Annotated in this window: 54 protein-coding genes (1 of these 54 running past the window's edge); 31 read left to right on the top strand and 23 right to left on the bottom strand. The window is 45.8% G+C overall.

Going from position 1 to position 57,347, the window contains the following annotated elements:
• The 5 genes from QUB24_RS07170 to QUB24_RS07150 all read left to right on the top strand — a co-directional run.
• On the top strand, nucleotides 1–466 hold the 3' portion of the coding sequence (locus QUB24_RS07170) for a thermonuclease family protein (RefSeq protein WP_333151933.1). It extends 92 nt beyond the left edge of the window; 466 of the gene's 558 nt are visible here — the last part of the coding sequence; its start codon lies beyond the left edge, outside the window; its stop codon occupies nucleotides 464–466.
• 215 nt (nucleotides 467–681) lie between these two features.
• Nucleotides 682–1,203, top strand: coding sequence for a hypothetical protein (locus QUB24_RS07165; protein WP_333151931.1), 522 nt, complete (start codon nucleotides 682–684; stop codon nucleotides 1,201–1,203).
• Between the two features lie 422 nt (nucleotides 1,204–1,625).
• The gene (locus QUB24_RS07160; RefSeq protein WP_333151929.1) at nucleotides 1,626–3,341 is read left to right on the top strand and encodes an ATP-binding protein; all 1,716 of its coding nucleotides are present in this window, start codon (nucleotides 1,626–1,628) and stop codon (nucleotides 3,339–3,341) included.
• A gap of 520 nt (nucleotides 3,342–3,861) precedes the next feature.
• Nucleotides 3,862–5,568, top strand: coding sequence for a calcium-binding protein (locus QUB24_RS07155; RefSeq protein ID WP_333151927.1), 1,707 nt, complete (start codon nucleotides 3,862–3,864; stop codon nucleotides 5,566–5,568).
• 387 nt (nucleotides 5,569–5,955) lie between these two features.
• Nucleotides 5,956–7,674, top strand: coding sequence for a calcium-binding protein (locus QUB24_RS07150; RefSeq protein ID WP_333151925.1), 1,719 nt, complete (start codon nucleotides 5,956–5,958; stop codon nucleotides 7,672–7,674).
• A 117-nt stretch (nucleotides 7,675–7,791) separates the two neighbouring features.
• On the opposite strand, the gene QUB24_RS07145 is transcribed toward QUB24_RS07150, so the two are convergent.
• Nucleotides 7,792–8,484 carry a DUF2259 domain-containing protein gene (locus QUB24_RS07145; RefSeq protein ID WP_333151924.1) on the bottom strand — a complete coding sequence of 231 codons (693 nt, stop codon included), beginning with the start codon at nucleotides 8,482–8,484 and terminating at the stop codon, nucleotides 7,792–7,794.
• A gap of 292 nt (nucleotides 8,485–8,776) precedes the next feature.
• On the opposite strand from QUB24_RS07145, the gene QUB24_RS07140 reads away from it, so the two are divergent.
• Together QUB24_RS07140 and clpB are read left to right on the top strand one after the other, a co-directional pair.
• The gene (locus QUB24_RS07140) at nucleotides 8,777–9,037 is read left to right on the top strand and encodes a hypothetical protein (RefSeq protein WP_333151922.1); all 261 of its coding nucleotides are present in this window, start codon (nucleotides 8,777–8,779) and stop codon (nucleotides 9,035–9,037) included.
• Nucleotides 9,024–11,639 (top strand): ATP-dependent chaperone ClpB, encoded by a 2,616-nt coding sequence (gene clpB / locus QUB24_RS07135; protein ID WP_333151920.1) that lies wholly within the window; start codon nucleotides 9,024–9,026, stop codon nucleotides 11,637–11,639. The genes QUB24_RS07140 and clpB overlap by 14 nt, the downstream gene beginning before the upstream one ends.
• A 107-nt stretch (nucleotides 11,640–11,746) precedes the next feature.
• Here the strand turns inward: clpB and QUB24_RS07130 are convergent, their stop codons facing one another.
• Nucleotides 11,747–11,923, bottom strand: coding sequence for a ribbon-helix-helix domain-containing protein (locus QUB24_RS07130; protein WP_333151918.1), 177 nt, complete (start codon nucleotides 11,921–11,923; stop codon nucleotides 11,747–11,749).
• A gap of 53 nt (nucleotides 11,924–11,976) precedes the next feature.
• Nucleotides 11,977–12,153 (bottom strand): ribbon-helix-helix domain-containing protein, encoded by a 177-nt coding sequence (locus QUB24_RS07125; RefSeq protein WP_333151916.1) that lies wholly within the window; start codon nucleotides 12,151–12,153, stop codon nucleotides 11,977–11,979.
• Between the two features lie 205 nt (nucleotides 12,154–12,358).
• Between QUB24_RS07125 and QUB24_RS07120 the strand changes: the two genes are divergently transcribed.
• Nucleotides 12,359–12,592, top strand: coding sequence for a hypothetical protein (locus QUB24_RS07120; protein ID WP_333151914.1), 234 nt, complete (start codon nucleotides 12,359–12,361; stop codon nucleotides 12,590–12,592).
• Nucleotides 12,593–12,755: 163 nt separating this feature from the next.
• On the opposite strand, the gene QUB24_RS07115 is transcribed toward QUB24_RS07120, so the two are convergent.
• Together QUB24_RS07115 and QUB24_RS07110 are read right to left on the bottom strand one after the other, a co-directional pair.
• A complete protein-coding gene (locus QUB24_RS07115; RefSeq protein WP_333151912.1) occupies nucleotides 12,756–13,418 on the bottom strand; it encodes a hypothetical protein in 663 nt (220 codons plus the stop codon).
• Nucleotides 13,419–13,656: 238 nt separating this feature from the next.
• The gene (locus tag QUB24_RS07110; protein ID WP_333151910.1) at nucleotides 13,657–14,682 is read right to left on the bottom strand and encodes a YihY/virulence factor BrkB family protein; all 1,026 of its coding nucleotides are present in this window, start codon (nucleotides 14,680–14,682) and stop codon (nucleotides 13,657–13,659) included.
• A gap of 146 nt (nucleotides 14,683–14,828) precedes the next feature.
• Here QUB24_RS07110 and QUB24_RS07105 point away from each other — a divergent pair, with 146 nt between their 5' ends.
• Nucleotides 14,829–15,443, top strand: a complete 615-nt coding sequence (locus QUB24_RS07105) for a hypothetical protein (protein ID WP_333151908.1) — start codon at nucleotides 14,829–14,831, stop codon at nucleotides 15,441–15,443.
• A 121-nt stretch (nucleotides 15,444–15,564) separates the two neighbouring features.
• Here the strand turns inward: QUB24_RS07105 and purU are convergent, their stop codons facing one another.
• Nucleotides 15,565–16,419, bottom strand: a complete 855-nt coding sequence (gene purU, locus QUB24_RS07100) for a formyltetrahydrofolate deformylase (protein WP_333151904.1) — start codon at nucleotides 16,417–16,419, stop codon at nucleotides 15,565–15,567.
• 270 nt (nucleotides 16,420–16,689) lie between these two features.
• Between purU and QUB24_RS07095 the strand changes: the two genes are divergently transcribed.
• Nucleotides 16,690–17,994 carry a hypothetical protein gene (locus QUB24_RS07095; RefSeq protein WP_333151902.1) on the top strand — a complete coding sequence of 435 codons (1,305 nt, stop codon included), beginning with the start codon at nucleotides 16,690–16,692 and terminating at the stop codon, nucleotides 17,992–17,994.
• Between the two features lie 256 nt (nucleotides 17,995–18,250).
• On the opposite strand, the gene thrC is transcribed toward QUB24_RS07095, so the two are convergent.
• Nucleotides 18,251–19,375: a threonine synthase gene (gene thrC / locus QUB24_RS07090; RefSeq protein WP_445300386.1), complete on the bottom strand. Its 1,125-nt coding sequence runs from the start codon at nucleotides 19,373–19,375 to the stop codon at nucleotides 18,251–18,253.
• 132 nt (nucleotides 19,376–19,507) lie between these two features.
• Here thrC and QUB24_RS07085 point away from each other — a divergent pair, with 132 nt between their 5' ends.
• The 6 genes from QUB24_RS07085 (at nucleotide 19,508) to QUB24_RS07060 (ending at nucleotide 25,924) form a co-directional block, all read left to right on the top strand.
• Nucleotides 19,508–19,789, top strand: coding sequence for a hypothetical protein (locus tag QUB24_RS07085; protein WP_333151900.1), 282 nt, complete (start codon nucleotides 19,508–19,510; stop codon nucleotides 19,787–19,789).
• Between the two features lie 257 nt (nucleotides 19,790–20,046).
• Nucleotides 20,047–21,099, top strand: coding sequence for a fatty acid desaturase (locus QUB24_RS07080; protein ID WP_333151898.1), 1,053 nt, complete (start codon nucleotides 20,047–20,049; stop codon nucleotides 21,097–21,099).
• A gap of 182 nt (nucleotides 21,100–21,281) precedes the next feature.
• Entirely contained in the window at nucleotides 21,282–22,784 is a 1,503-nt protein-coding gene (locus tag QUB24_RS07075) for an AAA family ATPase (RefSeq protein ID WP_333151896.1), read from the top strand.
• Nucleotides 22,784–23,713, top strand: coding sequence for a ParB N-terminal domain-containing protein (locus tag QUB24_RS07070; RefSeq protein WP_333151894.1), 930 nt, complete (start codon nucleotides 22,784–22,786; stop codon nucleotides 23,711–23,713). Before QUB24_RS07075 ends, QUB24_RS07070 begins: the two co-directional genes overlap by 1 nt.
• Before the next feature lie 267 nt (nucleotides 23,714–23,980).
• Nucleotides 23,981–25,075 carry a Rho termination factor (modular protein) gene (locus QUB24_RS07065; RefSeq protein WP_333151892.1) on the top strand — a complete coding sequence of 365 codons (1,095 nt, stop codon included), beginning with the start codon at nucleotides 23,981–23,983 and terminating at the stop codon, nucleotides 25,073–25,075.
• Between the two features lie 153 nt (nucleotides 25,076–25,228).
• Nucleotides 25,229–25,924 carry a Uma2 family endonuclease gene (locus QUB24_RS07060; protein ID WP_333152137.1) on the top strand — a complete coding sequence of 232 codons (696 nt, stop codon included), beginning with the start codon at nucleotides 25,229–25,231 and terminating at the stop codon, nucleotides 25,922–25,924.
• 41 nt (nucleotides 25,925–25,965) lie between these two features.
• Here QUB24_RS07060 and QUB24_RS07055 read toward each other — a convergent pair whose 3' ends face one another.
• The 3 genes from QUB24_RS07055 to QUB24_RS07045 form a co-directional block, all read right to left on the bottom strand.
• On the bottom strand, nucleotides 25,966–26,301 hold the full coding sequence (locus QUB24_RS07055; RefSeq protein WP_333151890.1) for a XisI protein: 336 nt from the start codon (nucleotides 26,299–26,301) through the stop codon (nucleotides 25,966–25,968).
• The gene (locus tag QUB24_RS07050) at nucleotides 26,289–26,705 is read right to left on the bottom strand and encodes a XisH family protein (protein WP_333151888.1); all 417 of its coding nucleotides are present in this window, start codon (nucleotides 26,703–26,705) and stop codon (nucleotides 26,289–26,291) included. The genes QUB24_RS07055 and QUB24_RS07050 overlap by 13 nt, the downstream gene beginning before the upstream one ends.
• Nucleotides 26,706–26,790: 85 nt before the next feature.
• A complete protein-coding gene (locus QUB24_RS07045) occupies nucleotides 26,791–28,341 on the bottom strand; it encodes a phenylacetate--CoA ligase family protein (protein WP_333151886.1) in 1,551 nt (516 codons plus the stop codon).
• Between the two features lie 303 nt (nucleotides 28,342–28,644).
• On the opposite strand from QUB24_RS07045, the gene QUB24_RS07040 reads away from it, so the two are divergent.
• The 3 genes from QUB24_RS07040 (at nucleotide 28,645) to QUB24_RS07030 (ending at nucleotide 33,094) form a co-directional block, all read left to right on the top strand.
• A complete protein-coding gene (locus tag QUB24_RS07040; RefSeq protein ID WP_333151883.1) occupies nucleotides 28,645–30,549 on the top strand; it encodes a serine/threonine-protein kinase in 1,905 nt (634 codons plus the stop codon).
• Nucleotides 30,550–30,771: 222 nt separating this feature from the next.
• A complete protein-coding gene (locus tag QUB24_RS07035) occupies nucleotides 30,772–31,041 on the top strand; it encodes a hypothetical protein (RefSeq protein ID WP_333094641.1) in 270 nt (89 codons plus the stop codon).
• A gap of 709 nt (nucleotides 31,042–31,750) precedes the next feature.
• Complete coding sequence (locus tag QUB24_RS07030) at nucleotides 31,751–33,094, top strand: EAL domain-containing response regulator (protein WP_333151881.1); 1,344 nt, start codon at nucleotides 31,751–31,753, stop codon at nucleotides 33,092–33,094.
• Nucleotides 33,095–33,136: 42 nt separating this feature from the next.
• On the opposite strand, the gene QUB24_RS07025 is transcribed toward QUB24_RS07030, so the two are convergent.
• Complete coding sequence (locus QUB24_RS07025) at nucleotides 33,137–34,285, bottom strand: transposase (RefSeq protein ID WP_333151879.1); 1,149 nt, start codon at nucleotides 34,283–34,285, stop codon at nucleotides 33,137–33,139.
• 51 nt (nucleotides 34,286–34,336) lie between these two features.
• Here QUB24_RS07025 and tnpA point away from each other — a divergent pair, with 51 nt between their 5' ends.
• Both tnpA and QUB24_RS07015 read left to right on the top strand, forming a co-directional pair.
• Nucleotides 34,337–34,768: an IS200/IS605 family transposase gene (gene tnpA / locus QUB24_RS07020; protein ID WP_333151877.1), complete on the top strand. Its 432-nt coding sequence runs from the start codon at nucleotides 34,337–34,339 to the stop codon at nucleotides 34,766–34,768.
• A 202-nt stretch (nucleotides 34,769–34,970) separates the two neighbouring features.
• Nucleotides 34,971–35,747, top strand: coding sequence for a response regulator (locus tag QUB24_RS07015; protein WP_445300385.1), 777 nt, complete (start codon nucleotides 34,971–34,973; stop codon nucleotides 35,745–35,747).
• A 101-nt stretch (nucleotides 35,748–35,848) separates the two neighbouring features.
• On the opposite strand, the gene QUB24_RS07010 is transcribed toward QUB24_RS07015, so the two are convergent.
• Together QUB24_RS07010 and QUB24_RS07005 are read right to left on the bottom strand one after the other, a co-directional pair.
• Entirely contained in the window at nucleotides 35,849–36,574 is a 726-nt protein-coding gene (locus tag QUB24_RS07010) for a pentapeptide repeat-containing protein (RefSeq protein ID WP_333151875.1), read from the bottom strand.
• A 191-nt stretch (nucleotides 36,575–36,765) separates the two neighbouring features.
• On the bottom strand, nucleotides 36,766–37,965 hold the full coding sequence (locus tag QUB24_RS07005) for a phosphoglycerate kinase (protein ID WP_333151873.1): 1,200 nt from the start codon (nucleotides 37,963–37,965) through the stop codon (nucleotides 36,766–36,768).
• A gap of 183 nt (nucleotides 37,966–38,148) precedes the next feature.
• Between QUB24_RS07005 and QUB24_RS07000 the strand changes: the two genes are divergently transcribed.
• Together QUB24_RS07000 and ylqF are read left to right on the top strand one after the other, a co-directional pair.
• Nucleotides 38,149–38,562, top strand: coding sequence for a universal stress protein (locus tag QUB24_RS07000; RefSeq protein WP_333151871.1), 414 nt, complete (start codon nucleotides 38,149–38,151; stop codon nucleotides 38,560–38,562).
• 186 nt (nucleotides 38,563–38,748) lie between these two features.
• Nucleotides 38,749–39,615: a ribosome biogenesis GTPase YlqF gene (gene ylqF, locus QUB24_RS06995; protein WP_333151868.1), complete on the top strand. Its 867-nt coding sequence runs from the start codon at nucleotides 38,749–38,751 to the stop codon at nucleotides 39,613–39,615.
• A gap of 7 nt (nucleotides 39,616–39,622) precedes the next feature.
• Here the strand turns inward: ylqF and QUB24_RS06990 are convergent, their stop codons facing one another.
• Entirely contained in the window at nucleotides 39,623–40,438 is an 816-nt protein-coding gene (locus tag QUB24_RS06990) for an MOSC N-terminal beta barrel domain-containing protein (RefSeq protein ID WP_333151866.1), read from the bottom strand.
• Between the two features lie 233 nt (nucleotides 40,439–40,671).
• Between QUB24_RS06990 and QUB24_RS06985 the strand changes: the two genes are divergently transcribed.
• Entirely contained in the window at nucleotides 40,672–41,382 is a 711-nt protein-coding gene (locus QUB24_RS06985) for a carbonic anhydrase (protein WP_333151864.1), read from the top strand.
• A gap of 110 nt (nucleotides 41,383–41,492) precedes the next feature.
• On the opposite strand, the gene QUB24_RS06980 is transcribed toward QUB24_RS06985, so the two are convergent.
• Complete coding sequence (locus QUB24_RS06980; protein WP_333151863.1) at nucleotides 41,493–42,680, bottom strand: tetratricopeptide repeat protein; 1,188 nt, start codon at nucleotides 42,678–42,680, stop codon at nucleotides 41,493–41,495.
• Between the two features lie 299 nt (nucleotides 42,681–42,979).
• Here QUB24_RS06980 and QUB24_RS06975 point away from each other — a divergent pair, with 299 nt between their 5' ends.
• Nucleotides 42,980–43,249 (top strand): GlsB/YeaQ/YmgE family stress response membrane protein, encoded by a 270-nt coding sequence (locus QUB24_RS06975; protein WP_333144671.1) that lies wholly within the window; start codon nucleotides 42,980–42,982, stop codon nucleotides 43,247–43,249.
• A gap of 230 nt (nucleotides 43,250–43,479) precedes the next feature.
• Here QUB24_RS06975 and sppA read toward each other — a convergent pair whose 3' ends face one another.
• From sppA to QUB24_RS06960, 3 genes are all read right to left on the bottom strand, one after another.
• Nucleotides 43,480–45,300: a signal peptide peptidase SppA gene (sppA, locus tag QUB24_RS06970; RefSeq protein ID WP_333151861.1), complete on the bottom strand. Its 1,821-nt coding sequence runs from the start codon at nucleotides 45,298–45,300 to the stop codon at nucleotides 43,480–43,482.
• A gap of 296 nt (nucleotides 45,301–45,596) precedes the next feature.
• The gene (gene fni, locus QUB24_RS06965) at nucleotides 45,597–46,646 is read right to left on the bottom strand and encodes a type 2 isopentenyl-diphosphate Delta-isomerase (protein ID WP_333151859.1); all 1,050 of its coding nucleotides are present in this window, start codon (nucleotides 46,644–46,646) and stop codon (nucleotides 45,597–45,599) included.
• Nucleotides 46,647–46,792: 146 nt separating this feature from the next.
• Complete coding sequence (locus QUB24_RS06960; RefSeq protein WP_333151857.1) at nucleotides 46,793–47,476, bottom strand: SDR family NAD(P)-dependent oxidoreductase; 684 nt, start codon at nucleotides 47,474–47,476, stop codon at nucleotides 46,793–46,795.
• A gap of 79 nt (nucleotides 47,477–47,555) precedes the next feature.
• Between QUB24_RS06960 and QUB24_RS06955 the strand changes: the two genes are divergently transcribed.
• Together QUB24_RS06955 and fghA are read left to right on the top strand one after the other, a co-directional pair.
• Complete coding sequence (locus tag QUB24_RS06955; protein ID WP_333151855.1) at nucleotides 47,556–48,665, top strand: S-(hydroxymethyl)glutathione dehydrogenase/class III alcohol dehydrogenase; 1,110 nt, start codon at nucleotides 47,556–47,558, stop codon at nucleotides 48,663–48,665.
• Nucleotides 48,666–48,756: 91 nt separating this feature from the next.
• The gene (fghA, locus tag QUB24_RS06950; RefSeq protein ID WP_333151853.1) at nucleotides 48,757–49,611 is read left to right on the top strand and encodes an S-formylglutathione hydrolase; all 855 of its coding nucleotides are present in this window, start codon (nucleotides 48,757–48,759) and stop codon (nucleotides 49,609–49,611) included.
• A gap of 22 nt (nucleotides 49,612–49,633) precedes the next feature.
• On the opposite strand, the gene QUB24_RS06945 is transcribed toward fghA, so the two are convergent.
• Together QUB24_RS06945 and QUB24_RS06940 are read right to left on the bottom strand one after the other, a co-directional pair.
• Nucleotides 49,634–49,918: a tetratricopeptide repeat protein gene (locus QUB24_RS06945; protein WP_333151851.1), complete on the bottom strand. Its 285-nt coding sequence runs from the start codon at nucleotides 49,916–49,918 to the stop codon at nucleotides 49,634–49,636.
• 162 nt (nucleotides 49,919–50,080) lie between these two features.
• Nucleotides 50,081–50,995: a branched-chain amino acid transaminase gene (locus QUB24_RS06940; RefSeq protein ID WP_333151849.1), complete on the bottom strand. Its 915-nt coding sequence runs from the start codon at nucleotides 50,993–50,995 to the stop codon at nucleotides 50,081–50,083.
• A 293-nt stretch (nucleotides 50,996–51,288) separates the two neighbouring features.
• Between QUB24_RS06940 and QUB24_RS06935 the strand changes: the two genes are divergently transcribed.
• A complete protein-coding gene (locus QUB24_RS06935) occupies nucleotides 51,289–51,657 on the top strand; it encodes a Lin0512 family protein (RefSeq protein WP_333151848.1) in 369 nt (122 codons plus the stop codon).
• 477 nt (nucleotides 51,658–52,134) lie between these two features.
• Here the strand turns inward: QUB24_RS06935 and QUB24_RS06930 are convergent, their stop codons facing one another.
• Both QUB24_RS06930 and QUB24_RS06925 read right to left on the bottom strand, forming a co-directional pair.
• Nucleotides 52,135–52,962 carry a DUF4142 domain-containing protein gene (locus tag QUB24_RS06930; protein ID WP_333151845.1) on the bottom strand — a complete coding sequence of 276 codons (828 nt, stop codon included), beginning with the start codon at nucleotides 52,960–52,962 and terminating at the stop codon, nucleotides 52,135–52,137.
• Nucleotides 52,963–53,033: 71 nt separating this feature from the next.
• Nucleotides 53,034–53,912: a hypothetical protein gene (locus QUB24_RS06925; protein ID WP_333151843.1), complete on the bottom strand. Its 879-nt coding sequence runs from the start codon at nucleotides 53,910–53,912 to the stop codon at nucleotides 53,034–53,036.
• 1,154 nt (nucleotides 53,913–55,066) lie between these two features.
• On the opposite strand from QUB24_RS06925, the gene QUB24_RS06920 reads away from it, so the two are divergent.
• Nucleotides 55,067–55,309, top strand: a complete 243-nt coding sequence (locus tag QUB24_RS06920; protein ID WP_190662935.1) for a ChaB family protein — start codon at nucleotides 55,067–55,069, stop codon at nucleotides 55,307–55,309.
• 226 nt (nucleotides 55,310–55,535) lie between these two features.
• Here the strand turns inward: QUB24_RS06920 and QUB24_RS06915 are convergent, their stop codons facing one another.
• Nucleotides 55,536–56,168, bottom strand: a complete 633-nt coding sequence (locus QUB24_RS06915) for a hypothetical protein (RefSeq protein WP_333151841.1) — start codon at nucleotides 56,166–56,168, stop codon at nucleotides 55,536–55,538.
• A 248-nt stretch (nucleotides 56,169–56,416) separates the two neighbouring features.
• On the opposite strand from QUB24_RS06915, the gene QUB24_RS06910 reads away from it, so the two are divergent.
• The gene (locus tag QUB24_RS06910; RefSeq protein WP_333151839.1) at nucleotides 56,417–57,136 is read left to right on the top strand and encodes an SAM-dependent methyltransferase; all 720 of its coding nucleotides are present in this window, start codon (nucleotides 56,417–56,419) and stop codon (nucleotides 57,134–57,136) included.
• Between the two features lie 18 nt (nucleotides 57,137–57,154).
• Nucleotides 57,155–57,347 (top strand): hypothetical protein (locus QUB24_RS06905; RefSeq protein WP_333151837.1); only part of this gene is annotated, 193 nt, incomplete at its 3' end.

Below are 57,347 nucleotides of genomic sequence, written 5' to 3'. Positions count from 1 at the left end.
TGCACCGAATAACTATGCTGTCAAGCGAGTCAGCGACGGCGATACCCTTGTCGCCAGTGATGCCGCCGGGAAAGATATAAAAGTGCGTTTTGCCTGTGTAGATGCACCGGAAATCTCGCACGGCGAACCAATTAGCAAAGCATCAAATAAAAATCAATTCAAGTGGGGAAATCTAGCGCACCAAAGAATGCAGCAGCTTGTCAAACAAGGGGGCGGTCGCGTTGTTTTGACCGTCACCGATACTGACCGCTACGGCCGCAAAGTTAGCGAAGTTCGCTTGCCAAATGGTACATTTGCCCAAGAAGTTTTGATCCGCGAAGGATTAGCAATGGTTTACCGTCCTTACTTGAAAAATTGTCCGAGTGCAAGTGTTCTGGAACAAGCGGAAGCCGAAGCTAAGAAAAATCGCCGCGGCGTTTGGGGAGATTCTAAGTTTGTTCCTGCGTGGGATTTTCGCAAGAAATGATTTAGTCATTGGTTATTGGTTATTGGTGGTTGACAGTTGACTGTTAACTGTTACCAGTTCTCCATGCCCCATGCCCCACGCCCAATTCTCCATGCCCTATGCCCTATGCCCAATTCCCAATTCCCCAACAAATGTGATAGGCTCCAGATAAACTAATAGACTGCTGACAAAAGCGGTCTATTGCAATCACCCAAAATTAACTTTAAGGGACATCAATGAATTTCAAACATCTGGTTATTTCCGGCCTTGCCCTGATCCTCGGTACTACAATCGTAGGAAATGCTATTGCTCAAGGACTGACGGACGACCAAAAAACGGTTGTTTGTCGCTTGAAAACAGAATTTGATCAGCGGAAAGGCAACGGTCAAAAATTAGTATTTGTGCCGTTGCTGGGTCAAGTTCGCAAGCAAGTTTCATCTCCTTTTAGAGCAACGCTGCATCCTAATGTGGAGTATGTTTTTGTTGCCACTTGCGACGGAAATTGCCAGGATTTAAACTTATCTCTCAAGGATGCAAGCGGTCAGGAAGTCGCTGTGAGTCAAAAAACAGGCGAACTGGCGTCAATCTCTTTTACTCCCCCATCCCAAGGCGAATATCAAATCAGTGCTAAGCCTGGGGAATGCACGACGGCAGAGGGTTGCAGTTACGGCCTGGGAATCTTCGTTCCAGCAAGTGCTAGCGTACCTAATGCTTCAAGAATTCCTGCTGAGATAGCACAATTTCGACTTTGCCAGTAGGGGAACAAGGATAGAGTTGTGGGTTGCGAGTAGAGTAGAGTTTTTAATCAGAAATCTAACTCATAACTTGCAACTTATAACTCGCAACTTATCTCGCAACCACGCCCGACGGTGAGTAGGTTCTTAATTAGTGAAACCATGCCTTTGACTGGTTTTTACTTGTTGCTTTTTTTTACTCTGAACGACTTGCCCGATCGCATCGCCGAAGGGAAGGTAGCTGAAGGCAGCCGAAGAGCCTTCTTCCTTCTGCTATAATTTGTTACGCATAACTCCTCCAAACTGTCAAGCAGATCGAGCTGTGGAACCTTGCAAAGGCCCAATAACTGCCGAAAGCTGGCTTGAAGCCAGAACTTTATTTACCCTCAGACAGGCATCAATTAGAATATAGATGGTGCCTCTCAAAGGTGACGAGTACATTGCCCATGTCTTTAACCTTAGCTTTGAAAAATCAACTGCAGAACCGTCCTCAAATAGGGTTGAAAAGTCTGTTGGGCCGCTTGGGTATCAGGCAGAAAATCGGCTGCGGATACGCCTTGGTCATTAGTATTGCCGTTTTGGGTGCTGTGGCGGGACGGGGAGTAGAATCCTATCACAAACAGCAAGTTAGAGAAAAACTAGCGATCGACCGAGATAAAGCGGAAATCCTGACAAACCTCAACAACACGGTGCAGGAAGTCAGAATTCAGCAGCAAGAGCTCGCGAGTCTGACGGCCAAACCGCAAATTTTCGATCGCGAACGATCGGAATTCCTGACTCGCGTTGCTCAGATGAGCGGAATCCTGGAACAACTGCAAACCCTACCGCCGACGAAGAATCCCGAAATTGCCCAAGACTACGAACTGCTTCAACAGTTCGTTCAAGTCAACGGCAAAACCGTAGAATCATACTTTCAACAAGTACAAAAATTGTTGGCTACTGCGAAATTATCTGCTTTGAATCCGCAACAGCAGCAGGCTTTTGGGCGGAATTTGAACAATTTTGTGGCCGGCGAAACTGCTTTGAAACTCAAACAGTTTTCCGAGGATTCAGCCCAACTGGCCGGCAACTTTCGCGAGAAAGCAGACGAGGCATTGAGAACCTACGAAAATGCCGAAAAACTCGGAACTCTCATTCTCGTTGGCTCTCTCTTGATATCAGGTGCGATCGCAGCAATTCTAGCAGCATACACCAGCGGGGCGATCGCTCGCTCCTTAGAAGCCACCACCCTCATCGCTCAGCGAGTGACAGAAGAATCTAACTTTGACCTGCAAGTACCCGTCACTACTTCCGACGAAGTGGGAAGGCTAGCAATTTCCCTCAACGAACTAATCCAAAGAGTAGCCGAATACACAGAAGAATTGCACGAAGCAAAAGTAGCCGCCGAAGCTGCCAACCGCTCGAAAAGTGCATTTCTCGCCAACATGAGCCACGAACTACGCACCCCCCTCAACGCCATCATTAACTACAGCGAAATGCTGCAAGAAGATGCTCAAGATTCCGGTTCAGAAGACTTTCTCCCAGACTTAGAAAAAATTCAAACCGCAGGCAAACACCTGCTGGATATGATTAGCGACATCCTCGACATTTCCAAAATAGAAGCAGGTCACGTCACCCTTTATTTGGAAAACTTCGACGTGGCAACGATGATTGAAGAAGTGATGACTACTGCTCAACCGCTAGTAGAAAAAAAAGGCAATTCTTTAGCACTGAAAACAAAAGGCGAACTCGGCACAATGTACGCCGACCAACCGAAAGTGCGGCAAATTCTCCTCAATTTGCTCAGCAATGCTGCCAAATTTACCGAAAAAGGCGTCATTACTATCGGCGTCGAAAGAATGAAAATTGAAAAATCAAGACCGACCAAACAAAATAAAAATAATGATATTCACTCTGGTTCAAACTACACTTCTCAAGTTTTAATGTTTCGAGTCAGCGACACCGGCATCGGCATGACAAACGAGCAATTAGAGCAGATATTTAAACCTTTTACCCAAGCTGATGCTTCAACTACCCGCAAATACGGAGGCACGGGTTTGGGATTGACAATTAGCCAGCGTTTGTGTCAAATTCTCGGCGGCGAAATTAGCGTCGAAAGCGAAGATGGTAAGGGTTCAACTTTTATTGTCAGTCTCCCGGAACGGGTGGTGATGCAGGCATGAAGTCAATCGATTTTAGATTTTAGATTTTAGATTTTAGATTAAAGAATTGAAGCCTTGACTTGCGCGAGATAAATACGTTCGGCAAGTTTCATCGGATACAGGTTTTTTATTTCTGGACGGATGAATCACGTGGCGGGTATCCTGGATGCTTGATTGTCAGGCAATATATGGATTTTGACACGGATACACGGATTAATTATTGAGCATTCGTCAATAGTCAGGAGGCAGATATTCAAGGAAAAAGAAAGAGGGAGGAAGGAAGAGGGAAATTTTAAAATGTATTGATATAGCAACCGCTTTCGTCGGTTAGGGCATAAAGTGTAAATAGCCCCAATTGCCGTGCGATCGCAAAACCCATCTCCAAAGTTTTGCTCTTAAATATCAATACTTCGGACAGTTTTTGATTACGAACCGTAGAATAAGGGTTTCAAGGCTCCAAGGCGATCGAGCTACCAACGGAAAATTGAGGGTTTCAGACTACGAAATAAAAACAGTTCGGACTATTGAAATATCAGGGCTTATGAATATTACTCGCGTCACAGTTGACTCAGCAGGCAATCAGGCCAATCAAAGTCCATCGGTATCCTCCTCTCATTCCATTTCGTCCGACGGGCGGTTTGTGGCGTTTAGATCTCCAGCATCCAACCTCGTGCCAGGGGACACTAACGCTAGTGATGATGTCTTTGTGCACGACACGCTAGCCAATACCACCACCCGTGTCTCAGTTGACTCAGCAGGCAATCAGGCGAACGGCTTTTCCGTCAGCTCCTCCATCTCAGCCGACGGGCGATTTGTGGCATTTTCCTCTAATGCCACCAACCTCGTGCCGGGGGACAGTAACAGTAAAAACGATATCTTCGTGCGTGACACACTAGCCAATACCACCACCCGTGTCTCAGTTGACTCAGCAGGCAATCAGGCGAACGACGTTTCCGTCGATCCCTCAATCTCAGCCGACGGGCGGTTTGTGGCATTTTTATCTTTTGCCACCAACCTCGTGCCGGGGGATACTAACGATAACCCTGACATATTCGTGCGGGACACGTTAGCCAATACCACCACCCGCGTCTCTGTAGACTCAGCAGGCAATCAGGGAAACAAGTATTCCGGCGAACCCTCCATCTCAGCCAACGGGCGGTTTGTGGCATTTAGGTCTTTTGCCACCAACCTCGTGCCGGGGGATACTAACGATAACCCTGACATCTTCGTGCGGGATTTGTTGACGAATACCACCACCCGCGTTTCTGTTGGCTCAGCAGGTAATCAGGGGAATAATGGGTTCGGCGAACCCTCCATCTCAGCCGACGGGCGGTTGGTGGCATTTTCTTCTAATGCCACCAACCTCGTGCCGGGGGATACTAACAATAGACACGACATCTTCGTGCGGGACACGCTAGCCAATACCACCACCCGCGTCTCTGTTGACTCAGCCGACAATCAGGCGAACGATTCCTCCGTCTTCAGCCCCTCCGTCTCAGCCAACGGGAGGTTTGTGGCGTTTTCTTCTAATGCCTCCAACCTCGTGCCGGGGGATAGTAACAATAGCCACGATATCTTCGTGCGGGATTTGTTGACGAATACCACCACCCGCGTCTCAGTTGACTCAGCCGGTAATCAGGGGAACAACGGGTCTTTTGAGCCCTCCATCTCTGCAAATGGGCAGAGAGTAGCGTTTTCATCTGAGGCCAGTAACCTCGTACCGGGGGATACTAACTTTACTTTCAATAGTCGCCTCGATGTCTTTGTTTCTGACACCGGTAGCACTCCAGGCAATAACCCTCCTGATAACAGCATCAACGGCAGTCCCGACAACGACATCCTGTTTGGCACCAGCGGCAACGACATCATCAACGGTGTGGAAGGGAATGACGTACTTATGGGTTTACGAGGCAACGATATGCTTGTCGGGGGCGACGGCAGCGATGTCCTGAATGGTGGCAAAGGTTTTGACACCCTCAACGGCGGTTTAGGAAACGATATTCTAGTCGGCGGTGGGGGCAACGATGTTTTTGTTTTAGGTGTCGGATTGGGAGTTGATACGATCGCTGATTTCGCCAACTCTCAAGATACCGTGCAATTAATCAATGGCTTGACCTTCGGACAACTATCAATTTCGTCGGGAACTGACGGCACATTAATTACAGTAACCAGCAGCGGTGAAGTTTTAGCTTCTTTGATAGGTGTTGCTCCCAATCTCATCGGTTCTGAAGATTTCATTTCGGTCTAGAGTTTGAGTTTTCCCGCTTAGTCTCACCCTGCAACCCTATAGAGATTGAAACATTCATAAAAAGGTAGATATCAGTATTTGGTTGAAGGGTAGTTTTCTTACCTAACCCTTACCCAGTATACGTTTTACTGATTTAACTATAATGTTTGTAGTTATAGCAACCGCTTTCGTCGGTTAGGGCATAAATTGTAAATAGCCCGATTTGCCGTGCGATCGCAAAACCCATCTCCAAAGTTGTACTCTTAAATATCAATACTTCGGACAGTTGTTGATTACTAACCGTAGGAGAAGGGTTTCAAGGCTCCAAGGCGATCGAGCTACCAACTAAAAATCGAGGGTTTCAGACTACGAAATAAAAACATCCAGACTATTGAAATATCAGGGCTTATGAATAATATTACTCGCGTCTCAGTTGACTCAGCAGGCAATCAGGGCAATCAAGGTCCATTGTACTACTTTTTTCCTTCCATTTCGCCCGACGGGCGGTTTGTGGGGTTTGCATCTCCAGCATCCAACCTCGTGCCGGGGGACACTAACGCTAGCGATGATATCTTTGTGCGCGACACGCTAGCCAATACCACTACCCGTGTCTCTATTGACTCAGTAGGCAATCAGGGGAACAACATTTCCACCGCTCCCTCTATCTCAGCCAACGGGCGGTTTGTGGCATTTTCATCTGAGGCCACAAACCTCGTACTGGGAGACACTAACAATAGTGACGACATCTTCGTGCGGGACTTGTTGACAAATACCACCACTCGCGTCTCAGTTGACTCAGCAGGTAATCAGGGGAACAAGTCTTCCGGCAATCCCTCCATCTCAGCCGACGGGCGGTTTGTGGCATTTTACTCTGCGGCCCCAAACCTCGTACTTGGGGACACTAACGATAGTAGCGACATCTTCGTGCGGGACTTGTTGACGAATACCACCACTCGCGTCTCAGTTGACTCAGCAGGTAATCAGGGGAACAAGTCTTCCCGCGATCCCTCCATCTCAGCCAATGGGCGGTTTGTGGCATTTGCATCTTCGGCCACAAACCTCGTACCGGGGGACACTAACAATAGCGAGGACATCTTCGTGCGGGACTTGTTGACGAATACCACCACTCGCGTCTCAGTTGACTCAGCAGGCAATCAAACGAAGGGGTTCTACAACTCCTTCGAGCCCATCGGCTCCTTTGACCCCTCCATCTCAGCCGACGGGCGGTTGGTGGCATTTTACTCTTCGGCTGCTGACCTTGTGCCGGGGGACACTGGTAATAACGTGGACATCTTTGTGCGCGACACGCTAGCCAATACCACCACCCGTGTCTCTGTTGACTCAGCAGGCAATCAGGCGAACAATTACTCCCTCAGCCCCTCCATCTCAGCCGACGGGCGGTTTGTGGCATTTCATTCAGATGCCTCCAACCTCGTGCCGGGGGATACTAACAATCGGTTCGACATCTTCGTGCGGGACTTGTTGACGAATACCACCACCCGTGTCTCTGTTGACTCAGCAGGCAATCAGGGGAATAAGGGGTCCTTCAGCCCCTCCATCTCTGCAGATGGGCGGAGAGTAGCGTTTGATTCAGAGGCTTCCAACCTCGTGCCGGGGGATACTAACAATACCGGCGATGTCTTTGTTTCTGACATGGGCAACACTCCAGGCAATAACCCTCCTGATAACAACATCAACGGCACGGACGGCAACGACATCCTGTTTGGCACCAGCGACAACGATATCATCAACGGTGTGGAAGGGAATGACGTACTTATGGGTTTGCGAGGCAACGATATGCTTGTCGGGGGCGACGGCAGCGATGTCCTGAATGGTGGCAAAGGTTTTGACACCCTCAACGGCGGTTTAGGAAACGATATTCTAGTCGGCGGTGGGGGCAACGATGTTTTTGTTTTAGGTGTCGGATTGGGAGTTGATACGATGGTTAATTTCGCCAACTCTCAAGATACCGTGCAATTAATCAATGGTTTGACCTTCGGACAGCTATCAATTTCGCCGGGAACTGACGGCACATTAATTACAGTAGCCAGCAGCGGGGAAGTTTTAGCTTCTTTGATAGGTGTTGCTCCTAATCTCATCGGTTCTGAAGATTTCATCTCGGTCTAGAGATAGTAAAGTGGTCATTTGTGAAATCACTTTTGCTCAAGGAACATGATTAAAATTGGCCAACAATCCTTGTAATTTTTGATGATTCCCAGGTTTTGACCTGGGAATATAGCAAGTCTAAAGAACAAAGCCTTGTACAACAGTAGTTTTCAAGACTCCTTCAAAAGTGCGTTCTGTCTTGTCCACCAGCACAACTACATTGCGCCCGTTCGGAGATAAACGAACTTCTCGGATTGAATAAGAGAACACCCAATCTTGAAAATTGTTTAGCGATCCGAGGACACGCTGCCGACCGTTATGATTAATTACAAGACGCATGGCCGCGCTTTCTCTGCCAGCAGAAGCATTTTTTTGCCGCTGTTCTAGGCGAATTTGTAAAGGCTTTGCTGTATTGACTCTGACGGCGACTGTCTCGCTTCCATTGGCTCCGGGAGTACGAGAAATAATGTTCAGTTTAGTTCCAGATCGAGGAGGAGTTAACTTCAAAGTTTGCCTGCTATTCCAACTTTTTTTAAGCAAGTCATCTTCGGCCATTTTAGTGCTTTTATTGGAGTCTGGCTCGCCATATTTAGTTTGGATACACCCATTTTTGATGCAGGAATTTGCAGCAACTTGGACAATTTGCAATTTTGCTTTGGGAATTCCCGCTCCTGTATCTCTGGAACTTTCTAGATACAAGTAGTAATTGCTGTCGGCGGAAAAACCCGACATCCGGTGTGCGGCACGCCAGGTACTTGCCAAAGCTTCAGGGGCTACTGCGATCGCGGCACTTGCTATAATACCTAACGAAATTAAAGGTAAAATTTTCATAGCTATATTTTCCAGGTGTGAGAGTTATAGCGGCTGTTATTGATGAGTAAAACAATAACGCTTCGGGTTTCGCTATAGGACTGTGACGCTTCTCAAGTCCTCTCTCCTATTTACATGAGTGTTTCTCCATTTTCCGCAGCAGGAGACTGTTTAAGAATGTGCAGTTTTTTCAAGTGGCACTAGAAAGCATTTTTAATATGAGAGTTGGTCTTATCTCACATCTTGCACTATTCTCAAGAACAGGCAAGATGCCTGTTCCACAAAGAGTAAATTTTCTTGTGGAACAGGCATCTTGCCTGTTCATAAAAAGCTTATTGACAACGGTGCAACATCTCAGTCTTATCCCAGAGTCCAACTTTTAGGCGCGATAGTTGCCTTTTCCCTGCGAGAGACTGCTACACAGGACGGAAATACCTATCTCAAGATAGGGGAACACCGATCCGCCCCCTCTCCGCAACTCCCTACAATGACAATTGTACGGGCGATCGAGCAATTGCCTCTACAGCAGTCATCATTTTTAATGCAGGGAATTAAAATATATGCAACCGAATAATCCAAACCAATTTACTGAAAAAGCCTGGGAAGCCCTCGCCCGCACCCCCGAAATCGTCAAAGCAGGTCAGCAGCAGCAGCTAGAAAGCGAACACTTGATGAAAGCTTTGCTGGAACAAGAATCGGGACTTGCTAGCAGCTTGTTTAACAAAGCGGGAGTTTCTGTAGCAAAATTGCGCGATCGCACTGACGAGTTTATCAGTCGTCAGCCCAAAATCACTGGAAGCGGCGGCAACGTTTATCTAGGTCGTTCTCTCGACACTTTGCTCGATCGCGCCGAAACTTATCGCAAAGAGTACGGCGATGAATTTATTTCGGTCGAGCATTTGATACTAGGTTACGTTAAGGACGATCGTTTCGGCAAAAATTTACTACAAGAATTTAAACTAGATGAAGCCAAGCTCAAAGATATCATTACCCAAGTCCGGGGGAAGAACAAAGTGACAGATCAAAATCCAGAAGGCAAATACGAAGCGCTGGAAAAATACGGCCGAGATTTGACTGAAGCCGCGCGTCAAGGCAAACTCGATCCGGTAATCGGAAGGGATGACGAAATCCGCCGCACGATTCAAATTTTGAGCCGTCGCACCAAAAATAACCCGGTATTGATTGGGGAACCGGGAGTAGGAAAAACTGCGATCGCCGAAGGACTCGCCCAGCGAATTATCACCGGAGATGTGCCGCAATCTCTCAAAGACCGACAATTAATTAGCTTAGATATGGGCGCGTTAATTGCCGGGGCAAAATTCCGGGGAGAATTTGAAGAACGCTTGAAAGCGGTACTTAAAGAAGTTACCGACAGCAACGGCAAAGTCATCTTATTTATCGATGAAATTCACACCGTTGTCGGTGCGGGTGCAACTCAAGGCTCGATGGATGCCGGCAACTTACTTAAACCCATGTTAGCGAGGGGAGAATTGCGCTGTATTGGCGCTACAACTCTCGACGAATACCGCAAATACCTCGAAAAAGATGCGGCCTTAGAACGCCGTTTTCAACAAGTTTATGTTGACCAACCGACAGTTGAAGATACTGTCTCGATTTTGCGGGGCTTGAAAGAACGGTACGAAGTGCACCACGGGGTAAAAATTTCCGACAATGCGTTAGTGGCGGCGGCTACTTTGTCAACTCGATATATTAGCGATCGCTTCCTTCCCGACAAAGCCATTGACTTAGTTGACGAAGCAGCCGCTAAACTCAAAATGGAGATTACCTCCAAGCCGGAAGAACTAGATGAAATTGATCGCAAGGTTTTGCAGCTAGAAATGGAAAGACTGTCGCTGCAAAAAGAAAGCAATATTGCATCGGTCTACCGTTTGGAAAGACTGGAAAAAGACTTAGCCAACCTCAAGGAAGAGCAAAGCGCTTTGAATGCCCAGTGGCAATCGGAAAAAGGTGTCATTGGCAGCATTCAAAAAATTAAAGAACAGATTGATAAGGTGAATATTGAAATTCAGCAAGCAGAATTAAAATATGACCTAAACCGCGCTGCTGAGTTGAAATATAGCAAGTTAACAGAATTGCAAAAACAACTGCAAGAAGCTGAATCTCAACTGTCAGCCACTCAAACCACAGGTAAAAGTTTGCTGCGGGAAGAAGTCACCGAATCCGACATTGCCGAGATTATTTCCAAGTGGACGGGAATTCCGATCAGCAAGTTAGTTGAATCGGAAATGCAGAAACTTCTGCAGTTGGAAGATGAACTGCACAAGCGGGTAATTGGACAAGATGAAGCGGTGACGGCGGTTGCAGATGCAATTCAGCGATCGCGCGCAGGTTTAGCCGATCCAAATCGTCCGGTTGCGAGTTTTATCTTCCTCGGCCCCACGGGTGTCGGTAAAACTGAGTTAGCCAAAGCATTAGCGTCTTATCTGTTCGACACCGAAGAAGCGATCGTGCGAATTGATATGTCGGAATACATGGAGAAACACGCGGTTTCGCGGTTAATTGGTGCGCCTCCGGGATACGTTGGCTACGATGAAGGTGGACAATTAACTGAGGCTGTGCGTCGCCGTCCTTACTCTGTGATTCTATTCGATGAAATCGAGAAAGCGCACCCGGATGTATTCAACATCATGCTGCAAATTCTGGATGACGGCCGCGTTACCGATGCTCAAGGTCACACAGTAGACTTTAAGAATTCTGTGATTATTATGACATCGAATGTCGGCTCTCAATACATCTTAGATGTGGCGGGAGATAACGAAGAAATGCGGAGTCGGGTGATGGAAGCGATGCGGGGAACTTTCCGCCCGGAATTCTTGAACCGGATTGATGAGATGATTATCTTCCACGGTTTGAGTAAGACGGAACTGCGGCAGATTGTGCTGTTGCAAGTTAAGCGCTTGGAAAAACGGTTAGCCGATCGCAAAATGTCTCTGAAATTGTCGGAATCTGCGATCGACTTCTTAGCAGAAATTGGTTACGATCCGGTTTACGGTGCGCGACCTCTGAAGCGGGGAATTCAACGCGAGTTGGAAACGCAAATGGCGAAGGGTATTTTGCGGGGAGATTTTGCCGATGGCGATACCATTTTTGTGGATATCGAGAATGAAAGGTTGGCGTTTAAGCGGCTGCCGGCACAGTTGGTGACTGCTAAATAATTTGAGTAAGGTGGGCTGCGGCCCACCTTATTTTTTTGAGGCGATGGTTCTTTTTTTTACCGCAGATATAGGCGGATGGACGCGGATGGGATTGCGGGCGAGCGTTCTTAAGGGCGATCGCTTTCTGATTTATCTTTTTTCAACTGTTGGCGTTCTCGAACAGATTTCGTCAGCAGGTACGTTGCCAAACTGCTAACGGATCTGCTGTCTTCTTCTGCCCATTCTTCGAGAGCTTTTTGAATCTCTTCTGGCAAGTATGCGGTAACTCGTCCCCGTGAAGCCATTCGTTGTACTGCAAAACATTTCAACAAACTCCATCTTACGCCGTGGTCATCGCTTAAGGGCGATCGCTCCGGGATTCTTCATTTTTCTGCTCTTGGCGTTCTCTGACTGCTTTAGCTGCCACATGGGAAAGCAGGTTTGCGAGGCTTCTATCTTCTTCTTCGGCCCATTCGGACAGGGCCTGATGAACGTCTTCTGGCAGTGTAACAGTGACTCGCATTCGTGAAGGCATGGGCTGGCATGGTTTTACTTCAATTGTCTTCAATTTTACACTCTCACGTCATTAGATATATTTTTGTGTCATTTGATGTTTTTAACATCAAATTATGCTATTAGTGTATATAAGGCTCAGGCCTTAAAACGTCAGAAGCCAGCCCCTTACTGTGGAAGGTTCCGGGCTGGCTCTGGCTCCAAAAATATCAATGGAGACGAGTTCTATGTTGACATATAAAGACCGCTTGTGTTGTTGGGCGATCGCCCGTTTGTTACCCTCTGAGCAATGGATAATTGTTGCCCGCTTCCGCAGTCGTTCAGATGCAGACGGACATTTTCAGTTTCTGCGACAAACTATACCTCACGTTAAGTTTGAGGTTGTCTTCGATTTAAGCGGGGACAGCAACCGTTTATCGGCGTTGGGCAGCTCTGCCAATTCCCTCGCCAGCGTGTTATAAACTGTAATTTTCCGGTTGTTTTGAGTTGATTCAATTTGGGCGATCGCATTTTTTTTGATAAGTGCGATCGTCCTTCCTTTCTTGAGTCCCCCTCTGCTGGGACGAGAGTTTCTGCAGAATAGATTTCAATCGCCGAGTTATCTGTTGGGCTGTCTTTACTAACTTACTTCCGCACCATCACAGACTTAATTACAGCATTCGGCTGATACTTATTAGTCTGATAAAATCCCCCTTGACCAGCGCCATAAACTCCCGCAAATTGTTTCCCTTCAGCCTTGGGAACAAACATAATGTTTCTAGTTGGTTGCTTGGCAAATACAACCCCTTCTCTCATTTCATTATCCACGTTATAAGATAAAGTCGCCTTGCCGTAAATTGCCTCAGCTTGTTTCAGAGTCATTCCCGGCCCGACGCCCTGAACTGTTTTATAATTAGCATTGTCAGTCATCAAAAGTTCAATGACATCCGTATCTTTTAGCTTTGTACCCGCAGCATAAATAATCCGATATTGCACTTTTCGCGACTGGCTGACAGCCACAGCATCAAAGTCTACCATAAAAGGAGACTCTACTTTAAACTGCGCCGTGGAACCCAGAGCCTTTTTCAATTGTCCGAAAGTCATCCCCACCTTCGCCGCTCCAATTGTGCGATCGGAAATTTTTAAACTTGCAGCAGGTGTTTTTTGAGCAGTTTTTGCCGTTTCGCCCAGCTTATTTGCACCCCCTGGCGCAATAGTGGAACCGGGCTCGGAAATTAAGGTGAGGTAACTGCCGATCGCCAATAAAACAGCTATCATTGATCCAGACAAAACTTTAACATTCAACATGACTAATTCTCCTAGATTTCAAATGCGACTATCTACCCGTATCTTTTTGACTATCCTGGGCCTCACCCTCCTAGTTTGGATTCTTAGAGGTGTTGGCCTCTTGACATTCATTCCCGGTGGTGTGATCTGGATACTGATTTTGTTGTCTTTTGTTGCGGGTATCCTCAGCACTTTACTCCGTCGGTAAGCCAGCATCCGGCAAATAACAAATAAGAATTAACAATTAAAACTTAACAAATTATTTTAATTTGGATTTTTTCATTGCCTTTCCCACTGTTACATTTAACTGATCGCCGATCAGCATCACCAAAGAAGAAAGATCGAGCCACAGCAGCAACACAATAAAAGTTCCGATCGTGCCGTAAGTCCAACTGTAATTGCCCAAGTGCAAAACATAAAACCGAAATAAAGCTGAAAATAGCGCCCACAAAATAGCTGCAAAAACAGCTCCCGACAAAATAGGAATATCTGGTTGACGGCGGCTAGGCCCGTAGCGGTAAACAAAAGCAAAAGCCAGTGATACAATTCCCAAAGAAATCGGCCACCGCCACAGCCGCCAAACACCTAACAGTTGGGACTCTAAAGGGCAATTGCCGGCGAGGAGCAAGCAATTTTGAACATCTTTTAAATCGCAATTGGCGACGGACTCCAGCAGGCAACTCTGGCGGGCAATAGCTTGTACAATTAAGTCGCTGACAAAGACTACTCCCGATGCTAGAATTAATAGTATAATTGTACCGATACTCAGCGCCAGAGAAATAAGTTTTGCTTTCCAAAAGGGTCGAGTTCGATCGCTAGGGATGTCATGGATGCGATCGAGTGCAGCCATCGCCGCGCTCATTACTCCAGAAAATGCCCAAATCGCCCCAAGAAAGCTCACCGAAAACAGCCCTTTACTGCGAGTTAACAGAATTTCTTTGATTAAGCCACCAATCAACTTCCGCACGTCATCGGGTATAACTTCGCCCAAAAGACGGGCGATTTGATACAGTGTTGATTGCAAAGGTTCAAAGATAGCGATCGCAGATAAGATAGCCAACAGCCCCGGAAACAGCGCCAGCATAGAATTGTAGGCCATTTCGGCAGACAGCCCCGGCAAGCGCTGTTCTCCTGCTTTCGCGCCGACTTCCTTGAGCGTGCTCCAAGTCAAACAACGACAAAACAGCCAAAAACCATCCCATTTCCGTTTGAGAGCTCGAAGCAGCCTTAAAAGCGCCTTAAACAAAGCTAAAATCAGGTAGCGCAACCAGTAAAAAATGTTCATAGCGCACAGGCAACGGGGAAACCGAAAATGGAAAATGGATGCAGGACGATCGCGCAACTGGAAATAAGCAGCGTTACTTAATTAAGCCATTACCAATTTGCCATGGCTAATCTAAAATCTAAAATCTAAAATCTAAAATCAATATTATGGCTCAGGATGTCAGACAGTGGTTAGATGAAATCAAGCGGCTGCAACAGCAGTTAACAGAAGTTTCGCGCGATCGGGATGAGGCCGGTGAAAGTGCGGCTCAATGGCGTCAACTCTACAATACCGAAGCGGAACAGCGACGGAATGATGCCAAATTAACTCAGCAAAGCATCGCTTCTCTGGAAGCACAAATAGAGCAATTACAAAATTTTTCGCCCCTTATACCCGAAGGCGACGATGCTGGAGTTGCCCGACAGCAGGAAATCGCACAACTCCAAACAGTTGGCGAACTTAAAGCTAAGTTAACAGAAGTTCTCCAAGAGCGCGATCGGGCGATCGAACAAGTTAAACAACTCACTCAAGCCCTCAAACAAGAAGAAGCCCGTCACGCCGAAACTAGCAAAAATTTAACTAGCGCCCTCGGAGATGCCGTTGACTTGCTCGCGAAAGCCCAAAATCCTGCCCCTGCAAAAACCGAGACAGCATATTCTTTAGAGATAGTACCTGTTAGTACCGAAAATCCGGGAGAAAGTGCGATCGAAATTCGCCACAATCCCGGCAAACTTCCGCCTTCTAAAAACCAGTTACTTCAGCTACCACCTTTTGGAAGTTAGCAATATCAAATCCGGTAGCATCGCAATTATTATATAGTGCGAGCTTCTAGCTCGCGAGCTAGAAGCTCGCACTCCCAAATAAATATGAAGGAGCGCTCGGATTTGGTATGAAGCCTACTTTTCAAGCAAAAACCACAGTCCGATTGCCGTAAACTAAAACACGATTTTGTAAATGATATCGCACCGCTCTTGCTAACACAACTCTTTCTAAATCTTTACCTTTGCGAACCAAATCAGAGACTTCATCGCGGTGACTGACGCGCACAACATCTTGTTCGATAATCGGCCCAGCATCTAAATCGGGTGTAACGTAGTGGGCTGTTGCACCGATAATTTTTACCCCTCTTTCATAAGCCCTTTCGTAGGGATTTGCCCCCACAAACGCGGGCAAAAATGAATGGTGAATATTAATCACATTGGGAAAATTTCTGATAAAGTCTTGACTCAAAATTTGCATATATTTAGCCAAAACCACTAAATCAATTTTATATTTTTTAAGAATTTCTAACTGTTGTGCTTCTTGAATAGCTTTATTGTCTTTAGTAATGGGAATATACTCAAAGTCGATACCGTATTGTGCGGCAATGGGCTTTAAATTTTGATGATTGCTGATAATCAGGGGAATTTCACCTCTGATTTCTTGCGCTCGCTCTCGCCAAATTAAGTCTAATAAACAGTGATCTTGACGGCTGACCCAGATGGCGATGCGTCGAATTTTATGAGAGAAATGCAATTGCCAATTGGCTTGTAAGTCCTTGGCTATTTCACTAAAAGCAGGTGTTATTTGTTCGGTGGATAAGTCAAAATCATCTAATTGCCATTCTAGCCTACTCAGAAATAATCCAGCGGTAAAATCTGTATGGTGATCTGCGTGAATAATATTGCCGTTGTGGGAGGCGATAAAATTGGCAAGTAAGGCGACGAGTCCTTTGCGATCGGGACAGGCAATTAAAAGGGTTGCAGTAGGCTTAGTCATGGTAGAATAGCAAAAGTGTTAAGTGTTATTTTAAGCGATCTAATCGGGTTTATCGTCTAGCGAGCGATCGCCCGATCGTTAGTGAAAACAGAGAAAGCCAGTTTTTGCGATCGACTGAGTTTCTGAAAGCCTGGATCGGTTAGGGCTAAATACAAGTTTGAATCATCTTTCATCGGCGAAGGTCATTCGCTAATACACATTATGACTATCCATAGAATAGAGTACCTGATTCTTTCTGCGGTTATAAAAGATACTGAAATCTTAATAAATGTGGCATCGGATTTCAGACTCTCTCATGCTGAGCTGGTAGTAGCAGCCGATCGCTTATTTCAGAAAGGTTACATATTAGCTGGATTTCGTACTGAAGATGAAAAAATCATTGAAGATATTACCTTAAATAGCTCTCAAATTCAGGCACACTTGGATGGAAAACTCAACACTTTTTATTACTTAACTCCTCAAGGGGGAGCAAGGTGGGAAAGCTTAACTCATCCCAATTGGAATCATTATGAACAATGGTGTATGGGCTCTAGACCTGATAAAATAACTGGCTTAATTAAATCAGAAATAACCTGTTGTTCTCGGCAGATAATCGAAAAACTCATAAATTTTAGCGAACATTTACACAGCCAAACTATTATTTCAGAAACTTGTGTTTGGGAGGAAATATATTCCTGGAAAGCAACGTACTGGAAAACTTTACCGAAAGCTTACAAAGTTACTTACCAGTATCGACATTTTGAATGGTGCATCAGCCCAAATACACCCCAAGAGTGGATTGACAAAGATCGACAAGCAAGGCAGTGGTGGCACTCAGAAATTTTGCAGTGGTATACGAAGCCAGAATTAGATACAAACCCATCAAGTCTCTTTGGGGATGTAGAACTCAGCTCTTACGCAACCTTAGCAGAAACTCCGAATCCAAAAGTCGAATACTTCATTCTTGAGTTTGCTATAATAGACAACTACTACGGACTCAGAAGAGTTGGATACTCAATGCACTTATCTCATGCTGAAACAGCACTTGCAGCGGATTCCTTATTTCAGAGAGGGGAGATTAAAGCAAAGGTTTTTGCCGATGAAGATGACACCGAGGGAACTTCAAATGTTATCTTAACAAGAGCTGGCATTCAAGACCACTTAGACGGGAGACTTCTAGCTAGCTACTATTTAACTCCTCAAGGTGGCGCTAGATGGGAAGCAATGGCTCATCCTGATTGGAATAAGTTTTTCATTCTTAAATTTTATGAGGCGTTCCCTTACGAAGAGCAAATTCTAGGCACTCAGCGACAAATTATCGAACAATTGTTGGGTTTAGAGCGCTTTATTTTTGATCGTCAACATATCCGAGGAAAAGAAGTTTGGGATGTCTTGGAACCTTGGCAAGCTACCTACTGGAAAACTCTACCGCGAGGCTATCACGTTCGTTGTGAATCTCAGCCGAATGCTTCGGATGATTCGGACTTAGATTACCTAAAAGAAGGAGCTCCCCCTGAGTTAGTTGAGGAATATGAGCAAGCTATGCAAAGGTACGAAAAGATAAAGAAATGGTATACAAACCCTTCCTTTGACTAGGCTTTAACTTTACTATAAATCCTTACTTGTCATGCTGAGTGGAACGCAGTCAAGCGTTGCATCGGGCGAGATTCTTCGCGAAGCGAAGAATGACAAGTAATTTAGGACTTACGCACATGTGGTCAGAAACCGGGTTGATGGGCGAAAATACTGCATCCCGACCTTTAAAACTGCTAAAAACCAGGTTTCTATTTATGCGTAAGTCCTAAAATTAATCAGAATGACAGCTACTCAAGCCGATTTGATATAACTTCTGCTAAAATCCCATCGCCCCAGCTACCGCATCCAAACTCGGAGCAATGCCGCTTTTAAATAGATTGTTGCTGTGATTAATTGCCGTATCCGGGTCTTTCAAACCGTTACCAGTCAGCACGCAAACCACAGTCGCCCCCGTCGGAACTTGGTCTTTTACCTTCAGCAAACCGGCCACAGAAGCTGCACTCGCAGGTTCGCAGAAAATTCCTTCCTGTGATGCTAACAAACGGTAAGCGTCGAGAATTTCGGCATCGGTGACTGCAGCAAAACTGCCGCGGCTGGCTTCGGAAGCTGCGATCGCCTGTTTCCAGCTAGCGGGGTTGCCGATCCGAATCGCCGTCGCCAGGGTTTCTGGGTTCGCCACAGGCTCTCCCGTCACCAACGGTGCCGCCCCCGCCGCTTGAAATCCCATCATCTGCGGCAGGCGCGAACATTTTTTGGCTTGGTGGTATTGACAAAAACCCATCCAGTATGCTGTGATGTTTCCCGCATTTCCCACGGGAATGCACAGCCAGTCTGGGGCATCGCCTAAAGCGTCCACCACTTCAAAAGCTCCGGTTTTCTGACCTTCCAAGCGGTAAGGATTCACCGAATTTACCAAGGTCACGGGGTAGTTAACAGCCATTTCGCGGACAATTTCTAAGGCCCGATCGAAATTTCCCCCAATCGAAATCACTTCCGCACCGTACAGCAAAGCTTGCGCCAGCTTGCCCAAAGCCACGTAACCTTCGGGAATCAACACGAAAGCTCGCATCCCCCCGCGTCGGGCGTAGGCGGCGGCGGCGGCCGAAGTATTGCCGGTACTGGCGCAAATTACTGCCTCGGCACCAGCTTCCTTCGCCTTGGAAATCGCCATTGTCATCCCCCGGTCTTTGAAACTACCAGTGGGGTTGAGTCCGTCGTATTTCACCAAGACGCGCACGTCTCTACCGATGAGAGAGGCGATCGCAGGTGCTGGAATCAGGGGAGTATTGCCTTCTTGGAGGGTCACTACCGGTGTGGTTTCCGTCACCGGCAGGTAGGGGCGATAAGCTTCGATCAAGCCGGGCCAGCCGTAGGGTTTCGGCTCGGCGGCGCGGGCAGCGGAGTTAGCAGCAGAGTCAGTAGCAGGTAGAATCAGGGTCACGATGTCAATGATTTTAGGCAATGGCTAAGGAATTTACACTAAAATTTACACTAATTTTAGCTCGATCGGTTAATTTGATGTTTAATACGATCGGTTCAGGTTAAAGTAACTTAATGGTGTGAATGTGTAGATATGTCTACTCAATTACTAATGTCAAATAATTCATCCACTCTTTCCCGGCCTCAAGTTACCGCGAGCAACCCCGAAATGGCTAGTTCTTCTACCCTATCGACCACTTTTGCCCGCAAAGTAGATTTGGTAAAGTGCCCGTACCAAGCCGATCAGCAAGTTAAGTTCCTGCACTTGCAAGCAGAAATCGAATCCTTGCTGCTGGAAGTGCAAAGCCTCAAACAGCAACGCTCGATCGCTGGCTTGCGGGCTCTCGACCCGATTTCTGGCAGCAAGAGCAATTAGCAGACAATAGCGCCTAATGCTAATTGTCCGGCCCCTGTGTTATAAAAACGAATGTTTTGCTACCCGCAGTGTTTTTTGCCAAAAGTGCTAGAAATTCCTAACTGCGGATAGCGATCGCTAGCATTTGCTAAAACGCGCTTGCCTACAGCTCAACTCGTCTGCTGCTTGCTGGCAACGAGCTGACCTTTTACTGCGCTTTTTTATGCGCTAATTTTGTTAAGCCATGCTCATGGCATACGGAGAATCGAAATCAGTTTATGACAGCATCGATCGAAAAACCACTAAATTTGACATCCGCAAGTGACACCTCCAACCTGCGCCTCAAAGATATTCTCAAAACCCTGCCGCGGGAAGTATTCGTCAAAAACCCCCGCAAAGCTTGGACAAAAGTAATCGTCAACGTTTTGCTAGTTGCTGTCGGTTACTGGGGCTTAGCAGTATCGCCTTGGTATCTACTGCCCCTAATGTGGATTTTCACAGGCACCGGATTAACCGGTTTTTTTGTGATCGGCCACGACTGCGGGCACCGGTCATTTGCTAACCGCCGCTGGGTTAACGATTTAGTCGGACATATTGCATTTCTGCCGTTAATTTTTCCGTTTCACGCATGGCGGCACGGCCACAATTATCACCACAAGCACACCAATAAACTTGGTGAGGATAATGCTTGGCACCCGATGACAGCAGCAGACTACACTGGCGCGTCCAAGCCTTTACAAATAGCTTATAGTTTAATATTCGGTCGGATGTGGTGGATCGGCTCGATCGCCCACTGGGCAAAAGTACACTTTAAGTGGTGGCGCTTCAAAGGTAAACAGCAACAAGAACAAGTGCGGTTTTCAGTTTTTGTCGTTTTAATCGGTGCTGCGATCGGATTCCCGATTTTAATTGCAACCACAGGCATTTGGGGATTTGTCAAATTTTGGTTGATGCCCTGGCTGGTTTACCATTTCTGGATGAGCACTTTTACGATCGTCCACCACACAGCACCAGATATTTCCTTTAAAGAACCCGAAGAATGGAACGAAGCCCAAGCGCAACTATCGGGAACAGTTCACTGCGATTATCCCCGTTGGGTAGAGTTTCTGTGCCACGACATTAACGTACACGTTCCCCACCACCTTTCAACTGCTATTCCCTGGTACAATTTGCGCCTCGCCCACAGCAGCTTAAAGGAAAATTGGCAAGATCATCTCTACGAAACAGAATTTTCTTGGTCTTTAATGAAGCGGATTGCCGATAACTGTCACTTGTACAATCCCGCTGGCGGCTATCAAACATTGCAGGAATTTAACGCTAAAACAAAGTAAACTTTCAACGCGATAAATCCCAGAAAAACCCGGTTTGTCAAACACAACCGGGTTTTTCGATATTACAATCCGTAGCCTTTGTAAGGTGAGGAATGCGTACCCTACTGTCAGTATCACAATCTGTACCATTATTAAATCAGTCATTCCCAATCTAAAATCTAAAATCTAAAATCTAAAATCGAATGACTTTCAATCCCAATAACTGTCGCAACGAAAGCGAAGTAGAAAGCAAACTCATTGTCAGCTATCTGCTACCAAAGTTAGGCTATACGCCCGACACTTGGCACCAAGAAATCGCATTTGGGAATATTCGTCTAGACTTCCTCTCATTTGCCACCCAAGTTATACCCATAGTTGTCGAGACAGACTCACCGATGAGTGTAGTCATGGAGGCTAAACATCCGAAGGAAAATTTAGACCGCCACCGGCGAAAACTCAATCGCTATTTAACAAGTTTGAGCATCCGCTACGGACTCATAACTAACGGTAAAGAAATTAGAATTTACGAAAGAGTCGCCGATGATATTCAGCTAGTCTTTAAGTGTGCTGGACAAGACGTTGAAAATAGAATTGATGAAATTATCGCTTTAATTGGCAGAAATACTTTAAAACCTATAAAAACTCCTGATAATCTAGAACTGGAAGATAGTAAAATTAATTTGGTTAGTCCTGAGTTAATTAGCGAAGTCCCAGTACAGCCCAACAATCCCGCCACCGCAGAACCTGAGCCAAGTCAAATCTCTGAACCGGAACAAATACCTGAAAATTATCCAGTTAAGCCTCAAGTTAAATCAGATGTAACCGTTCCCCAAAAAAGCCAAAATACGATGAAAATCATTGCAGTTTACCACAATAAAGGCGGCGTTGGCAAAACTACAACAGTAGTCAATTTAGCCGCAGCGCTGAGCAAGAAAGGTAAGAGAGTCTTGGTGATAGACTTAGACAGTCAAGCCAATACAACCTTTGCGACTGGTCTAGTAAAATTTGAAGATGAAGAACAAGACGATTTGAAAGATAGTAATATTCTTCAAGTTTTGCAATCAGAAGAATTTTTTTCCATCGCCCAAGTAGCTCGCAAGTCTAATTTTTGCCATCCCGGAATAGATGTGGTTCCTTCCCATATTGATTTAATGCAATATGAAACGGAAATCAATAACCTAGATTTCAGCCGAATGATTTTAATGCAGAAATTAGCAGTAGTACAGGATAAATATGATATTGTACTGATTGATACACCGCCGTCTTTGAATCTTTACGCCAGAATTGCCCTGATTACGGCAGATTATTTAATTATTCCTTCTGACTTAAAACCTTTTGCCAATCAAGGACTGATTAATGTCAAGGATTTTATTAAAAAAATAAATGGATTCAAAAAACAAATCGGCAAACAGCCGATCGCAATTTTAGGCGTCCTCCCTTGCAAAATCTCAGCTAATGCTAAATTTGTACAGTATAGTTTGCCTAAGCGGAGGGAGACAATTCCCAAACGCTACGACCTTGAAATCATGGACAGCGTAATTTACGAGAGAGACGATTTAGCAAAGTGTGCAGAACAATTTCAAATAGTCGGGAATATGGAAATCGCCGATCCGATTTCAGTGCTGGACTTTAAGCCTGATTCCATCGCCTCCCAAGAATTTGAAATGCTAGCAATCGAAGTTTTAGAAAAAATTGGTAAAAACTAATGAAAAAATTATTTCCGTCACTGGTTGCAGTGAAAAGAATTACATCCGCAGTTCCCCGTTCCAATTTTGCTGAGCCTGATTTAGAGAAATTAGCCCGACTAATTTTAGAGTCAGGAGGATTGATTAATCCGATAATTGTCCGCCGCAACGGTATGGATGCTTACGAAATAGTAGACGGAGACTTTGAATACTACGCGGCGGCGAGAGCAAAGGAAATAGAACCTCTCAAAGGCGAGACAATCGGAGCATTCATCCTGGAAGAAGAAAATGAAGAGCTTCTCCTAGAACAACTTGAAATTCTCAGAAAAACCGCAATCATTGAGAATTTAGTTGAACTCCCAGAAACCGGGTTTTTGTACGAAAATACTTCGTCGCCGCCCGCAGATTCCATAAAAAACCCGGTTTCTTTGGTCGAAGTTCCTAATTTAGGTGAAAATGAAACTCCCGAAGATTCATCTAGTTTAGAACAGCGACTAACAAATATTGAAGCCCTGTTTGCAAGTCAAATCAATGAATTAAAAGCCGAGTACGCCCGTGAACAACAAGTTTTAGCGCAGAGTATACAAGAACTTGAAAACCGAATCTTACAACAAGTACCTCTGTTAGTTGAAGCTGGGTTAGCAAACAGAATTAATGAGTTGAAATCAGAGTCGCCACCCGAAAAACAAGTGGTGGTAGAGAGGATACCAGAAGTTGAAAACGTAGCTTCCGAATCAATGTCGCTGTTGGAAGCACTCAATACTTTAGAGAAAAATCAACTGTCGGCTAATTTGAAAGATGCTGGCTTGAAGCTTCCAGTAATCCAAATAATACTCAAAGAGCGAGATGTGCGGCCGTTTGTCTCATTTGCAAATGTGGTGGAACGTGTTAAAGGGTTAACCGACAAAACAATGATTAAAATAATTGACAAGTGGCAAAAATACTCATAACTCGCAACTCCTGCGGCTACTCGCAACTTTGACTCAGTGAGTCTCTACTCCAAAATAAGTAAAGATGAGTAAAGCAGTGGATCATTGGTGTCCCACAGCCAGTTAAACTCATCACAGTCGCTTTTTTTAGGAATTGCAGTAACTTTTGCCGTAGCACGGGCGAGGGCCCGACGCCATCGTCAGGGATGTCACCCCACGGGAAGCCGCGTAGATATACATAAATACCTACACACCAGATTTTAATGAGAAAAGGGGACTTGTAACAAGATGGATCGATCGTCCGATCAAAACCGAATAGTTGAATATTTGCGGATTAAGCCCATTAGTCACAGTCAGATTTACACTTCCCAAATTGCAGTACCAGAGCCTCAGCGGGGCGAAATTCATCGGGAACGCCGCGAAGCTCTCAGAAGAAGTCTGATCGAGCAAGGCAGCAACTTAATTCCTTTAATTGTACGCCCTACAGAAGCTTACAGCAACGAAGAAGAATATGAAGTTGTCTGCGGCTCAGATTGGTGTATTGTTGCTAAAGAACTTGGCATCGAGCAAATGTGGGCGTGGGTATTTGAAATGACCGACGAGGAGGTAGCTGTTGCTCAAGCAGAAATGGAACATTTAGCTCCGCAGCCGACTCATAAAACTGCACAAATTGAGACTCTACTGCAACAATTTGAGCTATCATTTCAAAAAAAGGTAGATAGTCTAACAAAACAAATAGAACAATCTGTTAAAAAAAATGAAGACATACTAAAAAAGCAAGTAAAAGCTCTAACTGAGCAAAACTTTGAGCGTAACCAAATAGAACAGATTAAGCATTTGCTCGAACAAGTGGAAAAAGCATTTCATGAAAAGGTAGATAAAATGGCTAAAAAAATTGAACAATCGAGCAGCAACCGTCCGCCAACATCGGCTGTTATTTCTGAGGTAAATCTTGAAGGTGCTTTGAGACAGTTGGATGAACTGGAAAAACTGCTGTCAATAAAATTAGAACGCACAGTTCAAACAATTAATCAGTTTGTTTCCGAGGCTATTGAAAACGTAGAGAAAGACCTGAAAAATCAAATTGAAACGCTCCGCCGCCAACTGGGAGCCGCAGCGACGCACTCAGAAATACAGCCCGAGGCACAACCGAAAACGCAGTCAAAAACGCAGCCTAAGAAGCAGTCGAAAGCTCAGCAGAAACCTCAGCTACCGCAGTTGCAGTTAGAGTTGCCGTTTCCGTCCCCGTCCCCAGAGGAAGACTACGAAAGTCTTTCGCTGAGACGGTTGAAGGCGATCGGCAAAGACAAGAAAGTGCGGGGCTACGCGCGCATGAAACGACCGGAAATTCTGGCGGCTCTCAGACAAACTGACGGTCAATAAAACGATAATTGCTAATAGTTAAAGACTAATTATTCGGTGTTCGATCGCGCTTTTCGGCAAAAAGCGCGATCGGGCTTTCAGAATAGTGCTCGGCAGAGATATGAAAAGCTTGCTAAAATAGACACACAACCTCTTACTCCTCACCCAGCAGCCATGTCCGCAACCGCAGAATTAGCTACTACCCAAGAAATACCAGAACAAGAGATACCAGAAAATGTTATCTTTCCTTCAGGCGATTTATACAGTGACGAACCTCCCGTGGAAACAGAACTGCATCTCCGACAAATAATCCTACTCCTCAACTGTCTAGAATGGGTATGGCGAGATAGAAATGATTTCTATGCTGCTGGAAACCTCACCATTTATTACAGTCCCAAGCAACTCAAATCGAAAGACTTCCGAGGCCCAGACTTTTTTGTTGTACTCGGAACTGAACGCAAAACTCGGAAAAGCTGGGTAGTTTGGGATGAAGAGGGAAAGTACCCAAATATTATCATTGAAATCCTGTCTCCCAAAACAGCGGATATAGACAAAAACTTTAAGAAACAACTCTATCAAGATACTTTTCGCACTCACGACTACTTTTGGTTTGACCCAGAAACTTTAGAAGTAGCTGGGTTTCATTTAGTTGACGGGGAATATGAAGCAATCGCACCAAACGAATTCGGGCATCTGCGGAGTCAACAACTCGATTTGAGTCTCGGAATTTGCGAGGGAAAATTGCGTTTGTTTACAGCAGAAGGAGAGCTTGTCCCTACTCCTCAAGAATTTGCAGAATGCGAGACTCAACGAGCCGATCGCCTGGCCGCGAAACTGCGAGAATTAAATATTGATCCCGATACAATTTAGCGATCGTCCTTTCATTCAATTTTCCTGTATTGTAAGCTGGTTTAGGCGATCGCATATCCCGTATGTTGCCGAACATGATACGGATGAAACCCTAAAACAATCTTGTCTTTAGGCACTCCTAATTCTACAAGTTCTGCGGTAATTCCCGTTTCTATACCATCTTGTTGAATCCAAATTTTGCCGTCCCTAATTTCCACATGAACGATACACCCGTGAATTCTTTGAGGCCCTTGCCAACCTTCGTGTAGCAGTAAAAAATTGTTTTGTTCGCGGTCAACAATAACGCTGTTTTTTACTTGCCCGTATTGGTAAGGAATCTGGGCATAACTATCTAAGATGTTCTGAATAAATTGGCGATATTCATCTAGTCTATCCATCTGACAATTATCTCCTTTGATGAATCAAAAACAATTAATTTTAGTCTTTTTTTTCGCAACAAAAGTTGCCCCAGTGGCTCAGAGAAAATATCTAGATAAACTTCTTCCCGAACAGCCAGATATATATTCCGTTCTGGTTCCGAAAGCTCTAGGATATCTTCGTAGACAATATACTGTCCCAAAGCTTCTTCTAAGTCATGAACGGGTGAAATACTCAAAAAACTTTTTACTTCTACAGCAATTTTGCGACCTTGCTTTTCGGCAGCCAGTATTTTTTCTGCACCCAAATCGACGAAGAGTGAACGATCGCCAATTTCTAGGGTTAGCGGATCGTTTGTTATCGTCCACCCGTCTTTTTCTAGCGCTGTTCGGACATTATTGTGGTAGATGTCTTTTGCTGGCATATTCTAAGCTGAACTATCAAATCTCACCCTAATTATAGAATAACACAAGACTTTTGAACACTGATAACTCATCAATTCAAACTACTTATTGCCGCGTGTATCGGTGCTTCACCCCAATCGGAAAATACTCCGCATCGCCCGTCTCCGTTAATGTCACCACCGGTAACTGATATTCGGGCGGCACATAATTAGCAAATTCGCTGTTTAGCCGCCGCAATTGTGCGAGAATTGAAGATGCGATCGCCTGCTGCATCTCCTCATCGCCCTCCACCCCCGCTGCTAATTCCACAACCACCGATAAAAACCGATTTTGATCCCCATCTTCCTTGACTTGCAGTACAAATTTTCCCGTCACCCATTCCCGAATGGTGGGAACTTCTAAACCTACGGTGACATTTTCCGGGTAAATGTTAGCACCGAAGTAGGAAACCGTAAAGTGCGTTAGCGAAGCCCTCGAAGAGGATCGCCCAAATACATAGACAAATGGCAAGCAGCGAATTCCTCTGGGGAACTCAGAAACTTTCATAGCTGCTGCTTGCTGCAAACGTGCCACAGGGTTAAATCCCCATTCAGCCAAAAAATTGAGCATTGCTTCGTAACAAATTAAACCGCCGTTATCGGAGATGTGATAGCGTATTAGCGGGATGCCGTTGTCGCCAGAAAATAACAGCGTGCCGTCATTATTCACTTCAAAAAAGCGGCTTTTCGGATCGTACTGCACCAGCGTTGGCAACCGCGATTCCCCGAATAAATTGCGTGCTGCTTCGGGATTGTTTGCTAAAAAGCGACGGATGCAAATGCTCAGCGGTGTCTCGTTGCCCAAAACCCCCGCATCCGCAGTACCGTAAAGGCTCGCAGAGTTGTAATATAGATTGTCAGAATTAGTGCGATCGCTCACCAAACTCCGCCATTCTTCGCTAAACACTTCCCCCGCAAACACCATCTTAATTCGATATTTTTGCCACTCCACACCCCCAGCAATTCCGCTATCAATCACATCCTTGATAAATGGCGGATATCCCAACAAAACTACTTGCTCAAAATGCTCCCCAAGTTCCTGCACAACTCGGAATATTTCAGTCTTATTATTCCCAGGCGTCACAACTGTAACTGGATACCCTTTACTCGCTAGATAGCGGCAGCAATTGGCCGTGTACATTCCGCCTACCCAAGTTCCCAACGCAAAGCAAATGACAGCTAAAGTTGAGCGAGTATCGGCGTAAAAACTGTCGTGAAATATTTGTTCAAAACGAGCGGCAATTTGCAACTCGTCGCTGATAAAACGCGGCCAAAATGTCGGGCTTCCTGTCGAACCAGATGAAACAGCAATGAAATCGCAAGTTTCTAATTTGCCCTGGTAGCACAACTGAGGTAGCGGGTGACAGCGTAAATAATTCTCTTTGGTAATTAGCGGCAATTTTTGGAAGTCTTCAAAGGTTTGAATTGAGGCGGGATTGATGTTATGTTCAGCTAGGAAATTCTGGTAAGCTGGTACTGTGGCCGCGACTTTTTGGAAAAGCGCGATCGCCCCGGATTCGGCAACTCGATTCTGCTGGTGTTGCAATCGTTCCTCAAGCGGCGTGCTCAAAAACTCTTCAAACGCCCCAATTGCTCGCTGACGCTGTTCTGGCTGCATGATTTGCTCCTTAAAATGGGTATTTTGCACCTCGATCGATCAAGATTCAATTAGTAGCGTTAACGACCCGATCGCACATTGGGTCGGACACAAAAAATTTGAACACATTTTGAGGTCGATCGAAAAGATGGCGCAGTCGATAAACTTCTATAGCACGAAACCGCTTTTTTAACAATAACCGCAGGTGATGACCAAGCTGCCGATCGACTAATAAACACTGACACACTGTGTCAAGATTAATTCAGCGATCGCCCACAACTCCCAGTCTCAGTCAAGCGTGAAAATCCGACGCAGCAAGTTCCCATGAACAATCCCATCTACCCCGGCATAACTCTCAACAACCACTACCGCATCGTCCGCGAATTGGGACACGGAGGCTTCGGGCGCACCTACCTCGCTGAAGATGCCCACCGATTTAACGAACCCTGCGTTTTAAAAGAATTTGCGCCCCAAGTACACGGAAGTTACGCTTTACAAAAATCCGAGGAACTGTTCGAGCGGGAAGCAGGAGTGCTCTACAAACTGCAACACAATCAAATCCCGCGCTTTCGCGAACTCTTCCGCGTCAGTATCAGCGATCGAGGCTACCTATTTTTCGTGCAAGACTACGTGCCCGGTCAAACCTACCGCTTTCTGCTCGACGCCCGCAAGCGTCAGGGTTTGCGGTTCATAGAAGCAGAAATCAATCAATTGCTGCTGCAGATTTTGCCCGTGCTCGAATACATTCACTCTCTAGGAGTGATTCACCGCGACATCTCCCCGGACAACCTGATTTTGCGGAGTTCTGACGGGATGCCAGTGCTAATCGACTTCGGCGGAGTAAAACAAGTCGCCGCCACCGTAGAGTCTCTTTTCGCTGAGGCTAACGGCACTCCCGCCCCCGCGACTCGCATCGGCAAGCTCGGCTACGCTCCCGTCGAACAGATGCAGATGGGTATCGTCTCTCCCCACAGCGATTTGTACGCTCTGGCGGCCACGGTTTTAGTGTTGCTGACTGGGAAGGAACCGCATCAATTGCTCGACAGCCATACCCTGAATTGGAACTGGCGGGCGGAATGTTCTCTGTCTCCGAATTTGTCCCTGGTGCTCGATAAAATGCTCGCTCAGCAGCCGAGCCAGCGTTACTCCTCGGCTCGCGAGGTAATGCTTGCTCTCTCCGGCAATCCGCCTTTACAGCCGCCTTTGCCACCAGCCCCGGATTTGGGGATCACGCAGCCGCCGGATTTCTCGCCTATACCCGTGCCAGCCCCCGCGCCAAAACTGCCGGGAACTCCGGTGCGAGTTGCTGCTATTGGCAATCAGCAAAAAATGCCTGGTTGGAAAATGTTTTTGTTTGTGGTGGCTGTGCTCTTAAGTATGGGGGGAGTTGGCTGGTTTGCGGGCAATTCTTTGTTAAATCTGCAATCAAAAGTGCAGAAAGTTTCCCAGCCTTCAAGCCCGAAGCAGCAGCAAGAAGATGCTTTGCAAGATCGCTTTGTAAAGCTCAAAATTGACGATCGATTCTATAACGGTTACGTCAACCTTGTGGACGAGACTTTCTATGCCAAATACCCCGAATTGGGCGGACGATTGTTAAAAGAAGGCGATGACGATCGCCAGTGGCGCGAAAGGTGGCAGAAAATCGGCGACGAGTTGCTCGACAAGCTGGAAAATCTCAGCAGCGACGCTAGAGCACGGTTGGGCACTTACGACACCACTGATATCGATCGCTGGAAAACTGAGGTTAACAAGCTGAATTTGAGCAGTCGGGCTTTGTACGATTTGGCTGATGCTAGGTTCTTTTATTGGTTTCCACAACAGCCGCGCGATCGCAATATCATTGGTTTGCCGATCGGACAAATTTGGCAAGCAATTACCGCCGACGAACTCGAAGCCTTACAAGCTGGAGCAACTGTCGAAAGCGTTGAATTTGACCGTCTATCGAAGAGCAAAAGCCTCACAGGCAATCTCAAACCCGGAGAAGGGAAAGCTTACATTGCCAGATTCGCTCAAAATCAAACTTTGCGCGTGAATTTACAAGCACCGCGCAAATCTACTCTACTGTCAATTTATACTCCGGGGCAGACAAAGGGCGCGCGAGCTTTGCTGGAAGATGCAGAGGGGCTTAGTTGGTCTGGATTGCTGGATGATACTGGTTTTTATGAATTCGTGGTAGTTTCTCAAGCATCTGAGCCGATCGCTTACGAGTTGAACCTGACGGCGGAATAACTGCTATTGACAATCAAGCATCCAGGATACCCGCCACGTGATTCATCCGTCCAGAAATAAAACACATGTATCCGATAAAGGAACCCCCGAATTTATCCGTGGGGTCGCCTCTAAAATCTAAAATCTAAAATCTAAAATCTAAAATCGATTGACGCTCTCTATCCACCCGCGTAATAATAAGGTAATACCGATCAGGTAAGTTTTCCTGTTCAAACAAAGAATATGCTGAGATTCGCGATCGTAGCTTTAGTGACTTTGGGATTAGTATTAGTGACTGCACTAGGTTTACATCCGGCCAATGCGACAGTCAGCACTCCCGAATTTTATGCTTGGAACTTTGCCTCTGTAGGCAGTAGCGAGCTGGTTTGTAAAAAGACCGTGGTAGTTCCGCAAGACCTGATAATTCCGTCATCATCAATGCACCCTGTCAGTATCACTTCTGCAATTGTGGATGAAAAGTTTTGCGCGAATTCCACTAAGCCTGTGAATTAAGGCCGTGGATAATAGGATTTCCGGTTATAGAACCATAGGAATGAGAATTAAATAACTTCCACTCTTGAAAGTGGGATGGGCGTCCCGCCCGTCCAAAAAAGACGGGCGGGACGCCCATCCCACAATAACAATTAAAATTGTAAGTTATTTAATTCGCGATCCATAGTTAAGTTATCCCTTAGTCGATTTGAGATTTTAGATTTTAGATTCACTTCACAGATGAATCTGGCAGGTTGAACCTTAATCTAAAATTTTTATCTCTCCACGACTGTTGTCTGAAAGCAAGTATCCTTTTTTGGATGAATCAGGACATTGCATCCTGATTCATCCATTGAGATAAAACTCTAGTTTTTAGTACAAACACGGACTAATTATGAACAATTAACCGGACATCATATAAGTGATAGCCTGAGTAATTTCCGCCATCCGGGCACGGAAACTGTTGGCTAATTCTTTTATGAGAAATATTAAAAATATTGTAATAAAAGTTTATCAAACGAGTCGGCCGCAGCAGTTTTCTGCTCTTGAAAGAGAGCGAAATCTTCCCAATTTGGACAGTTCTTTGATTGTGACTTAACAACCGAGGGGAAATATTCAGCCATTTGGCTAATGGTTTATTGGCTAATTAGCTGAATCATTAATTTGCTAGTTTGAGTATGCTAGAGTTAGTCAGGTTCAGATATATAGTGGCATCTGTTATCTAAGTATCATGCTCAAAATTTTGGTGATTGAAGACGACGAATTAATCCGGGAAACTCTTCTGCAACTCCTGGAATCTCACAGCTACCGGGTCATTGCGGCCGAGAACGGTCGAGTTGGGGTGCAGATGGCACTTTCGGAGATACCGGATTTAATTTTGTGCGATGTGCAGATGCCGGAACTCGACGGTTATGACGTGTTGCGGACTCTGCGGCAAAACTCGCTAGCTGCAACAATTCCATTTATTTTCCTCACGGCTCAAAGTGACAAAACCGATTTTCGTCGGGGGATGGAATTGGGAGCCGACGATTACCTGACAAAGCCGTTTACTAAGGCTGAATTGCTGGGAGCCATTGCTTCTCGCGTCTTGAAACGGCAAACTATTACTCAACCGCTGACAGTCGCGCTTCACCAAGCAGAAGCCAGACTCAAAGATTTAGTTAACGACTCCACCAAGGTTACGACTCTCTCTCCTGAAAAGTTTGCTCTCGAAGCTTTGCTGCGCCACGCTTTGGCACAAGGTGAGTTTCAGGTATATTATCAGCCGCAGGTGAATATTGCGACAGGCCAAGTTATCGGCGCCGAAGCTTTAGTGCGCTGGCAAAATCCCGATCGAGGAATAATTTCTCCCTGCGAATTTATTCCCTTAGCAGAAGAAACAGGTTTAATTATTCAGATTGGCGAGTGGGTACTGCTTTCAGCTTGCGCTCAAGCCGCTAGTTGGCTGGCGGCGGGGTTTTCGCCCTTTACAATATCAGTAAACTTGTCGGCCCGGCAGTTGTCCGACCCGGAACTCAAGGCGCGAATCGTCCAAATATTGGAAACTACAGGTTTAGAGCCTGCTAATTTAGAATTAGAAATGACCGAAAGCGCTTTGGTGGAAAATGCGACAGTAGCAGGCGCTACTTTAAACCAACTTAAAGCTCTAGGAATTCGGATTGCTATTGACGACTTCGGCACCGGTTACGCTACTTTAGGATATCTTAAGCAATTTGCTTTTGACAGTTTAAAGATCGATCGAATTTTCGTCCGTAATGCCAACGAAGATACTCAAAATGCTGCTATTACTACAGCAGTAATTTTACTGGGTCACAGTTTGAATATGACTGTAATTGCTGAGGGAGTGGAAACAGAAGCAGAACTAGATTTTTTGAAACAACATCAGTGCGATATCATGCAGGGGTATCTGTTCAGTCGCCCCGAACCAGCAGCGATAATTGAAAGTATGTTGGTGGCCGCCCCGAGTTTGTTCGGGCCGCCCCCAGCAGCACCAGGTCGCGTTGTCCCTTTTGTACCTGTGTCCGAACCCGAAAAATCTAAAAACCTTTCAATGTCGGGTCTAGGAATAGTTTGACATACTCCCCAGCGTAAACGCGCGGGGATTCTTTACGCTTCATCAAGATGTGCCACAAGTGGTCTTACCTTCTCTCTGCGTACATTTACAGTCGTGGCAATGCCCTATCCCGACTTGAAGTATATTTTTCGCAGCGTTCAAATCTCTATCTTGCTGAGTGCCACAATTAAGGCACAGCAGCGAACGAATAGAGAGGTCTATTTTGCCCCATTTAAACCCGCAGTCCGAACACACTTGACTGGTTGGCGAAGAGCGACTAATTACCCTGAATTCCCTACCTAGTTTTTCAGATTTAGCCTCACACAACACCCTAAACTCATACCATCCTTGCTGGCTAATCACTCTTGAGAGCTTGCGGTTTTTGACCATGCCAGACACGTTCAAATCTTCCAAAACAATTACTTGGTTTTCGTTAACTATTTTGGTTGACAGTTTGTGCAAGAAGTCTTTACGGGTATCTGCAATTTGGTTGTGCAATTTGGCTATCTGAATCCGAGTCTTATTTCGGCGTTTAGAGTCTTTGGGTTGCCGTGACAGCTTGCGCTGTAGTTTGCGAATCTTTCGGTCTAACTGTTTGTAGTTTGGACTTTCGGCTGTTTCACCGTTGCTCATTACTGCAAAGGTTTTAATGCCCAGATCGATGCCGCTGCTGTGGTTTTTGGCTTCGACAATATCGGGATTAATCTCTACAACAAAGCTGAGAAAATAGCGGTTAGCGCAATCTTTGATTACGGTTGCAGAACTGGGATCTGACGGCAATTCTCTAGACAAAATTGGTTTGACAATGCCAATTTTTGCTAAATAGACACATTCTGCTTTGATTGAAAACCCATTGCGCGTCAATCTTGCTGATTGACTATTTGTGCGTTTCTTGAACTTTGGATAGCCAGCCTTACGACCCTTTCTGTTTCCTTTACAGGACTCGAAAAAGTTCTTAAATGCTGTTTCCAAGTCCGAGATCGACTGTTGTAGAGGAATTGCCGAGACTTCCCCCAACCATGCCCTTTCTTCAGTCTTTTTTGCCTGAGTGATTACTGTTTTTTGAAGTTCTGCTGATTTTGGCTTTTTTTCAGATTGCTTGCAGATGGCAAGAGCGTCGTTCCAGACTACGCGAACGCAGCCAAACAACCGAGCTAGGCTCTGCTGTTGTTGGTTGGTCGGGTAAAATCTGTAGCGAAATCTTGCTTTCATGACTTGTGCTATAATTGGTCTGTTACTCGATTATATATTGGTTTACAGGCAATGACAACTATTTACCGCAAGGAACGCCATTCTGTTACAGAACTCAAAACACACTTGGTCTGCGTGACAAAGTACCGTCGGTCTGTATTTACGGGAGAAAGTCTTGATTTGATTGAAAAAACGTTTCGAGAGGTTGCCGAAAAAATGAATTTTCAAGTGCTTGAGTTTAATGGTGAAGACAATCACATTCACGCGCTGATTGAATATCCACCTAAACTTTCAATTTCTCAAATCGTGAACGCATTAAAGGGTGTTTCTAGTCGCAGGTACGGACAAGCTGGACACAAAAAACCTCATAAAGAGGCATTGTGGAGTCCTAGCTATTTTGCTGTTTCTGTAGGGGCTGCGCCTTTAGAAGTCTTAAAGGAGTATATTAGAAATCAAGAAAAGCCGGCCACTGAAGAAGGGGCTTTAAACCCAAGTTTCTGGTAAGTGTCACCAAAATTTCTGTTTTATAGGATAAAATTCTTTCTTTTACCTTCTATATTCTGCAGAAAAGTGGACGCTTCCTCATAAAAATTTGTAGCTTTTGATGATAGGCGAGTCAAAGAAGGAGATTGTTCCCCATATTGCTCTACTGCTTCCCCTTTTATGCACTAGGCACCCCTAATTGGATTATTTGAGAAAGTGTGGCGTGTTGAAATTGCGAGCTTTTATCAAGTTGCAGGAGGTAAACTCAATTAAGTTCCTACTTTGGGACTGGCAGTTTCAAGAACTGTCCAACTGGAATTGGTGCAAGCCTGTCATGGAAAGAATATTAGTGGTGGACGACGAAGCAGACTGTCAAACAGTCTTAGCAATGTACCTGGAAAGTCAAGGATATCGGGTGGAATGCGCTAATTCAGGGGTTGAGGCGCTCTCGATTTTTGAAAATGCCCCCCCAGATTTGGTAATTTCAGATGTCATGATGCCGGAAATGGACGGGTTTGAGTTTTGTCGCCGTTTGCGAACTACCCGTTTGGGACAGTTAGTCCCCTTTATATTTTTGTCGGGTCAAGGCGAGTTGGAGTCAAAAGTTGAAGGTCATTCGATCGGCGGTGACGATTATCTGGTAAAACCTTTTCAGTCTGAAGAAATCTTAGCCAAGGTAAAGGCGCAGTTAGAGCGCTCTCACCGGATTCACGCCGAAATTGTCCGCCTGCTGCAAACTTCTAGCGGTAGGGCGGTGGAACCACAATTTGTGGCAGTATTGCCACCACCTGCACCTTTGCCTTTAACACCAGCCGAGGAAAGAGTTTTTTGGGAGGTTATCCAGGGTTATACTAACAAACAAATTAGCGATCGGCTGTTTATTAGCCCCCGGACTGTGCAAGCTCATTTAGGCAGCATTTTCAGCAAATTACAGTTAGAAAATCGTGCTCAGCTTGTGAGATTTGCCCTAGAAAGAGGATACAAACCACCTCAAACTTAGCTCGGATATCAACCTAGGGTGTGCCAGCCAGGGGATTTTAGATTTTAGATTTTAGATTTTAGATTTACTCTACAGATTCATCTGGGAGCTAAAACTAGAGTCTAAAATTTTTCTTCCAAATTCAAAACACAATAAGGAAAATTAGTGCTTACGCAAACCCCCGGCCCCAAATTCGTACCTCGCAAGTTGGCACGTTCCAAATCAGCCTGCCGCACATTATTCGCCGCATCAATATTTGTCCCGGCCAACTGAGCCCCAGGAAGCCTAGTATTTGACAAAATAGCATTCTGCAAATTAGTATCGCGCACATCCGCGAAAGACATATCCGCTCCGCTTAAATTCGCACGATTCAAATTAACTCTAAACAGCAGCGAACGCCTCAAATCGGCATTCGACAAATTAGCTTGCAGCAGATAAGCTTCGCCCAGATTCGCATTAAAAAGTTTAGCACCGCGCAAATCCGCACTCGTCAGATTCGCTCGCCCCAAAAAAGCATTAGACAAATCCGCATTTCGCAGATTAGCACCATTCAATTCAGCCCCGTACATCTCCGCATTAACTAAGTTAGCATTTGCCAAATTAGCATCACTTAAATCCGCTTCTAGCAAATTAGCTTCATAGAGATTTGCTCCGCTTAAATCGGCTCCTCTTAAATTAGCTCTGTACAAGCTAGCCTTGAACAAATCAGCATTTCTCAAGTCACAGCCCTCGCACTCATTACTTTCCAGCAATTGCCTAACATGATCTGGATTTTGAGCTTTAACGGGAGCTGCCAGCCCAAACAAAGCTAAACTTGCCGTTACAGTTGCCAAGAGTTTAAGTTTCACAAACAAACCTCACTGCTACTTCAAACAAATTATACTAGCAAACTGTAGACTTTAAACCGATATCCTTCTCTCTTTTCTCTTGCTCTGCGTTCTCTGCGCCCTCTGCGGTAAATATTCAAAAAAATGATTCGCAGCCCAGGATTTATACCAGCTTCCAGCAAGGCGGGCAAAGCCCGCCCTACTTAACTTAATTAAGCTTCATCTAAAGCAGCAACACCAGGCAATTCCTTACCTTCTAGCAACTCCAAACTAGCACCGCCACCAGTAGAAATGTGGCTCATTTGTTCGCCTAAATTCAACTGTTCAACAGCCGCCACCGAGTCACCACCACCGATAATTGTGGTAGTACCAGTTTTAGTAAGTCCAGCCAAAGAATGAGCAATACCTTCAGTTCCAGCAGCAAACTTCTCCATCTCAAACACGCCCATCGGCCCGTTCCAGATTACAGTTTTGCAATCTGCCAAAGCATCTTGGAAAGTTTTTACTGAATCCGGGCCGATATCCAAACCCATCCAACCGTCGGGGATGCTTTCAACAGGAACAGTTTGAGTGTTAGCCGCCGCATCAAACTTATCAGCAACTACCACATCAGTCGGTAACAGAAAAGCAACTCCCCGTTCCTTCGCCTTAGCTTCCAAAGACTTAGCCAATTCCAGCTTGTCATCTTCTACCAAAGACTTGCCCACGTTCAAGCCGCGAGCCTTGTAGAAGGTGAAAACCATGCCACCGCCCAACAGCAGTTTGTCGCACTTTTCGAGCAGTTTTTCAATGACTCCAATCTTGCTGGAAACCTTAGAACCGCCGATTATAGCAGCTAAAGGACGCTGAGGATTGTCGATCGCACTGCCGAGATATTGCAGTTCCTTCTCCATCAAAAACCCAGCCACAGAAGGACTCAGATACTTAGTAACGCCCTCAGTAGAAGCGTGAGCCCGGTGAGCCGTACCAAAAGCATCATTGACATACAAATCGGCCACAGAAGCTAACTTCTTAGCAAATTCCGGGTCGTTTGCCTCCTCCTCTGGGTAGAAGCGGACATTTTCCAGCAACAGCACATCGCCATCTTGCATCGCCGCGACTGTAGCAGCGACTTCATCACCGATGCAGTCGTCAGTCTTTTTGACCTCTTTGCCCAACAATTCCGACAGGCGCACAGCAACCGGCGTCAAGCGCAACTTCTCCGTCACACCCTTGGGACGGCCGAAGTGGCTGCACAAAATCACCTTAGCGCCCTTGGACGCTAAATCTTGAATTGTCGGCAGAGCCGCCCGGATGCGAGTATCATCGGTGATATTGCCGTTGTCGAGCGGCACGTTAAAGTCCGCCCGCACCAATACCCGTTTGCCCGATAAGTCCGATGCCGATAAATTTGCTACAGTTTTTTTTGTCACAGGATTAACCTCCTAATATGTGTGTTTTTGTCGAATTCCGTTGAAATGGCGGCACTGGTAACTTGCACCCCGGCCTCGGACGCATTCAACCGCGCCCGTACAAAAAACGGAAGATGGAACAAACGGCACTGATTGGCTTAACCTAAACATTTTATCGGAGTCCGTGTCCCGGAGATGTGCAGTATGTTCAAGACAGTCTTATTTCCTGTAGATCAAAGCCGAGAAGCCCGCGAAGCTGCCGAAAAGGTGGTCAATATTGTGAAAACCTACGGTGCTCGTTTAGTTATTCTGTCGGTAGTCGAGCCCCCAGCCGAGGAGGCCGACGCCCCCGCGCGAGAGGTGATGACTTCCCCCGAAGCAGTCGCCAAACTTCTTTCTGAGGCCCAATCGATGTTTTCCCAGCAGGGAATTGAAGCTGAAATCATCGAACGGGAAGGCAAACCTGCTTTCACGATTTGCGATGTGGCTGACGAAATTGGGGCCGATTTGATTGTGATGGGCTGTCGGGGGATGGGTTTAACCGATGATGGGGCGTCTGACAGCGTTACCAATCGGGTGATCAATCTGTCTCCTTGTGCAGTTTTGATTGTGCCTTAGTCAGTTGTCAGTTGACAGTTGACTGTTGGCAGTTGACGGTTGGCAGTTGTTAGTTGTCATTCAAGAACTAACAACTAACAACTAACCAATAACAACAGTCAACAGTCAACTAACCAATAACAACTAACCAATAACAATAGTCAACAGTCAACAGTCAACAGTTAACAGTCAACAGTCAACTAACTAATGAAAATTCACTGGTATCCCGGTCACATTGCCAAAGCTGAACGGGCATTAAAAGAACAGCTAAAGCGGGTAGATGTGGTGCTCGAAGTCCGAGATGCCCGCATTCCATTGGCTACTTATCACCCCCAAATGCCGAGTTGGGTGGGCGGCAAGCCGCGAGTATTGGTCGTCAACCGCATGGATATGATTACGCCTCGATCGCGCGAGGCGTGGGAAACATGGTTTGAGGCCCAGGGGGAAACTGCGTATTTTACTAATGCCGAGCACGGTCACGGAGTAGACGCTGTGGCGGATGCGGTGCAGAATGCTGGGGTGCAGCTAAATAAAAGAAGGTTCGATCGAGGTATGCTGCCCCGCCCAGTCCGTGCAGTGGTGATGGGCTTTCCCAATGTCGGAAAATCTGCTTTAATTAATCGGCTGTTAGGGCGGAGAGTGGTAGACAGTGCCCGCAGAGCTGGAGTAACTAAATCGCTCCGATGGATTCGCATTTCTGACGAAATTGAATTATTAGACGCCCCCGGAGTAATCCCAACCCGAATTAACAATCAAGAAAATGCCATAAAATTAGCTATTTGCGAAGATATTGGCGAAGCAGCTTACGACAATCAAGTAGTAGCCGCGGCTATGGTAGATTTGCTCCAAGGGCTGGAGGCGGCTGATGACACGTTGATATCACTATCTGGTTTCAAATCCAGGTATAAATTAGATGCAGCCTCTAGTAATGGTGAAGGTTATCTGCACGAGGTAGCAAAAGACAGGTATAAAGGAGATGTCGAACGAACGGCGCGGCAGATGTTAAACGATTTTAGAACTGGTGTTTTAGGTCAACTTACTTTGGAGTTGCCGCCGGCTCGATCGGACTCGTAACCTACAACTAATCAGAAATGGTATTCAATAGAGAGTTGCTGACTCTGATAATGTGAACTTCGTCTCCTATGTGTAATATTTTTTCTGGTGCTTGAGGTGCGAGCCGCGTGTTAACTATCAGCCGACTAAAGTGATTTAAATGCCCTTTTTTTACCAAGTCAGGCATGATTTCCTTCTGCTTGGCTGTTAGTAGATTTTTAAAATTTAGATCGCCTGCTTTCGCCCCATAGTTTCGCGTAGATAGGATACATGGCTGACCGGGATTAATAGCTTCAAATATTACTGTTCCTATTTTAAACCTCACAATTTCATCGGCTTGTGAGAAAAGTTGGTCTTCCCAAAAAGCCGGGACATCTCCTATTTCAATATTAGCTCGCAAGCGATGGCGCATCTCGTTAACGCAAACTCTCGGAAACCAAGATGCAACTTCGGCAATTGTTTCGGTACTGATAATGCTTGGCCCTGGTGCAGCGGTATTGTCGGGAAAACCTGTCAGCAAGTTTTCAATTAACTTGACAGGAAAACCGAAGTAGTTGCTCAACCAACATTCTATTGCCAAGCGTTCTCTATCTACATGAAAAAATATTTCTTGTTCGGTGCCTTGAATTTTCAGGCCGGCAATTCTCTTTTTGATGTCAAAGGATAAGCGTAGAAAACTGACTCCGCTGTTGTGCTTAGTGTTAACCAATTCTCCTGCTGCATCGCAGATTGCAAAAGAGCGATCGCCTTCTAGAGCTCCGCTGGCTAGAATAGTTGCTTGACTGACTGCTATGCCGTCAAGGGACTTTACCGGATAGATATGAATGCTGGCGACGTAGGACATTTCGAGCCATTGATAAATAATTGTCGTTTTAGATACATTCTAGCATCCCTGTCCGCAGAAGGATGACTGCCGTTGACTTTACTAAATAAAATAGGAATGAAATAAAAATGGGTCGCTTTTTTGAAGTTTACATTAAGCCGGAGCAGCTTGTAAAGAAAAATCAAAGAAGTCTGACTGAGCTTGTGGTATATATTATGCTAACAAATACAAACAATTGAACCGAGTTATAAGCAATGACTAAAAGCGAAAGAACAGGTATGATTTCGCGACGGAATTTAATGCTGAGGGCTGGTGCAGGAATGCTAGCGGCAAGCTTGGCACCTGCGTTTTTACAAGCCGAAGCAGTAAAGGCAGAGGCAATCTCTGACATTACCCCCGACGGTGCTCTTAAGAAATTGATGGAGGGTAATCAACGCTACCTTCAGCAAAAACGGACATTTCCCGACCAAGCTCGATCGCGAGTTGTAGAAGTAGCAAAGGGTCAACATCCGTTTGCAACCATCCTGGCTTGTTCTGATTCAAGGGTTGCTCCCGAAATTATTTTCGACCAAGGATTAGGGGATTTATTTGATATCCGAGTAGCGGGAAATTTTCTCGACGATGTGGTTCTCGGTAATATAGAATATGCCACTTTAGAATTAGGGGTGCCGCTATTAGTAATTCTGGGTCACGAACGCTGCGGTGCTGTCAAAGCAGCTTTAGATGGCAAAGCTGTGCCTGGTCACATTAGCACTTTGGTGGCGGCGATTAAACCGGCAGTTGATGCCACCAAAGGTCAAAAAGGCGATGCCTGGGATAATGCAGTCAGATCTAACGTGAAAATGAATGTAAATAAGTTACAATCCTCCTCGCCTATTTTAGCTAAAGCAGTCAAAGCGGGCAAGCTTAAAGTTGTTGGGGGCCGCTACGATTTGGATAGCGGCAAAGTAGAGATAATTGCTTGATTTTGCTGGTAATTTTTACAGTTTGTAGGGGTAATGCCCCCGTGCTTACCCCGTCCGGTTCGAGGGGCAACCACGGGGGGATTGCCCCTACAAATTATTTGGTAACAAGTTTAGATCAAACCCATTTCTTGCAGGCCCCGGCGCAGGCGTTCTGCTTCAAAGGGGCGGCGCTGTTCGTGAAGGGCGATCGCTCTTTTGAATTCTGCTAAACTTTCTGGCATTTTGCCAATTTTGAGCAAGGCTACTGCCAAGTTTTGATGAGCTTCCGCGTGTTCAGGATCGATTTTAATGGCTTGTCGGTAATAGGCGATCGCATCTGCTAAATTTCCGGCTGCCTTCAGCGTCAATCCCAAATTGTAGTGACCTACTCCAAAATTAGGGTCAATTTTTAAAGCTGCTTTGTAAGCTTTTTCAGCAGATTTCAAATCTCCTTCATCTTTGAGCAAATTGCCCAAATTATTGTAAGCACCCAACTTGAGCGCCGGTAACACATCTGTATTAATAGCCGCTTGATAGTGTTCTTTTGCTTTGGCAAACTGCTGCTGCTGGCGATATGCAATTCCCAAATGATAGTTGAGTTCGTAAAGAATAGAATCATTAATGGCTTCCGCAGTCAAGCCTTTGGTTAATAAATTAATTCCCCGCCCGATTTGCCCGCTTTCTACATACAGCGCACCTAATTTGCTACAAGCATAAGCATCGTTTGGATAATAAGCCATATAGCGTTCCATTGCTGCTTGAGCTTTTTGGAATTTACTTTTTGCTGCGATCGCATCTTTTTGATAACCAGAGTGCCAAATCGCCACATCGGGGAGAGAAGCTATTGTCCATTTTGGCTCCCTCTGCAAAATCTCAGCCACGCTGTCGTCTACCATTGCGTGATAAGGGCGAGAAAAGCGGATGTCGGGGCGATTGCGAAACAAGCGCGACACTAGGGAATAGGGAGATTGAGAGGCACCGATTTCTTGACGGATGAGATTGATTAGCAGCAGCCGATCGCTCGCAATTGCCTGTTTAATTTGAGGTACAATCTCCGGTACTAAAACCTCATCGGCATCTAATACCAAAATCCAGTCGCCCTGGGCGTGCTTCAGACACTCGTTGCGCGCCACTGCGAAGTCGTCGCACCATTCAAAGTCATAAACCCTCGCCCCGGATTCTCTGGCAATTTCACGGGTGCGATCGCCCGATCCCGTATCCACCACCACAATTTCGTCAACAACACCCTTAACGCTGTCCAAAGTCCGCGACAGTGTTGCCTCTTCATTCTTCACAATCATGCACAGAGTCAGATTCATCGGGCGCAAGCTTTCCTCATTTCACAGAAATATTGTAATTTTTTTACCAGTAAAACACAAAAAGTCCCAGAAAAGATTCTCCTATTTCCCTTTTGGTTTGAGCATAAGTACCTTTCTTCCCTAGAAAAAGTGGGTTAACTCTTTTGAGATATTAAAAAGCGTCAAACTCGGAGGATTCATGAGAAATTCTACCACTTTCGGTTCCTCCCTACGGTAGAGGTGAGGGCCCGATAGCGGTTGTTATTCTAAGAACATAAGACAAGGCACGAGAAAAGTTTAAGTATTCAGGAGAAAGAGAAATGGGAATTATTGCTTGGATCGTTTTAGGACTGATTGCCGGTGCGATCGCCAAAGCCATTTATCCGGGAACTCAAGGCGGCGGTTTTCTGGCAACAACAGGTTTAGGAATTTTGGGCGCGCTAGTGGGAGGTTATCTAGGTCAAGTCTTATTGGGGACGAGCGGGGGAGCATCCTTCGGAGTAATTAGCCTACCCAGCATAGCTTTTGCAGTCGTCGGTGCGATCGTTCTACTTTTCATCTGGGGATTGTTAACTCAGCGTGCTGCATAACAAATATTGCCAATTCGGAGTCGATCGACTTTTAGGGTATTCATAAACCCGGTTTCTTGAAGAAACCGGGTTTATCATTTGTTTGTAGGCCCAGGCAGCTTACTCATTGCAAATCCGCGTTAAAAACCGCCATCAGACTCGGCAGTTGAAACCGCTGCATAGAGTCAAGCTTCGTCCGAACAGAGGGGGACTGAAGAATAAACGGGTAAAAAGCCCGGACTTGGTATCAATTAATCAATCCGCAAATTGAAAGGCAAGCGAACATAAACCCCCTGCGGGTCGTTCATCGACTTGATCACAGCTAATTCATCTTGCATTTTCTTAAATTCGGCCGTTAGCGGGTCGAGTTTGGCGGCTGGTTTCAAAACGTGAACGCCGGAAATTTTTTCCAAAATTCGCTCCTCCAAACTGCGGCGTTTTGGATATTCTTCTAACTTCCAATCGTCGCCGAGTTTAGCTTGCTTCGCAGCCTCTCTGACAGCATCTTCAAGACCGCCAATTTCATCGACTAAACCCAACTGTTTCGCCGCCGTACCAGACCACACCCTGCCTTGAGCAATTTCTTGTACCTTGTTTTTCGGCAGTTTGCGGGAGGTGGCGACTTTAGTAATAAATCGATCGTAAATGCGATCGACTACCCTCTGAATATTCGCCAATTCTTGAGGATTTTTCGGACGGGAAACCGTGTTAGTATCCGCAAAGCGGGCGGTTTTCACAACGTCCCAAGTCAGGCCGTTGTTAGCAGCCACCTTTTCGGCGTTAAACAGCATTCCAAAAACGCCGATCGAACCGGTAATCGTATTGGGTTCGGCAAAAATGCGGTTGGAACCCATCGAAATCCAATAGCCGCCGGATGCTGCTAAATTGCCCATTGAAACAATAACTGGTTTCTTTTTCCCCGTCAGCATCACTTCGCGTGCAATTACTTCGGCCGCCGTCGCGCTGCCTCCGGGACTGTTGACGCGCAAAACTACGGCTTTTACGTCGTCATCTTCTCGGATTTTCCGCATTGCTTGAGCGATGCGATCGCCTCCTACTTGAGTCGGGCCCCCTTCGCCGTCTACAATCTCTCCTTCAGCGTAAAGTATAGCAATTTGGTTTTTCTGGTTAGCATGAGTTGAGTTTTTATTCTCAGCAATTCTCGCGTAGTTTTTCAAACTAATTTGCTTGAAAGATTTGTTTTCGCGATCGGTTCCGGTGAGTTTTTTTAGTTCGGTCGATATTTCGTCAAAGTATACAACTTTATCAACTAACTTGTTTTTGAGAGCTTCGTCAGCCATCAAAGTTCCGCCATTATCTGCAAGCGCTTGCAGTTGCGGAACAGTCACTTTGCGGCTCGGAGCGACAGTTTGCAGGTATTCTCCCCACATATCTCCGAGCAACTTTTGAGTTTGCTGGCGATTTTCGGGACTCATTTTTGTGAGCAAAAACGGCTCAACGGCTGACTTGTATTTGCCGACGCGAGTCACTTGCACTCCGACGCCGTATTTTTCCAAAGCACCGGTGAAAAACATTGCCTGACTGCTAAAACCGTTGATTTCCAAAGCGCCGTAAGGATTGACTGCAATTGTATTAGCAACGGAACCGAGGTAATAATCTCGCTCGTTCCAGTCCATCTGGTAAGCAAAAATGGGTTTTTTGGCATCTCGGAAACGCTGCAATGCCGATCGAACTTCTTTGAGATTGGCAAACCCGCTGCTGCTCGAATCCGAGCTGCCTTCAAGATAAAGGCCAACGATTTTCGGGTCTTTTTTCGCATATTCGATCGTGTCTAAAACAGTCCGCAGCGTCACTGTATCGCCGGAATCTTCCGAAAGCACTTCTTCAATCGCCGCGCTAGTGCTACGGCTCGGTTTGCTGTCGGTGATATTTAAAGAAAGGTCTAATACCAATACCGACTTATCTTTAACTTGCGGGCCTGAATCTTTAGACGACGATGCCGCCAGAGCAATTAGTAGTACCAGTCCCCCCAATCCGATGCTGCCCAGCAGCAGCAGTCCTAGGAAGGTTCCCAGTAAACTTGCACAGGTATATTTTAGGAAATCTTTCATTAGATAATTGGTTATTGGTTATTGGTAATTGGGCATCGTTAACTGTTGACTGTTGACTGTTGACTGTTGACTGTTGACTGTTGACTGTTGACAGTTAACTGTTAACGATGCTGTTCGGCATTTAAAAGACGATAGTATGGTGCGTCAGTACAGAAGTGGTTCCCTTGTAAGCGTAAGTGTTCTAACTGACGCACCCTACAAGCCTCTGTTAACTGTTAACTGTTGACTAATGCCAACTAACAACTGCCAACTGCCAACTGCCAACTAAGAACTGCCAACGGCCAACTGACTCACTTTTATCTTAACCTTTCCAAAACCCCAGAATGTTTTAACTCATCCAAATTACCGCAGCCCGTACAGAACATCACGGTAGCGATTTCTGCAATTAAAACCTCAGCTAGAACCCCTGCTGCTGATTCCGATTCCGCTGCAGCTTGTAGAAACGGCCGCGCCAGTCCCGCAATATCCGCGCCAAGGGCGAGAGCCTTGGCTGCATCCAACCCGTTTTGCAAGCCTCCAGAGGCAATTAGGGGAACATCCGGCGCTACGGCGCGGGTGCTGACAATGCACTCGGCTGTCGGTATTCCCCAGTCGGCAAAGGTTGCGCCTAACCTGCGCTGCTTGCTATCTTTGGCTCGCTCTCCTTCTATTTTCGCCCAAGAAGTGCCTCCGGCTCCGGCAATGTCGATCGCACCTACCCCGGCGGCGAGCAATTTCTTTGCCATTTTTCCTGAAATACCGTTGCCGACTTCTTTAGCAATAACTGGTACTGGTAATTGATCGCACAATTTGGCAATTTTATCGAGCAGTCCTTTAAAGTTAGTATCGCCTTCGGTTTGGACGCACTCTTGCAGCGGATTGAGGTGCAAAATTAGGGCATCTGCTTCTAAAAGATCAACAATTTTTTGGCACTCTTCCAAACCGTAATTGTAGTTTAATTGAACGGCTCCGATATTGGCGAACAGTAGAATATCGGGAGCGCGGCGACGGACGGCAAATGTAGGAGCTAGTTCAGGATTTTCTACAATAATTCGCTGGGAACCAACTCCCATTGCCAGTTTGTATTCTTGAGCGACATCGGCGAGGCGATAATTGATTGTCTGGGCTAATTCTGTGCCGCCGGTCATCGAGGAAATTAGCAGGGGAACGGCTAGTTTTTTGCCGAGAAATGTGGAGGTTAAATCGATTTCGGTGCGATCGAGTTCTGGCAAACAGCAGTGTTCAAAACGGTAGCGTTCGAGGCCGCTGGTAGTTTCGCGAAATTGTACGTCTTCTTCGAGGCAAATCCGCAGGTGGTCTGCTTTGCGGGTTTCGGTTTGCGAGGGGGAGGTTAGCGGCAAGTTCACAGTGGCTATTTGGGGAAAGAGTTGTGATTTGGGAATATAGCAATTTTATTTCATTTTTGATATTTTTTTTATGAACCGCAGAGAGCGCAGAGGGCGCAGAGGAGAAGAAAGGAGAGAGGTTCGCAAATGTTGTAAGGGTTGCTGTATTATCCAGGAACAGTCAGCGGCATTCCGTTATCTGAAGGTTTCAATTTTAGTAAAAAAGGAACTGCTTTTTGCACCCATGCTTTGACAGATGGGTAATTGGCCGCATCTTCGCCAAAACAAATGTCCAGCATATCTGTGTGAATTATCCCCGGATTCAAAGGAACTGCTGCCATACCTGCGGGCAATTCTTGAGCGAGCGATCGCGTAAGTCCTTCTATTGCCCACTTGGAAGCGCAATAGGGCGCGACTTCCGGCGAAGTTGACCTTCCCCAACCAGAACTAAAGTTGACAATTATGCCACTTTTTCGAGCAATCATTGCCGGGACAAAGTGGCGAATTACATTAGCCGTACCTTTAATGTTAACATCAATTACCTGCGAAAATTCTTCGTGGCTGACATTCCAAAGAGGCGCGAGATGATTAGCTACGCCTGCATTATTAATTAACAAATCTGGCGGCTCATTTTTTGCCAGCATTTCTGTTGCCCAAGCTTTTACTCGATCGTCGTTGGTGACATCCACACAAGTAAAATGGTGGGGCGCACTATATTTTTGGTTGAGTTTTTCCACCGCTTCGGAAGAACGGGCGCATCCCAAAACTCTATGTCCCAATTCCATAAACTTTTCGGTCATGGCAAGACCAAGACCGCGACTGACTCCGGTAATTACAATTAATTTTGTCATAGATTTGTTGCTATTTTCGTCTTAAGTAATACAATACATATTGACGGGTAAATTGACAAATAGATCGCAGGGGGAAAGCATGAAAGTAAAAGCAGCAGTTGCTCGCAGTGCCGGCAAACCTTTGAGCATTGAAACGGTTGATCTAGATGGGCCGAGGGCTGGAGAGGTACTGGTGGAAATTAAAGCGACGGGTGTTTGTCACACTGACGCTTACACTCTTTCCGGTGCAGATCCTGAAGGCTTGTTTCCGGCTATTTTAGGCCACGAGGGAGCCGGGATTGTCGCAGAAGTGGGGCCGGGAGTAACGAGTGTCAAAGTGGGCGATCGGGTAATTCCTCTATACATTCCCGAATGTCGCAACTGCGAATATTGTTTGAGCCGAAAAACTAACCTCTGTCAAGCAATTCGCGTAACTCAAGGCCAGGGAGTGATGCCCGACGGCACGAGCCGGTTTTCCATAGATGGGCAGAAACTATACCATTACATGGGAACTTCTACCTTTGCTAATTATACAGTATTGCCAGAAATTGCGGTAGCAAAAATTCGCGAAGATGCTCCTTTTGATAAAGTTTGTTTAATCGGCTGCGGCGTAACAACTGGCATCGGCGCTGTCATCAATACAGCGAAAGTAGAGCCTGGTTCTAATGTGGTAGTTTTCGGTTTGGGCGGCGTGGGTTTGAATGTAATTCAAGCGGCTCGCATGGTGGGAGCTAACATGATTGTCGGCGTAGACTTGAATCCCGACAAGCGAGAGATGGCGGAAAAATTCGGCATGACTCACTTTGTCAATCCCCGCGAAGTGGAAGGCGATTTAGTGCCTTATTTAGTAGATTTAACCAAAGGCGGAGGAGATTACAGTTTTGAATGTATCGGCAACATTAATGTGATGCGCCAAGCTTTAGAATGCTGCCACAAAGGTTGGGGCGTGAGCGTAATTGTCGGGGTAGCGGGAGCCGGTCAAGAAATTAGTACCCGCCCGTTTCAGCTAGTAACTGGTAGGGTTTGGAAAGGGACGGCTTTTGGTGGCGCAAAAGGCAGAACTGATGTTCCTAAGATTGTTGATTGGTACATGGACGGTAAAATTGATATTGACAGTCTGGTAACTCAGGTAATGCCGATCGACAAAATCAACGAAGCCTTTGATTTAATGCACAAAGGCGAAGTAATTCGCACAGTTTTGACATTTTGAACAAAAATCTTTCTCTCTTCCCTCTTCCTCTGCGCCCTCTGCGCCCTCTGCGGTTAAAAAAAAATTAATTCAAAAATGAAATAGAATTAACATGATATCAGACTCCCTAAAACTGCACAAAGAACAGAAAAGTTTCGGTGGCAAACTCGGCTTTTACAGCCATCAATCCTCAACCTGCAACAGCGAGATGAAATTTGCTGTTTACCAGCCCCCCCAAGCTTTATCTCAACCCGTACCAGTTTTGTATTTTCTATCAGGTTTAACCTGCACAGAAGAGAACTTTATGGCAAAAGCGGGGGCGCAAAAATGGGCGGCCAAATACGGGTTCATGCTGGTTGCGCCCGACACTAGCCCGCGCCAGACTGGTATCCCTGGCGAAGATGACGATTGGGATTTAGGAAGCGGTGCGGGTTTTTATGTTGATGCGACAGCCGCACCTTGGAATGCTCACTATCGAATGTACAGTTATGTGGTTGATGAATTGCCGAATTTAATCGCCGAAAATTTTCCAACTATACCGGAAAAACAGGGAATTTTTGGTCATTCGATGGGCGGACACGGGGCGTTAATTTGCGCTTTGAAAAATGGATCTCGCTATCTTTCAGTTTCCGCTTTTGCGCCTATTTCCGCGCCAATGCGCTGCCCTTGGGGACAAAAAGCTTTTGCAAACTACCTCGGCAGCGACAAAGATATCTGGAGGGATTGGGATGCTAGCGAATTGGTGCTTGAGGCGCAATACAACCGTCCGATTCTGATTGACTGCGGCACGGCTGATTCGTATCTGGTTGACGGGCAGTTGTTGCCGGAAGTGTTCGCGGAAGCTTGTGCAAAAGCGGGACAGCCGCTAACTTTAAGGATGCAGGAAGGTTACGATCACAGCTATTATTTTATAGCTAGTTTTATTGAGGATCACATTCGCCATCATGCGGCTGCTTTGTGTGAGTGAACTTTAGTTTGTAGTAAGGAATTTAGTCCTTAAACCTAATTTCATTGTGCAGCGCACTCCAGGGGACTAAAAGCATATCAGCTATTTGCGATTGTCCTCTAGCCCTGTAGATATCCATAGCTTTCTCAAAATCTTCAATTCCCCCCTGTAAATCTCCTGTTCCACTTCGAGCAGTAGCACGAATCATGTAAGCTTCTACAAAGTCAGGATTGAGATTTATTGCTTCAGTAAAAGCTGCAACTGCTTCCTCGTACAGCCCCCTGCGACCGAGGTCGAATCCTTGTTCGTAAAATTCTCGAGCTTCCATCGCATTTCTTAATTATCGATCTAGTTAATTCTGGAGCGTCGATATAGAAGTTTTTAAGCAGATGAAATAGAGCAGACGGGTAAGGACACGGCAGTCCAGTTGATGGTTTGTAGTGAGGAATTTAGTCCTTAAAAGAAGGACTGAACTCCTCACTACAAACGGTTAATTAAGATCAATCGGAAATACCCAGTCTTTATAATTGCTGTCGCGATTTTCGATAATCCCGGTTAGTTTGTCCAAAATCTTTTCGGTGATGGGTCTGTTTTTGGGCAAGTGATAGTTTTCTACTCGCTTAATTGGCGTGATTTTGGCTGCGGTTCCGCAGAGGAAAATCTCGTCTGCAATCAATAGTTCTGATCTATCAACGGGTCTTTCTATGACTTCAATTCCTAAGTCTCTGGCGATTGTGATTACGCTGTCTCTGGTAATTCCTTCGAGAATATCTTGCTCGAAACCGGGAGTAACTAATTTACCGTTTCTGGCGACAAATATGTTCATTCCTGAAGCTTCGCTGACTTTTCCCTGAGTGTTCATCATAATTGCTTCGTCGAAGCCGGATTCTACTGCTTCGGTTTTGGCTAAAGCTGAGGTGATGTAGGCGCCGCTAATTTTACCTCTTAAGGGCAAACTGCGGTCTTCTTGGCGATACCAAGAGCTAATTCTACAGTTGACTCCTTCTTTGGGCAAATAGTCGGAAAGTTCTAATCCGTAGACAAAAAAGTCGGTTTCTACGTTGTGCAGTCGGGGGGCAATTCCTAAACTGGATGTGTAGATAAAAGGGCGGATATAAAATGATTTTGTTGGTTTGTTTTTCTGGACAAAATCAATAATTATTTGTTGGATTTTGCTAGCTGGCAAATCGCAGTGGAGGAAGCTGGCACTTTGACTTAATCTTTGACAGTGGCGGTCTAATCTAAATAGCAATATTCGATCGGCATTTTGGGGGTCGGGAATTCCCCGTAACCCGCCTAAAACTCCGGTTCCGTAGTGCAGTGCGTGGGTTGCTATGGAAATTTTGGCGTCGGTAAATGGGAGAAATTGGTTTTGAAAGTAGGCAATTGGTAGAAAACTATCCATGATTCAAGCTGGCGATGAGTAATGAGTCCGCGAGGAATGGTGAATTTGGTTATATTACCATAAGTTATAGCATTTGAGATTTGAGATTGAGAATGACTGATTTCATAAGGGTTTGAAGCTTGCCTACAGTTAGATTGTTTTTTAAGACTGATATTATTCTTTTGTTGTGATATCAATTTATAAAATAATATCAAGAGCGGTCACTTTGGTTGATAATTGTTTGGGGAAAAAGTGCGATCGTCTTCTGCAAGCTTCGCTAACGACTACAAACAAAAATCAACCAAGGGGCAACAATGGCACGTAAATGTTTCATCATTGAAATGGGGATGGGTATAGACCAGCACGGGCAGGAACCGACTGTAGCCTGTGCAAGGGCTGTACGGAATGCGATCGCCCATAATGCTCTGCTGGGGGTCTGGGAAGTGGCAGGTTTGACTGACCCGAATCAGATGATTGTTGAGGTGAAGGTGGCTGTTCCTTACCCGGAACAAGTGCGGGAACAGGAGGTGTTGGCGGTGCTCCCTTTTGGCAGCAAAACTCTGATTGTGGAGCAAGGAGGCATGATTGTGGCAGGAAGGGCGATCGCCTCTCTGAATGATAAAAATGATGAAATGCTAATCGCGGTGGCGGCTGTGACTGTTTTTGTGGACACTGAGGACTAATTAATTTTGTGTTGTTTGAATAAATCTGCGGTGAAGTTCGATCGCCCGATCGCACTTGCTTGTTTCCGCGATCGGGCCAACGCCTGTCTGTTAAAAAATGATTAATTTAGGCTAAGTTGTAGGGTGCCCCCGGAGAGCTCGCATGAAATACCCTAGAAAATCTGAGGCTCTGAGGCACCCTAGAATAGGTCTGTTGGATGGTAAGGTTTATTTCCGCCTACCTAGTTAATTTTGAAGTTTTAATTGATAATTTTTAATTTCTCAGGCGACCGGGTATGTAAGCAAGCCAGCAAAAACCTACGATTAAGAACAGCCACGTCACGGTAATATTGCAGCCCAACAAGTTGCGGAGAAAATCTTCCATTGTTCTCAAAAATTATAGGGTTTCAAATAATTTATTGCTGTTCCCTCTCGGAGCAGATGAGGTAGAGTCCGATCGGGTTTTAGGCGATCGGACTCTACCTCATCTACCTAATATTACGGCTTGCTGGTATCTGCCAACATTTGGTTAACCATTTGCAAGTGCGCCTGAAGGTTCGGCAACTTCTGGGTGGCCCAAGCCTTCAAGTCGGGATCTTGTCCCTGTTGAGATTGAGCCTGAAACAGAGCAATAGCCTGATTGTGGCTCTCGATCATAGCCTGCTTGTAAGCAGTGTCAAAACTTGTACCGGAGAGTCCCGAAAGTCGCTCCATCAAAGCTGTGTTCTGGGTAGTCATCTCGGTTGGCAATTCAACCTGCTTTTGCATTACTAACTGCATCAGTTCTTGATTTGCCCGAGTGTGTTCCTCAACCATTTCTTGCCCGTATTGTTTCACACTAGCACTAGAACCGCGCTGCACTGCCAATCTGCCGAGTTCTACTTCCAGCATACCCAGTTGACCTGCTTGCATGACAAAGGTTCTGTCTTTGCTGCTGAGAGAATTAGGCGAAGTTTCGCCACCTCTGGGAGTGTTGGGAGAACGACCGGGAGTGTTGTTGGTGGGGGTATTTGGAGAACGGCCGGGAGTGTTGTTGGTGGGGGTATTTGGAGAACGACCGGGAGTGTTGTTGCTGGGAGTATTTGGAGTGTTGGGAGAACCGCCAGGATTGTTGTTGTTAGGATCTGTAACAGGAGGTCCCGGAGAATTAGGATCGTTTAAGTCGTTATCAGCAAGCTCAAAAACTCGATCGCCCGACTGGTTGAAGCCGTGAGTCTGGCGGTTTAATTCTGCGAATCCCGGCACAGCTATCAAGGAACTAACGCCGGCAATTCCGGCAACTGTTACCAATTTTTTGAACAAATTTTTGCGATTGAGTGAAGTCATGAATTTCTAAGCCTCTAAGTTGTTTTCAAAAGTATGTGAAGCGAAACTATCCCGTAGGGAATCGCCAGAAACTACCGATGGGAGGGTGTACTGCCTTTCCGAAACAAGTTGATCAAACCAAACGCGCCCAAGGCACCCAGCCACCCGAAATTGTTGGGGCTATCGCGCCGAGCACTCAAAACTCCAGAATTAGTATCAGCCGGCGTCGATGTGGTACCGGTTGTACCGGTTGTACCAGTGCCAGTCGTACCAGTTGTACCGCTTGTACCAGTGCCAGTCGTACCAGTTGTACCCGTTGTACCCGTGCCAGTCGTACCAGTTGTACCCGTTGTACCGGTGCCAGTCGTACCAGTTGTACCGCTTGTACCCGTGCCAGTCGTATCGGTTGTACCGCTTGTACCCGTTGTACCCGTTGTACCGATGCCAGTCGTACCGCTTGTACCCGTTGTACCCGTTGTACCCGTTGTACCGCTTGTACCCGTTGTACCCGTTGTATCGGTACCCGTTGTACCGCTTGTACCCGTTGTACCCGTTGTATCGGTGCCAGTCGTACCGGTTGTATCGGTGCCAGTCGTACCGCTTGTACCGCTTGTACCCGTGCCGCTTGTACCCGTACCGGTTGTATCGGTGCCAGTCGTACCGCTTGTACCGGTTGTATCGGTGCCAGTCGTACCGCTTGTACCGGTTGTATCGGTGCCAGTCGTACCGGTTGTACCGCTTGTGCCTGTCGTACCGCTTGTGCCAGTCGTACCGCTTGTACCCGTGCCAGTTGTACCGGTACCGCTTGTACCGGTACCGCTTGTACCGCCAGCACCGCCGCCAGCACCGCCGCCAGCACCGCCGCCCGTACCGCCCGACTGGGCTGAAGCAGGCACTGCTAAGGAAACCGTTGCTAAACCTAAAGTACAAGCGCTTGCTAAAACAACTTTCAACAATTTAGAAGATTTCATGGTAATGCTTGCTTTTGCATAGAGTGCTGCGATCGCTTGTGATGCCAAAACCGCAGGGTCAACTTGACAGCGTAACGTGCAAATTTTATAACCTTTGCTGCGGAATAATGAAGGTAAGGGGGCAAATTTAGTCCCGTTCCCTCGATGATTTTTCCCTGATTAATTACACCGCTACGTTAACAGTTTATAAGCTATTACGTATGCTTCAAGTTCGCCATTCATCTTTAGGAATATTTGACAAAATGGCTTTTTATTTCAGGTGGTGGATGAAATTTGATTGAGCGGCAGACTAGCTCTCTCAAAATTTGTGTACGGGGGATAAAAAGCGGGTTGATCTGAAAAATTTTGGGTTGAGTAACGAGACATATAAGCATCAACCCGGTTTCTCAGACAAGCGGCCGCTTCTTCCTATAAATTTTCCCCGGCTGCAGGTGCTTTGAGCCAGAAATTATTGATTTTGTCACCATCACTTTTGGCTTAGCACTCCGCCAGATGAGTTAGTTTAAAATTTTTTTGAGCGCTATTTTTCCTTAACTTGCTGCTGGCAATTTTGCCCCTCGTAGCATACAGATCAAACTTTCTCAGGAAACTAAATTCTCTCAAAACGCCCGATCGCTCGCTCCGAGTCGCCAGAACACCTGCAACCCCGCAACAGCAAGGCTTTTGACTGGGATTTGAGTTGCCTCAAACAGCAAGGCGAACTGAGGGCTATCCGAGTCGAACCCGTGCGACATTAAATTAAGCAGGGGTGGCGCACTCGTGAGAATTGCTTGTGAGTGCGATCGGCTAAACTCTCATATAGTAAAGCCAAAACTATGCCCGATAGCGCTTATTCCCTAACACATTTCACAAGCAGACATCAAGTATGCTGTATCGAATTATTGCCAGAATTGGCTATCTAATGTTCATCGCTTTTTCTAAGTTCGCAAGTTAAAAAGCCGAAATCAGATTAATCGATGTTTGAGCAAGGAAATTACCCAAATCCTGCCCAACCAGCAACCGCAAGCCCATTGCCTTCTAGGGTCAGAATAAATTTAATATTACATCTGTCCTAGGAATGAGAAAAATGCGGTTTAAAACTTGCTTTTAGAGAGAGGAAAGTAGTTGCTTCTCGTATATAAGATTAAATTTATGTTTAATAATTAGAGGTCATTATGCCAGAACAACAATTTGACACCTTACCTTCGGAAGCACAAGAACTCCCCCAAGGAGCTAAACAAATTTTTCAGGCTGCTTTTAAGAGCGCTAGCGAAGATGGAATGAGCGCAGATGGTGCTACTAGCGTTGCTTGGAACAGTGTAAAATCTGAATATGTTCAAGGCGAAGGTGGCACGTGGCATCACAAGGGCGACGATACTAACCAAACCCGCAAATCTGTACAGTCTGGTGGCAATTAGTTATCAGGCATTAGTAATATCGTGTCCGCTAACATAACCCCTATCCGCTGTGTAGTGAGGCCTTCATTCCTCAAATTTTGATTTGGAGAACGAAGAATTCTCACTACCAACCAATTGTAGTGACGTTATTCTAGCGGGCATGATATCCTCAGTCATTAGCAATGTACTCATCACTTGTGGTTAATGCTTTACGTTGATAGCGGTTGGAATCGCGGTGAAACAGCAGTTAATGTAGCCTGTTAATAGGCTGGCGCATATCCCATTGCAATTCGGCTAAAACGAGCAAGCTAAATACCATTACGCTTCCCGTAAAGAGGAAAGACCAACCGCCCGTGTAAGGCAAAATCAAAATCCCCAACATGTGAAATAAACTTGCTGCTAAAAGCGCGCGCGATCGCACTGCAAATCCAGTCGCCAAATACCCAATTCCGCTCATTCCCAACCACAGGGGACAGAGATTCGCCAACACTTTTCCCCAACTGAGAAAAATTGCTAAATCGGTCAGCAGCAATCCTAATAACATTAGTATTACCCAACCGTAAAGCACCCAAATCAGGCGTTCTATTTTGACCCAAGAGTATGTCATGCTTACCATTGCTGCTGTACCTACGAGGCTGAGCGCTGACCACAAACCGGCTTGCAGCATCCAACTCACCGAAAAAAATTGTGCTGTGCCGAATATGGGTATCAACAGCAAGCTCCACAGCAAGCAAGTTCGATCGAGACAAGTATAAAATTGTGAATAAAATCGATCTTTGCCAAGGGGAAACTGAACCTGCCAAAGCCCTTCTAAATCCTGAACCTCGATGTTAAGCTGTTTCCGGCGCAGAGGGGGAACTGAATAATTAAAAAAGGTCATATCTGACACTATTAAAATTTACAATTATTTGCTTAGGTACTATCTCACCAGCAATCGCTCTAATTGCAATCTGTCAATCGGATTAATCTAGTTAATTGGATAATCTGTCGGCAGTAATACTTATTCGAGCGCACCAGGTAAAACAGGAATAGATAGATTGTACAAGTTGATAAAATAGCTCTTGCGACAGATGGCTGGAATATTACTTATTCGATACTTTGAAAATAGTCAACTTTGTTACAGAATTTATGCTCACTTCATCCCATCCTCTGAAACAGGTATTCCACTGCCCTGAAGAATCGGATTTTTACGCGCACTGCTTGGAAAGTTTAGTGTTAAATGCTAGTGACAATTCTCGACTTATCGTAGAGTTTGGTTCAGGAGAGGGAAGTCCAGTTATTAAGTCTTTGCTGAGAAGTGATTTTGATGGGACAATACAGGGATTTGAGCTAAATAATGTAGCGTGGAAAATTGCTCAGTCTCAAATTAAGGAATATCAACTGAGCGAAAAATACACAGTCAACAATTGCTCTTTTTTTGATTCGCCTTTATACGAGTCGGCGGATTGTGTCATCTCAAATCCGCCTTACTTGCCGGCGGTGGATGATAAGATTTACCAGCCGCTGTTGCACGGGGGGAGTGATGGTTCGACAATTGCTAAGAAACTTTTATCTTTGGGGAGCGATGAAGTGTTGCTGATGGTTTCTAGCTATTCTAATCCTGTGGGTTTGATCGATTATGCCTTGGATCGAGGCTACTCGGTTGCAAATTTTGAAATTGCACCTTTAAGTTTTGGCTATTATAGTTCGGAACCCAAGGTGAAAAGCGCGATCGCCACTCTCAGAGAACAGGGAATGGCTTTTTATTCGGAAAATATCTATCTGCTGGCTGGAGTTTTGTTTAAGAAGCACCAAAAGTCGCAAAGAGATTTGTCGATCGAGCTAATTCAGTTAATGACAGCATTTTAAAATACAGCAACAGGCAAGATGCCTGTTCCACCCTTGTCAGCAACAGGCAAGATGCCTGTTCCACCCTTTCAGCAACAGGCAAGATGCCTGTTCCACCCTTGTCAGCAACAGGCAAGATGCCTGTTCCACCCTTTCAGCAACAGGCAAGATGCCTGTTCCACCCTTGTCAGCAACAGGCAAGATGCCTGTTCCACCCTTTCAGCAACAGGCA

Source organism: Microcoleus sp. B9-D4 (assembly GCF_036705105.1).
Taxonomy (GTDB): Bacteria; Cyanobacteriota; Cyanobacteriia; order Cyanobacteriales; family Microcoleaceae; genus Microcoleus.
The sequence above is the reverse complement of the archived record's forward strand: the minus strand, read 5'-3'. Positions and strand labels throughout refer to the sequence as shown.

Coding starts and splice junctions, on each gene's coding strand:
- QUB24_RS06940 (WP_333151849.1), bottom strand. CDS start 50,995: ATGGATAGTTTTCTACCAATTGCCTACTTTCAAAACCAATTTCTCCCA.
- QUB24_RS07080 (WP_333151898.1), top strand. CDS start 20,047: ATGACAGCATCGATCGAAAAACCACTAAATTTGACATCCGCAAGTGAC.
- QUB24_RS07055 (WP_333151890.1), bottom strand. CDS start 26,301: ATGGATAGACTAGATGAATATCGCCAATTTATTCAGAACATCTTAGAT.
- QUB24_RS07035 (WP_333094641.1), top strand. CDS start 30,772: ATGCTGAGATTCGCGATCGTAGCTTTAGTGACTTTGGGATTAGTATTA.
- QUB24_RS07050 (WP_333151888.1), bottom strand. CDS start 26,705: ATGCCAGCAAAAGACATCTACCACAATAATGTCCGAACAGCGCTAGAA.
- sppA (WP_333151861.1), bottom strand. CDS start 45,300: ATGAAAGATTTCCTAAAATATACCTGTGCAAGTTTACTGGGAACCTTC.
- QUB24_RS06930 (WP_333151845.1), bottom strand. CDS start 52,962: ATGACTTCACTCAATCGCAAAAATTTGTTCAAAAAATTGGTAACAGTT.
- QUB24_RS07155 (WP_333151927.1), top strand. CDS start 3,862: ATGAATATTACTCGCGTCACAGTTGACTCAGCAGGCAATCAGGCCAAT.
- QUB24_RS06915 (WP_333151841.1), bottom strand. CDS start 56,168: ATGACCTTTTTTAATTATTCAGTTCCCCCTCTGCGCCGGAAACAGCTT.
- ylqF (WP_333151868.1), top strand. CDS start 38,749: ATGAAAATTCACTGGTATCCCGGTCACATTGCCAAAGCTGAACGGGCA.
- QUB24_RS06945 (WP_333151851.1), bottom strand. CDS start 49,918: ATGGAAGCTCGAGAATTTTACGAACAAGGATTCGACCTCGGTCGCAGG.
- QUB24_RS06990 (WP_333151866.1), bottom strand. CDS start 40,438: ATGTCCTACGTCGCCAGCATTCATATCTATCCGGTAAAGTCCCTTGAC.
- QUB24_RS06920 (WP_190662935.1), top strand. CDS start 55,067: ATGCCAGAACAACAATTTGACACCTTACCTTCGGAAGCACAAGAACTC.
- QUB24_RS07165 (WP_333151931.1), top strand. CDS start 682: ATGAATTTCAAACATCTGGTTATTTCCGGCCTTGCCCTGATCCTCGGT.
- QUB24_RS07120 (WP_333151914.1), top strand. CDS start 12,359: ATGTTGACATATAAAGACCGCTTGTGTTGTTGGGCGATCGCCCGTTTG.
- QUB24_RS06925 (WP_333151843.1), bottom strand. CDS start 53,912: ATGAAATCTTCTAAATTGTTGAAAGTTGTTTTAGCAAGCGCTTGTACT.
- QUB24_RS07040 (WP_333151883.1), top strand. CDS start 28,645: ATGAACAATCCCATCTACCCCGGCATAACTCTCAACAACCACTACCGC.
- QUB24_RS07060 (WP_333152137.1), top strand. CDS start 25,229: ATGTCCGCAACCGCAGAATTAGCTACTACCCAAGAAATACCAGAACAA.
- QUB24_RS07045 (WP_333151886.1), bottom strand. CDS start 28,341: ATGCAGCCAGAACAGCGTCAGCGAGCAATTGGGGCGTTTGAAGAGTTT.
- QUB24_RS06985 (WP_333151864.1), top strand. CDS start 40,672: ATGACTAAAAGCGAAAGAACAGGTATGATTTCGCGACGGAATTTAATG.
- QUB24_RS06975 (WP_333144671.1), top strand. CDS start 42,980: ATGGGAATTATTGCTTGGATCGTTTTAGGACTGATTGCCGGTGCGATC.
- QUB24_RS07000 (WP_333151871.1), top strand. CDS start 38,149: ATGTTCAAGACAGTCTTATTTCCTGTAGATCAAAGCCGAGAAGCCCGC.
- QUB24_RS07130 (WP_333151918.1), bottom strand. CDS start 11,923: ATGGCTTCACGGGGACGAGTTACCGCATACTTGCCAGAAGAGATTCAA.
- purU (WP_333151904.1), bottom strand. CDS start 16,419: ATGACTAAGCCTACTGCAACCCTTTTAATTGCCTGTCCCGATCGCAAA.
- fghA (WP_333151853.1), top strand. CDS start 48,757: ATGATATCAGACTCCCTAAAACTGCACAAAGAACAGAAAAGTTTCGGT.
- QUB24_RS07070 (WP_333151894.1), top strand. CDS start 22,784: ATGAAAAAATTATTTCCGTCACTGGTTGCAGTGAAAAGAATTACATCC.
- QUB24_RS07025 (WP_333151879.1), bottom strand. CDS start 34,285: ATGAAAGCAAGATTTCGCTACAGATTTTACCCGACCAACCAACAACAG.
- QUB24_RS07105 (WP_333151908.1), top strand. CDS start 14,829: ATGGCTCAGGATGTCAGACAGTGGTTAGATGAAATCAAGCGGCTGCAA.
- QUB24_RS07115 (WP_333151912.1), bottom strand. CDS start 13,418: ATGTTGAATGTTAAAGTTTTGTCTGGATCAATGATAGCTGTTTTATTG.
- QUB24_RS07085 (WP_333151900.1), top strand. CDS start 19,508: ATGTCTACTCAATTACTAATGTCAAATAATTCATCCACTCTTTCCCGG.
- QUB24_RS07075 (WP_333151896.1), top strand. CDS start 21,282: ATGACTTTCAATCCCAATAACTGTCGCAACGAAAGCGAAGTAGAAAGC.
- QUB24_RS06980 (WP_333151863.1), bottom strand. CDS start 42,680: ATGAATCTGACTCTGTGCATGATTGTGAAGAATGAAGAGGCAACACTG.
- QUB24_RS07125 (WP_333151916.1), bottom strand. CDS start 12,153: ATGCCTTCACGAATGCGAGTCACTGTTACACTGCCAGAAGACGTTCAT.
- QUB24_RS07065 (WP_333151892.1), top strand. CDS start 23,981: ATGGATCGATCGTCCGATCAAAACCGAATAGTTGAATATTTGCGGATT.
- QUB24_RS07145 (WP_333151924.1), bottom strand. CDS start 8,484: ATGAAAATTTTACCTTTAATTTCGTTAGGTATTATAGCAAGTGCCGCG.
- QUB24_RS07160 (WP_333151929.1), top strand. CDS start 1,626: ATGTCTTTAACCTTAGCTTTGAAAAATCAACTGCAGAACCGTCCTCAA.
- QUB24_RS06955 (WP_333151855.1), top strand. CDS start 47,556: ATGAAAGTAAAAGCAGCAGTTGCTCGCAGTGCCGGCAAACCTTTGAGC.
- QUB24_RS07150 (WP_333151925.1), top strand. CDS start 5,956: ATGAATAATATTACTCGCGTCTCAGTTGACTCAGCAGGCAATCAGGGC.
- clpB (WP_333151920.1), top strand. CDS start 9,024: ATGCAACCGAATAATCCAAACCAATTTACTGAAAAAGCCTGGGAAGCC.
- QUB24_RS06935 (WP_333151848.1), top strand. CDS start 51,289: ATGGCACGTAAATGTTTCATCATTGAAATGGGGATGGGTATAGACCAG.
- QUB24_RS06910 (WP_333151839.1), top strand. CDS start 56,417: ATGCTCACTTCATCCCATCCTCTGAAACAGGTATTCCACTGCCCTGAA.
- QUB24_RS07030 (WP_333151881.1), top strand. CDS start 31,751: ATGCTCAAAATTTTGGTGATTGAAGACGACGAATTAATCCGGGAAACT.
- tnpA (WP_333151877.1), top strand. CDS start 34,337: ATGACAACTATTTACCGCAAGGAACGCCATTCTGTTACAGAACTCAAA.
- QUB24_RS06960 (WP_333151857.1), bottom strand. CDS start 47,476: ATGACAAAATTAATTGTAATTACCGGAGTCAGTCGCGGTCTTGGTCTT.
- QUB24_RS07110 (WP_333151910.1), bottom strand. CDS start 14,682: ATGAACATTTTTTACTGGTTGCGCTACCTGATTTTAGCTTTGTTTAAG.